The 56337-nt window shown below is 71.9% G+C and carries 51 protein-coding genes, 1 tRNA gene and 1 pseudogene (1 of these 53 only partly in view); 20 read left to right on the top strand and 33 right to left on the bottom strand.

What is annotated here, in order from left to right; all coding sequences use genetic code 11:
• Together FXF51_RS37775 and FXF51_RS37780 are read right to left on the bottom strand one after the other, a co-directional pair.
• Positions 1 to 407, bottom strand: a pseudogene (locus tag FXF51_RS37775) (L-seryl-tRNA(Sec) selenium transferase); the annotation flags it as partial.
• A 17-nt stretch (positions 408 to 424) separates the two neighbouring features.
• Positions 425 to 518: transfer RNA gene (locus FXF51_RS37780), tRNA-Sec, on the bottom strand.
• Between the two features lie 46 nt (positions 519 to 564).
• Between FXF51_RS37780 and selD the strand changes: the two genes are divergently transcribed.
• Positions 565 to 1554 carry a selenide, water dikinase SelD gene (selD, locus tag FXF51_RS37785; RefSeq protein ID WP_148439524.1) on the top strand — a complete coding sequence of 330 codons (990 nt, stop codon included), beginning with the start codon at positions 565 to 567 and terminating at the stop codon, positions 1552 to 1554.
• Between the two features lie 28 nt (positions 1555 to 1582).
• On the top strand, positions 1583 to 2155 hold the full coding sequence (locus FXF51_RS37790) for a hypothetical protein (RefSeq protein ID WP_262380091.1): 573 nt from the start codon (positions 1583 to 1585) through the stop codon (positions 2153 to 2155).
• Between the two features lie 70 nt (positions 2156 to 2225).
• Here FXF51_RS37790 and FXF51_RS37795 read toward each other — a convergent pair whose 3' ends face one another.
• The 5 genes from FXF51_RS37795 to FXF51_RS37815 all read right to left on the bottom strand — a co-directional run bounded on the left by FXF51_RS37795 (position 2226) and on the right by FXF51_RS37815 (position 7233).
• Positions 2226 to 3278 (bottom strand): LacI family DNA-binding transcriptional regulator, encoded by a 1053-nt coding sequence (locus FXF51_RS37795; RefSeq protein WP_262380092.1) that lies wholly within the window; start codon positions 3276 to 3278, stop codon positions 2226 to 2228.
• A 114-nt stretch (positions 3279 to 3392) separates the two neighbouring features.
• Positions 3393 to 4190 (bottom strand): alpha/beta hydrolase, encoded by a 798-nt coding sequence (locus FXF51_RS37800; protein WP_222871629.1) that lies wholly within the window; start codon positions 4188 to 4190, stop codon positions 3393 to 3395.
• A 48-nt stretch (positions 4191 to 4238) separates the two neighbouring features.
• Positions 4239 to 5444, bottom strand: a complete 1206-nt coding sequence (locus FXF51_RS37805; protein WP_148439526.1) for a metal-dependent hydrolase family protein — start codon at positions 5442 to 5444, stop codon at positions 4239 to 4241.
• On the bottom strand, positions 5441 to 5863 hold the full coding sequence (locus FXF51_RS37810) for a GAF domain-containing protein (protein WP_148439527.1): 423 nt from the start codon (positions 5861 to 5863) through the stop codon (positions 5441 to 5443). The genes FXF51_RS37805 and FXF51_RS37810 overlap by 4 nt, the downstream gene beginning before the upstream one ends.
• Positions 5860 to 7233 carry an MFS transporter gene (locus FXF51_RS37815; RefSeq protein WP_148439529.1) on the bottom strand — a complete coding sequence of 458 codons (1374 nt, stop codon included), beginning with the start codon at positions 7231 to 7233 and terminating at the stop codon, positions 5860 to 5862. The genes FXF51_RS37810 and FXF51_RS37815 overlap by 4 nt, the downstream gene beginning before the upstream one ends.
• Positions 7234 to 7382: 149 nt before the next feature.
• Between FXF51_RS37815 and FXF51_RS37820 the strand changes: the two genes are divergently transcribed.
• Complete coding sequence (locus FXF51_RS37820) at positions 7383 to 8246, top strand: MurR/RpiR family transcriptional regulator (protein WP_262380093.1); 864 nt, start codon at positions 7383 to 7385, stop codon at positions 8244 to 8246.
• Here the strand turns inward: FXF51_RS37820 and FXF51_RS37825 are convergent.
• The gene (locus FXF51_RS37825; RefSeq protein WP_148439531.1) at positions 8243 to 8962 is read right to left on the bottom strand and encodes a thioesterase II family protein; all 720 of its coding nucleotides are present in this window, start codon (positions 8960 to 8962) and stop codon (positions 8243 to 8245) included. The genes FXF51_RS37820 and FXF51_RS37825 overlap by 4 nt on opposite strands.
• 222 nt (positions 8963 to 9184) lie before the next feature.
• Here FXF51_RS37825 and FXF51_RS37830 point away from each other — a divergent pair, with 222 nt between their 5' ends.
• Complete coding sequence (locus FXF51_RS37830) at positions 9185 to 9760, top strand: hypothetical protein (protein ID WP_148439532.1); 576 nt, start codon at positions 9185 to 9187, stop codon at positions 9758 to 9760.
• A gap of 14 nt (positions 9761 to 9774) precedes the next feature.
• Here FXF51_RS37830 and FXF51_RS37835 read toward each other — a convergent pair whose 3' ends face one another.
• Genes FXF51_RS37835 through FXF51_RS37845 form a run of 3 tightly spaced genes read right to left on the bottom strand, consistent with a single transcriptional unit; the run spans position 9775 to position 12988 of the window.
• Positions 9775 to 10437 (bottom strand): GntR family transcriptional regulator, encoded by a 663-nt coding sequence (locus FXF51_RS37835; protein ID WP_148439533.1) that lies wholly within the window; start codon positions 10435 to 10437, stop codon positions 9775 to 9777.
• Positions 10434 to 11558, bottom strand: a complete 1125-nt coding sequence (locus tag FXF51_RS37840) for a CaiB/BaiF CoA transferase family protein (RefSeq protein WP_148439534.1) — start codon at positions 11556 to 11558, stop codon at positions 10434 to 10436. The genes FXF51_RS37835 and FXF51_RS37840 overlap by 4 nt, the downstream gene beginning before the upstream one ends.
• The gene (locus FXF51_RS37845) at positions 11555 to 12988 is read right to left on the bottom strand and encodes an aldehyde dehydrogenase family protein (RefSeq protein ID WP_222871630.1); all 1434 of its coding nucleotides are present in this window, start codon (positions 12986 to 12988) and stop codon (positions 11555 to 11557) included. Before FXF51_RS37845 ends, FXF51_RS37840 begins: the two co-directional genes overlap by 4 nt.
• A 66-nt stretch (positions 12989 to 13054) precedes the next feature.
• Here FXF51_RS37845 and FXF51_RS37850 point away from each other — a divergent pair, with 66 nt between their 5' ends.
• Positions 13055 to 14218, top strand: a complete 1164-nt coding sequence (locus FXF51_RS37850; RefSeq protein WP_148439537.1) for an acyl-CoA dehydrogenase family protein — start codon at positions 13055 to 13057, stop codon at positions 14216 to 14218.
• A 3-nt stretch (positions 14219 to 14221) separates the two neighbouring features.
• On the opposite strand, the gene FXF51_RS37855 is transcribed toward FXF51_RS37850, so the two are convergent.
• From FXF51_RS37855 to FXF51_RS37895, 9 genes are read right to left on the bottom strand one after another with little or no spacing between them, the layout of a single operon-like run.
• A complete protein-coding gene (locus FXF51_RS37855; RefSeq protein WP_148439539.1) occupies positions 14222 to 15286 on the bottom strand; it encodes a C45 family autoproteolytic acyltransferase/hydolase in 1065 nt (354 codons plus the stop codon).
• Positions 15283 to 15867: an FMN-binding negative transcriptional regulator gene (locus tag FXF51_RS37860; protein WP_148439541.1), complete on the bottom strand. Its 585-nt coding sequence runs from the start codon at positions 15865 to 15867 to the stop codon at positions 15283 to 15285. The genes FXF51_RS37855 and FXF51_RS37860 overlap by 4 nt, the downstream gene beginning before the upstream one ends.
• A gap of 4 nt (positions 15868 to 15871) precedes the next feature.
• Entirely contained in the window at positions 15872 to 16852 is a 981-nt protein-coding gene (locus FXF51_RS37865) for a P1 family peptidase (protein ID WP_148439542.1), read from the bottom strand.
• Positions 16849 to 17586 carry an ABC transporter ATP-binding protein gene (locus FXF51_RS37870; protein WP_262380094.1) on the bottom strand — a complete coding sequence of 246 codons (738 nt, stop codon included), beginning with the start codon at positions 17584 to 17586 and terminating at the stop codon, positions 16849 to 16851. The genes FXF51_RS37865 and FXF51_RS37870 overlap by 4 nt, the downstream gene beginning before the upstream one ends.
• Positions 17583 to 18539 carry an ABC transporter ATP-binding protein gene (locus FXF51_RS37875; RefSeq protein ID WP_148439544.1) on the bottom strand — a complete coding sequence of 319 codons (957 nt, stop codon included), beginning with the start codon at positions 18537 to 18539 and terminating at the stop codon, positions 17583 to 17585. The genes FXF51_RS37870 and FXF51_RS37875 overlap by 4 nt, the downstream gene beginning before the upstream one ends.
• On the bottom strand, positions 18536 to 19354 hold the full coding sequence (locus FXF51_RS37880) for an ABC transporter permease (protein ID WP_148439546.1): 819 nt from the start codon (positions 19352 to 19354) through the stop codon (positions 18536 to 18538). The genes FXF51_RS37875 and FXF51_RS37880 overlap by 4 nt, the downstream gene beginning before the upstream one ends.
• Positions 19351 to 20319, bottom strand: coding sequence for an ABC transporter permease (locus FXF51_RS37885; protein WP_148439547.1), 969 nt, complete (start codon positions 20317 to 20319; stop codon positions 19351 to 19353). The genes FXF51_RS37880 and FXF51_RS37885 overlap by 4 nt, the downstream gene beginning before the upstream one ends.
• Positions 20320 to 20321: 2 nt before the next feature.
• Positions 20322 to 21938, bottom strand: coding sequence for an ABC transporter substrate-binding protein (locus FXF51_RS37890; protein WP_148439549.1), 1617 nt, complete (start codon positions 21936 to 21938; stop codon positions 20322 to 20324).
• A 14-nt stretch (positions 21939 to 21952) separates the two neighbouring features.
• A complete protein-coding gene (locus FXF51_RS37895) occupies positions 21953 to 23857 on the bottom strand; it encodes a primary-amine oxidase (RefSeq protein ID WP_148439551.1) in 1905 nt (634 codons plus the stop codon).
• Between the two features lie 189 nt (positions 23858 to 24046).
• On the opposite strand from FXF51_RS37895, the gene FXF51_RS37900 reads away from it, so the two are divergent.
• Positions 24047 to 25048 carry a LacI family DNA-binding transcriptional regulator gene (locus tag FXF51_RS37900; protein ID WP_148439553.1) on the top strand — a complete coding sequence of 334 codons (1002 nt, stop codon included), beginning with the start codon at positions 24047 to 24049 and terminating at the stop codon, positions 25046 to 25048.
• Here FXF51_RS37900 and FXF51_RS37905 read toward each other — a convergent pair.
• From FXF51_RS37905 to FXF51_RS37915, 3 genes are read right to left on the bottom strand one after another with little or no spacing between them, the layout of a single operon-like run.
• The gene (locus FXF51_RS37905; protein ID WP_148439554.1) at positions 25045 to 25878 is read right to left on the bottom strand and encodes a class I SAM-dependent methyltransferase; all 834 of its coding nucleotides are present in this window, start codon (positions 25876 to 25878) and stop codon (positions 25045 to 25047) included. The two genes, FXF51_RS37900 and FXF51_RS37905, sit on opposite strands and share 4 nt — an antisense overlap.
• A 42-nt stretch (positions 25879 to 25920) precedes the next feature.
• Positions 25921 to 27087: an NAD(P)/FAD-dependent oxidoreductase gene (locus FXF51_RS37910; protein WP_148439556.1), complete on the bottom strand. Its 1167-nt coding sequence runs from the start codon at positions 27085 to 27087 to the stop codon at positions 25921 to 25923.
• Between the two features lie 20 nt (positions 27088 to 27107).
• On the bottom strand, positions 27108 to 27470 hold the full coding sequence (locus FXF51_RS37915; RefSeq protein WP_148439557.1) for a hypothetical protein: 363 nt from the start codon (positions 27468 to 27470) through the stop codon (positions 27108 to 27110).
• A 174-nt stretch (positions 27471 to 27644) separates the two neighbouring features.
• Here FXF51_RS37915 and sigJ point away from each other — a divergent pair, with 174 nt between their 5' ends.
• The gene (sigJ, locus tag FXF51_RS37920; RefSeq protein ID WP_148439559.1) at positions 27645 to 28535 is read left to right on the top strand and encodes an RNA polymerase sigma factor SigJ; all 891 of its coding nucleotides are present in this window, start codon (positions 27645 to 27647) and stop codon (positions 28533 to 28535) included.
• Between the two features lie 51 nt (positions 28536 to 28586).
• Here sigJ and FXF51_RS37925 read toward each other — a convergent pair whose 3' ends face one another.
• Positions 28587 to 29252, bottom strand: a complete 666-nt coding sequence (locus FXF51_RS37925) for a lytic polysaccharide monooxygenase (RefSeq protein WP_148439561.1) — start codon at positions 29250 to 29252, stop codon at positions 28587 to 28589.
• A 275-nt stretch (positions 29253 to 29527) separates the two neighbouring features.
• Here FXF51_RS37925 and FXF51_RS37930 point away from each other — a divergent pair, with 275 nt between their 5' ends.
• From FXF51_RS37930 to FXF51_RS37940, 3 genes are all read left to right on the top strand, one after another.
• Positions 29528 to 30745, top strand: a complete 1218-nt coding sequence (locus FXF51_RS37930) for a helix-turn-helix domain-containing protein (protein WP_148439563.1) — start codon at positions 29528 to 29530, stop codon at positions 30743 to 30745.
• Between the two features lie 65 nt (positions 30746 to 30810).
• A complete protein-coding gene (locus tag FXF51_RS37935) occupies positions 30811 to 31143 on the top strand; it encodes a hypothetical protein (RefSeq protein WP_148439564.1) in 333 nt (110 codons plus the stop codon).
• Positions 31144 to 31487: 344 nt separating this feature from the next.
• Positions 31488 to 31814 carry a Uma2 family endonuclease gene (locus FXF51_RS37940; RefSeq protein ID WP_262380100.1) on the top strand — a complete coding sequence of 109 codons (327 nt, stop codon included), beginning with the start codon at positions 31488 to 31490 and terminating at the stop codon, positions 31812 to 31814.
• Between the two features lie 57 nt (positions 31815 to 31871).
• Here the strand turns inward: FXF51_RS37940 and FXF51_RS37945 are convergent, their stop codons facing one another.
• The 3 genes from FXF51_RS37945 to FXF51_RS37955 are packed head-to-tail and all read right to left on the bottom strand — an operon-like array spanning position 31872 to position 34838.
• The gene (locus FXF51_RS37945; protein ID WP_148439568.1) at positions 31872 to 32564 is read right to left on the bottom strand and encodes a response regulator; all 693 of its coding nucleotides are present in this window, start codon (positions 32562 to 32564) and stop codon (positions 31872 to 31874) included.
• Entirely contained in the window at positions 32534 to 33652 is a 1119-nt protein-coding gene (locus tag FXF51_RS37950) for a hypothetical protein (RefSeq protein ID WP_148439570.1), read from the bottom strand. Before FXF51_RS37950 ends, FXF51_RS37945 begins: the two co-directional genes overlap by 31 nt.
• Before the next feature lie 31 nt (positions 33653 to 33683).
• Positions 33684 to 34838 carry a sensor histidine kinase gene (locus FXF51_RS37955; protein ID WP_148439571.1) on the bottom strand — a complete coding sequence of 385 codons (1155 nt, stop codon included), beginning with the start codon at positions 34836 to 34838 and terminating at the stop codon, positions 33684 to 33686.
• A gap of 314 nt (positions 34839 to 35152) precedes the next feature.
• Between FXF51_RS37955 and FXF51_RS37960 the strand changes: the two genes are divergently transcribed.
• From FXF51_RS37960 to FXF51_RS38000, 9 genes are all read left to right on the top strand, one after another.
• Positions 35153 to 35908, top strand: coding sequence for a PP2C family protein-serine/threonine phosphatase (locus tag FXF51_RS37960; RefSeq protein ID WP_148439573.1), 756 nt, complete (start codon positions 35153 to 35155; stop codon positions 35906 to 35908).
• A gap of 124 nt (positions 35909 to 36032) precedes the next feature.
• Positions 36033 to 37475 (top strand): APC family permease, encoded by a 1443-nt coding sequence (locus FXF51_RS37965; protein WP_148439575.1) that lies wholly within the window; start codon positions 36033 to 36035, stop codon positions 37473 to 37475.
• Positions 37472 to 37921, top strand: a complete 450-nt coding sequence (locus FXF51_RS37970; RefSeq protein WP_148439577.1) for a hypothetical protein — start codon at positions 37472 to 37474, stop codon at positions 37919 to 37921. The genes FXF51_RS37965 and FXF51_RS37970 overlap by 4 nt, the downstream gene beginning before the upstream one ends.
• 3 nt (positions 37922 to 37924) lie before the next feature.
• Entirely contained in the window at positions 37925 to 39280 is a 1356-nt protein-coding gene (locus FXF51_RS37975; protein WP_148439578.1) for a dipeptidase, read from the top strand.
• Positions 39281 to 39380: 100 nt separating this feature from the next.
• Positions 39381 to 41810: a phosphoketolase gene (locus FXF51_RS37980; RefSeq protein WP_148439580.1), complete on the top strand. Its 2430-nt coding sequence runs from the start codon at positions 39381 to 39383 to the stop codon at positions 41808 to 41810.
• Positions 41803 to 42642 (top strand): Cof-type HAD-IIB family hydrolase, encoded by an 840-nt coding sequence (locus FXF51_RS37985; RefSeq protein ID WP_148439582.1) that lies wholly within the window; start codon positions 41803 to 41805, stop codon positions 42640 to 42642. Before FXF51_RS37980 ends, FXF51_RS37985 begins: the two co-directional genes overlap by 8 nt.
• Before the next feature lie 47 nt (positions 42643 to 42689).
• Positions 42690 to 43481, top strand: coding sequence for an SAM-dependent methyltransferase (locus FXF51_RS37990; RefSeq protein ID WP_148439584.1), 792 nt, complete (start codon positions 42690 to 42692; stop codon positions 43479 to 43481).
• A 96-nt stretch (positions 43482 to 43577) separates the two neighbouring features.
• Entirely contained in the window at positions 43578 to 44567 is a 990-nt protein-coding gene (locus FXF51_RS37995) for an endonuclease/exonuclease/phosphatase family protein (protein WP_148439585.1), read from the top strand.
• An 86-nt stretch (positions 44568 to 44653) separates the two neighbouring features.
• Positions 44654 to 46435, top strand: coding sequence for a PA14 domain-containing protein (locus FXF51_RS38000; RefSeq protein ID WP_148439587.1), 1782 nt, complete (start codon positions 44654 to 44656; stop codon positions 46433 to 46435).
• Here FXF51_RS38000 and FXF51_RS38005 read toward each other — a convergent pair.
• Positions 46428 to 48797, bottom strand: coding sequence for a beta-glucosidase (locus FXF51_RS38005; protein WP_148439589.1), 2370 nt, complete (start codon positions 48795 to 48797; stop codon positions 46428 to 46430). The genes FXF51_RS38000 and FXF51_RS38005 overlap by 8 nt on opposite strands.
• A 280-nt stretch (positions 48798 to 49077) precedes the next feature.
• On the opposite strand from FXF51_RS38005, the gene FXF51_RS38010 reads away from it, so the two are divergent.
• Positions 49078 to 50508 carry a vanadium-dependent haloperoxidase gene (locus FXF51_RS38010; protein WP_148439591.1) on the top strand — a complete coding sequence of 477 codons (1431 nt, stop codon included), beginning with the start codon at positions 49078 to 49080 and terminating at the stop codon, positions 50506 to 50508.
• A 68-nt stretch (positions 50509 to 50576) separates the two neighbouring features.
• Here the strand turns inward: FXF51_RS38010 and FXF51_RS38015 are convergent, their stop codons facing one another.
• The 5 genes from FXF51_RS38015 to FXF51_RS38035 all read right to left on the bottom strand — a co-directional run.
• On the bottom strand, positions 50577 to 50768 hold the full coding sequence (locus FXF51_RS38015) for a hypothetical protein (RefSeq protein ID WP_148439593.1): 192 nt from the start codon (positions 50766 to 50768) through the stop codon (positions 50577 to 50579).
• Positions 50769 to 51013: 245 nt separating this feature from the next.
• Complete coding sequence (locus tag FXF51_RS38020) at positions 51014 to 51325, bottom strand: YbaB/EbfC family nucleoid-associated protein (RefSeq protein WP_148439595.1); 312 nt, start codon at positions 51323 to 51325, stop codon at positions 51014 to 51016.
• Between the two features lie 67 nt (positions 51326 to 51392).
• Positions 51393 to 52106, bottom strand: coding sequence for a class I SAM-dependent methyltransferase (locus FXF51_RS38025; RefSeq protein WP_148439597.1), 714 nt, complete (start codon positions 52104 to 52106; stop codon positions 51393 to 51395).
• Positions 52107 to 52143: 37 nt separating this feature from the next.
• Positions 52144 to 53163, bottom strand: coding sequence for a LacI family DNA-binding transcriptional regulator (locus tag FXF51_RS38030; RefSeq protein ID WP_148439599.1), 1020 nt, complete (start codon positions 53161 to 53163; stop codon positions 52144 to 52146).
• 5 nt (positions 53164 to 53168) lie between these two features.
• Positions 53169 to 56337 carry the 3' portion of a carboxypeptidase regulatory-like domain-containing protein gene (locus FXF51_RS38035; protein ID WP_148439601.1) on the bottom strand. The gene runs 749 nt beyond the window's last position, so the window shows 3169 of its 3918 coding nt (coding positions 750-3918); the start codon falls outside the window, past its right edge; its stop codon occupies positions 53169 to 53171.

Genomic DNA, 56337 nt, shown 5'->3' on the forward strand with positions numbered 1-56337 from the left:
ACGTGGACGTCCTCGGCCTCCGGCACCGCCTCCGCCAGCGCCGCCATGGCCGCCCGCCCGCGCCTGGCGCGTTCGCCCGTCATCAGGTCGAACTCCACGTCCGTGCATCCGGCGGCGGCCCCCACCGCCTCGATCGCCGCGACGGAGAGCGGCGCCCGGCCGAGGTTGGTGTGCACGAGCACGCCGGTGGCGTTGATCACCCGTCTGGGCCCTGAGGCGGCCAGCGCGGACACGGTGGCGGCCACCACCTCCTCGGGCGCGATCCGTCCGTCCCTGGCCCGCTGCTGCGCCGCCGCGACCGCCGCCTTGACGGCGGCCCGCCCCGCTCCCCTGGCGGCCTCCGTCACCCTCGGGTCCGACAGCACCAGGTCGGTACGGGGAATGCGGCGCCGTGGATCACCCGTCACGGCGGACCTCCTGGCAGTGCGGAGGCGCACGGGGATCGAACCCGCCGGCGACGCCGCGCGCCGCCCACCGATTTTGAAGACCGGGGTGCCCACCAGAACACACGCGCCTCCAAGGCCAATAATTCACGATACGACGGTCGTGAAGGAGACTCGGGGTATGACGGGTCTCAGGCTCACGCAGTACGCCCGTGGCGGCGGTTGCAGCTGCAAGATCCCGCCCGGCGAGTTGGAGGCGGTCCTGGCCGGGCTACCCGGATCCGCGAACAGCGGCGGGCGGGTGCTGGTCGGGCTTGAGCACGGTGACGACGCGGCCGTCGTCCGCCTCGACGGTGACCGCGCGCTCGTCTCCACCGTCGACTTCTTCGCCCCCGTCGTGGACGACCCGTACGACTTCGGCAGGATCGCCGCCGCGAACGCCCTGTCCGACGTCTACGCGGTCGGCGGCGAGCCGCTGGTGGCGCTGAACCTGCTCGGCTGGCCCCGCGACCTGCTCCCCATGGACGCGGCCCGCGAGGTGCTGCGCGGCGGCCTCGACGTGGCGGGGCAGGCGGGCTGCGCGGTGGCGGGCGGGCACAGCATCGACGACGCCGAACCCAAGTACGGCATGGCCGTGACGGGCCTGGCCGACCCGGCGAGCCTGCTGCGCCTGGACGCCGGCCGTCCCGGGCTGCCGCTGAGCCTGAGCAAACCGCTCGGCGTCGGCGTGCTGAACTCCCGGCACAAGGCGACGGGCGCCGTCTTCCCCGAGGCGATCGCCTCCATGACGGCCCTCAACCGCGACGCCTCCCGCGCCGCCCGCACCGCCGGGGCCCGCTGCGCGACGGACGTGACCGGGTTCGGCCTGCTGGGGCACCTGTTCAAACTGGCCAGGGCGAGCGGAGTCACGGCGGTGGTGGAGGCCGGCGCGGTGCCGTACCTGGAGGGCGCGCGGGAGGCGGTGCGGGACGGGTACGTCAGCGGCGGCACCCGCCGCAACCTGGCCTGGGTGGCGCCGCACCTCGACGCCGGCGGCACGCCGGAGGAGGAGTTGCTGCTGCTGGCGGACGCGCAGACGTCGGGCGGGCTGCTGATGGCCGGGGAGGTGCCGGGCGCGCCGGTGGTCGGGGAGCTGACGGCCGCCCGCGATGCGGTCTTGATCGTCCGGTAGGGCCCGGTGTTACGTTGAAGGCACAGGCGTGCCCGACACCTGCGCGAAGGACGTGGTCACCGTGCTCTACCTCTTCGGCTTCGATCGGATCGGCGTGGCCGTGAGCGACATCTACTTCGTCGACCCCAACCCGATCAAGGGCCAGGAGGGCGCGGAACGCGGGGTCCGGCTGGAGCTGCGCCGGCTGGAGAGCGGAGAGCTCAAGGGCTCGATCTACTCCTCCCGCCCCATCGGCGTCGACCGGCCGATCTGGCGCGTCGACCTGCTGGAATCCGTCTCCGGCACGCCCGGCAGCTTCGACCGCACCCACCACCATCCCACGCTCAAGGGGTGGGAGCCGGGGCGGCGGGTGTTCGACGAGCGGCTGTCGGCGGAGCCGCTGAAGTGGCTCGGGGAGCGGCTGGCCGATCTGGAGGGGGTGCTGGACGAGTGCGGGGTCGAACGCGACGAGGTCGGCCCCGACGACGTGACCGGTCTGCGCGATCGCGCTCCGGAGATCGTCGAGACGGTGGCGCGGCTGCTCGAATCCGTCCGTGCCGCCGCCCCGGACGCGCCGGACGGCGCCGAGCCGGCCACGAGCGTGCGGGCGAGCTGGTTGTAGCCGGGCCGCACGCACGTCCCAGGGCGGATGCGCGGCTCAAGCGGTCGTGTGCCGCCGGCAGGGGCGCGTCTCAGGCGAGTTCGTCTCCGGACGAACGGGACGGCGGCGGTGCGGTGCTGTTGCGGCGGATGAGGGCGGGCACGACGCACTCGCGCGCCGCCGGCTCCCCCGCCTCCGCGCCGTCCACCAGCCCGAGCAGCGCGGCCACGGCCCGCCGCCCGACCTCCTCGTGATCGGGCCGTACGGTGGTCAGCGGCGGGATGAGGTACCCCGCCTCGGGAATGTCGTCGAAGCCGATGACGCTCACGTCCTCCGGCACCCGGATCCCCCGCTCGTGGAAGGCCCGCAGCAGCCCGAGCGCCATGTGGTCGTTGGCGGCGAAGACGGCGGTGACGCCCGGTCGTTCGGCCAGTTCCAGGCCCGCCTGATAGCCGGACTCGGCGCCCCAGTCGCCCGCGATCACGGGCGGGGCGGCGCGTCCCGCGGCCTCCAGGGTGGCGCGCCAGCCGTCGACGCGGGCCTGCGCGTCGAGCCGGTCGCGGGGCCCCGACACGTGCCAGACCGTCTCGTGGCCGAGGTAGAGCAGGTGCTCGACGGCCATCCTGGCGCCCGCCGCCTGGTCGATGTGCACGCCGGTGACGAGTTCGTCGGCCGCTTCGACGGCCACCGCGGGCATGCCTTCCGGGAGGCTGAGCAGGGCCGTCGCCGAGGCGGTGCGGGAGGGGAAGACGATGACCACGCCGGCCACGGACTGCCCGGCGATCGTGGCCATGGCGTCGGTGATGCTGGAGCGGTCGGTGCTCTCCGGGGTGACGATGGTGACGCCGTAGCCCTCGTCGCGGGCGGCCCTGCCGATGCCGAGGAGGGTCGAGGCGGGGCCGAACAGCACCGTGTCGAAGCTGACCACGCCGATCATGTGGGAGCGCCGGCGCACCAGGCCCCTGGCCATGAGATTGGGGCGGTAGTTGAGCTGCCTGATGGCGTCCAGGACACGTTCCCTGGTGCCGGGGTGGACGTGCGGGTGGTCGTTGAGCACCCGGGAGACGGTCTGGTTGGACACCCCGGCGAGCTGCGCCACGTCGCCGATCACCGCGGGACGTGGCCTCCGCCCGGCCTCTGCCACCTGGCTTCCTCCCCTTGTTAACGTTGCCAACGGCGTGGTGGAGCCGGATTTCGCAGGAAGGCAGGGCAGCGCGGGATCGGCTCCGTTGTCCACAATGTTAACGTTCGCGGAGCGTCACTCCGTCGCGCGGATGCGGTCGGCGAGTTCGACGACCGCGTCGATCAGCTCGCGGCCGTTCAGCAGGGCGAGGTCGTTGTGCCCCGCTCCCGCCACCTCCACGGTCGTGGCGCGGGCGGCGCCGGCGACGGCGCGGCTCAGGTTCGGGGGGACGATCGTGTCGCCGGTGCCGTAGACGACCACGACGGGAGCCCGGACGGAGGCGATGCCGTCCGCGACGGGGAAGCGGTCGCGCAGGAGCGCGCGTACCGGCAGGAACGGGTAGTTGACCTGGCCCGCGGCGGCCAGGTCGGTGAAGGGTGAACGCAGCACGAGGCCGTCGGGCGGGTGCCGCAGGGCGAGTCGGGTGGCCACCGCCGCGCCCAGGCTCTCGCCGAAGTAGATCACCCGTGGGCTGCGGATGGCGTCGCGGGCGGCGAGGGCGTCGAGGTGGAGGCCCTCCTCGGTGGGGGTGCCGGGGTTGCCGCCGTAGCCGCGGTAGTCCAGGAGCAGTACCGGTAGCCCGTGGGCGGCCAGCGCTCTGGCCAGCGGTGCGCGGTGCAGCCGGTTGCCCGCGTTGCCGCCCGTGACGAGCACCGTGACGTCCTGTGTGCCTGGGACGTACCAGGCGGTGAGGTGGAGACCGTCGCGGGTGGTGAGCGTGATGTCGCGTGCGCCCGGGATGACGGCGGCGGCCGGAGGCACGGGGGTGCTGTCGGGCAGGTAGATGAGCCGCCGCTGGAACACCCACAGCAGCCCGAGCAGCAGGAGCAGCACCGCGGCGACGACCAGGGCGGTGCGCGCGAGCGTCGTCACGACGACAACGTTACGCACACCGCCCGGAGGTGGCTAAGGGGCCGCCGGTCACACGAGCGCGCCCGCCTGGACGACGTGCCGCACGTGCGCGGGGTCGGCCAGCACGCCGATGTCCTCCAGCGGATCCCCGTCGAGCACCACCAGGTCGGCGTGCGCCCCCACGGCCAGCGTGCCGATCTCGCCACCGAGCCCGACCAGCTCCGCCGCCCCCGTGGTGGCCGCGCGCAGCACGTCGATCGGCCGCTGCACCTCGCCCCTGAGCCGGAACTCCTGGTTCTGGTGCCGGTGCATGCCGCCGAGCAGGTCGGTCCCGTACGCGATCCGCACGCCGCCCCGGGAGGCCCGTTCGAGGGCGGCGAGCCCGGCGTCGAGCACCTCGTCCACCTTGCGCCAGCTCTGCTCGGGCAGGCCGAACTCGCGGCCCTCCTCCTTGAGCGCCCAGTACGTCACGAGCGTCGGCACCAGGTAGGCGTCGTGCTTGCGGAACAGCTCCACGCTGGTGTCGTCGATGAGGTTGCCGTGCTCGATGGAGCGCACGCCCGCCTCCAGCGCCCGGTTGACGGCGCGGGCGGTGTAGGCGTGGGCGGCGACGTACCGGCTGGCGGCCTCGGCCTCCTCGACGGCGGCGCGCAGCTCGTCCATGGAGTACTGGGTGGAGTCGATGCGGTCGGTCGGCGAGGCGACGCCGCCGGAGGCCATCATCTTGATGTGGTGGGCGCCCTTGCGCAGTTCGTCGCGGGCGGCGGCGCGGACGGCGTCCACGCCGTCGGCGACGCGGCCGACGCCGGCGCAGCAGGGGTGGTCGTCCTTGAGGTGCTCGCCCCGGCCGCGGAAGTCGGCGTGGCCGCCGGTCTGGCTCAGCCCCTTGCCGCAGAACAGCAGGCGCGGCCCGCGTACGAGGCCTTCTGCCTGCGCGTCGGCGAGCCCGAAGTCGGCGCCGGACGCGTCGCGGACCGTGGTGAAGCCGCGGCTGAGCATGTCGCCCATGATGCGGGCGCTGTGGGCGGCCACGTAGGCGGGCGACATGGAGCCGAGGCTGCCGAGGTTCGCGGTGGAGGCGGTGACGTGGACGTGCGCGTCGATCAGGCCGGGCACGACGCGGGCGCCGGCGAGGTCGATCACCCGGGTGTCGTCGGGGGCGGTGAGGCCGGGGCCGGTCTCCGCGATGCGGCCGTCGGCGCACCGCAGGTCGGCCTCGGTGTAGTCGCCGGTCCGCACGTCGAGGAGCAGGGCGTTCTTGAGCAGCAGGCTCATGCGGCGGCACCCTTCAGGCAGGCGCCGGCGTCCTTGGCGATGGCCTGGGCGGCGGCCACGGAGGCGTCGTCGTAGGTGCCTTCCGCGTCGAGGATGTTGAGCACGCCGAGCACCTCGCCGTCGTCGCCGAGCACGGGCACGTTGATGATGGAGGAGCAGCCCAGGCTCTCGATCAGCTCGTGGTCGGCGAAGATCTCGCGTACGGCGGCCCTGTCCTTGCCGAAGTACGGCTGCCGCCCCTCGATGCAGGTGGCGAGCCAGCCCTGGGCGACCTCGACGGTCTTCTCACCGCCCACCGGGTACTGCTCGGGGTGGCTGCTGTGCACGCGGCGCAGCGCCCGCCGTTCCGGCACCCAGGCCAGCACGGTGAACAGCCGCACGCCCACCTCCCTGCGGACCCTCTCCTCCAGCTCGATCATCGGGTTGCCTCCTCAGTCGTCTCCGTCAGCTCTTCCAGTGATCGTCCCGCAGTGGCCAGACCGAATACGATCACGCACACCACCCCCGCCACCAGCACCGCCGTGGTCAGCCCGAACACGCCGGCGAAGCCGAGGCTCGCGGCCGACAGGCCGATGATCGTGGGCGCGAGGATGCTGCCGACCCGGCCGAACGCGCTCGACAGCCCGGTGCCGGTGGCGCGGATCCAGGTCGGGAAGACCTCGGGGGTGTAGGAGTAGACGCCGGCGTAGGTGCCGTTCAGGAAGAACGACAGCACCGCCCCCGCGACCGTGATCGTGACAGGTGAGTCCATCTGCGACAGCCAGAAGGCGCTGACCGCCGACCCGGCGAGGTAGAGCGCGATCGTGTTCTTGCGGTCCATCCGCTCCGACAGCCAGGCCGCGGAGAAGTATCCCGGGATCTGCGCCAGGTAGATGATGATCGAGAACTCGAAGCTCTTGGTGACCGTGATGCCGCGCTGCACGAGCAGCGTGGGGATCCAGGAGAAGAACCCGTAGTACGAGAACGTGATCACGAACCAGATCAGCCAGATGACCGCGGTGCGCTTGGCCATGGCCGGGCTCCACAGGAATCGCAGAGCACTGATCAGGTTCACCTTGGGGGCACTGGTCGTGGGGGCGACGGCGGTCTCGGGCACCGGTGGCAGCGGCTGCCCCGTGGCCTTCTCCACCCGCCGTTCCAGGTCGGCGACCACCTGTTCCGCCTCGTCCGCGCGGCCCTGCTGGAGCAGGAAGCGGGGCGACTCCGGCAGCGAGCGGCGCCACCACAGCAGCATCAGGATCGGCAGCGCGGTGATCACCTGCGCGATCCGCCAGCCGTCGTCGAACGTCGGCACGACGAACCGCCCGATCAGCGCGGCCATCACGAACCCGAACGAGAAGAACCCGGCCAGCGCACCGATGAACCAGCCGCGCCGCTTGGCGGGCACGAACTCCGACAGGAACGGCGCGATGATCGCGCTCTCCGCTCCCGCCCCGGCCCCGGCGAGCACGCGGGCCACGAGGAACACCTCGTAGTTCGGCGCGAACGCGGCGATCACCGAGAAGACGGCGTAGAAGGCGAGCGCATACATCATCACCTTCTTGCGGCCGATGCGGTCGCCGAGCAGTCCCGCGATGGTCGCGCCGAACAGGAACCCGAACGGCGTCGCGGACCCGATGAAGCCGAGCTGGCCGTTGGACAGGCCCCATTCCTCCTGCGCGCTGGGCAGCAGGAAGGCGACGACGGCCGAGTCCATGCCGTCGAAGGTGTAGCCGAGACCCCCGATCAGGAGCAGCAGGTAGTGCGGACGGCTCAGCGGGAGCCGGTCCAGACGGGCCAACAAGGTCATCGAACAACACCTTTCACCAGGTCATGGCCCTGCAAGTCGATTGCGCAGCAACATATAGTGCAGATTGGTAAAATTGCAACGGTCTTTGCAAGTTAGGTTTGTTGCGAGCGCGTAGCATGCTGATCCCGAAGACCTCGGAAAGGGATGACGTGACGGACAGCTTCCAGGACTGGTTGCGCGAGCGGCTCCCGGCGCGCGGACTGCGCGGCAAGTCCGCCGCCGTCCTGGAGGTCCTGCTCTCGCAGCCGCGCAGGGCCGCGTTCGGGTCGGCCGGGGAGCTGGCCCAGCTCGCGGGCGTCAACGTCGCCACCGTCACCCGCACGGCGCAGGCGCTCGGCTTCGCCGGCTGGCCCGCCCTGCAACAGGAGTTGCGCGCCCGCTACCTGTCCTCGCTCAGCGCCGGCCAGGTCGCGGCCGAGCACCGGGGCAGCGGCTCGCCCAGCTCACGCTCGCTGCGCCGCGACCTCGACAGCCTGGCCCTGCTCAACCGGCGCCTGGACGAGAGCGTGCTGCTCACGATCGCCCAGGCCATCGCGGCGGCCCGCCGCACGGCGATCGTCGCCGACGGGAGCTACGCCGCCGTCGGGATCGCGCTGGCCCACAACGCCCGGCTGGCCGGCTACCCGGTGCAGGCCGTGACGGGCGGCGACGCGGAGCTGGCGAACGTGATGGCCGCGATCGGCGAGGGCGACGTGCTGATCGCGATCAGCTTCTGGCGGCTGTACGAGAGCACGGTGCTGGCCGCCAACGAGGCCCGATCGCGCGGCGTCCGCGTCTTCGCCGTGACGGACGCGGCCAGCCCGGCGCTGGCCGCGGCGGCGGAGGAGGTCGTGCTGGTGCCCGCCGAGGGCGAGGCGTTCTTCCCCTCGCTGACGGCCGGCATCGCCGTGGCCCAGGCGCTGGTCACGCAGCTCGCCGCGGTGGACCCGGCGCGTACGGGCGCCTCGATCGAGGCGGCGGAGGCGATGTGGGCCAAGTTCGGCCTCCTGCACCGCCGCCCCGCCGCCCCTTAGCGGCCGCCGGGGCTCACGGCCTCGACGATCAGGTCGATCACCTCGGTACGGCGCGGCACCAGGTAGAAGTGGTCGCCGGGCAGGACGTGCAGCTTGAAGCCGCCACGGGTCAGCTCGGCCCAGCCGCCCGCGTTCGTGGCGTCCACCTCGGGATCGTCGTCGCCGATGATGGCCGTGATCGGGCAGTCGAGCGGCTCGGCGGGGCGGCTGCGGTAGGTCTCGGCCATGCGGTAGTCGGCGCGCATGATCGGCAGGATGTACGAGCGCACCTCCGGCTGGTCGAGCAGCTCGGGCTCGGTGCCGCCGAGCCGCCGCAGCTCGGCGATCAGCTCCTGCTCGGTGCCCTGGTGGACGGTGCCGGGGCGGGGCACGTGCGCGGCCCGGCGGCCGGAGACGACCAGGTGGGCGGGGCGGACGCGGAGCGCCGTCTCGTACGCGACCACCGAGCCCAGGCTGTGCCCGAACAGCACGGCCGGGCGGTCGAGCAGCGGGCCCATGGCCTCGGCGACCTGGTCGGCCAGCAGGTGCGCGTCGTCCACGGGTGTCTCGCGCAGGCGGTCGGCACGGCCCGGGTACTGCACGGCGCGCACCTCCACGCTCGGCGGGAACGCCCGGTGCCAGTCTCTGAAGGCCGCGGCGGCGCCACCCGCGTGCGGGAAGCAGAACAGCCGCAGGGCGGCCTGCGGGCGGGGGTCGAGCGTGTGGAACCAGGTCATCCGAGCTCCTCGGGGGCGGCGGCTCAAGGTCACCTCCCATCGAACCAGCCCGGCCGCGAGGAGCGCCACGGAGGCCCGGCCGTAAGCCCGCCGACGGGTCACCCCGGGAGGGGCTATGCGCACCCGCTGACGGACGTCACCATCGGGAGCAAGCGCCAAGCGGCGGCCGGGGCCCCAGCGTCCCCGGCCCCGCGCCGGCTGACGGCGAGCCAGGAGGGTCCGATGAGGCTTGTGGACCGTGCCGAGTACCTGGGCTACACGCCTGCCACCGAGAGCCGCCGGCTCATCACGAACGGCCTGCCCAAGGAGCTGCCGGAGACGCTCGGCGGCCGGCACCGCTTCACCCCCCTCTCCCTGTACGTCGGCGACCACCTGGCGGCCACGGCCTTCGCCCGGCTCGACGGGGTGGGGCAGTTCTGGCTGGACGTGTGGCTGCTGTCCCCCAAGCGCGGCCGGTGGGAGCTGCGCACGGGCAGCACCGTCGCGGCCGACCCGGCGGACGAGAACGTGCTGCGCCCGCGCCCCGGGTCCGCCGCGCTCAGCGGGCACGCCCACGCCGGGCAGAGCGCCCGCTACAACGCCAGCCCGGTGCCGTGGCTGCGCCGGCCCCACCGGTGGGTCCGCTACGGGATCGTGCGGCTGTCGGCCGAGGTGGGGGTGGTGCGGCTCGGGGAGCACGACGTCATGGTGCCGGAGCACGGGTTGCAGGCGCTGGCGTGGCGGGCGGGGCGCGCGGACGTGGCGGTGGATCTGCTCGGGCACCGGGGTGAGCGCCTCTCGGCCCTCCCCCTGCGCTGACCCGGCTGCGGCGCTCAGGCGTCCAGGAGTGGCTCCAGCTCGGCGACCGCGTGATCACGATGGACGTTGAGCGTGGTCACGGCCTCGTCGGCGGAGCGGCGCCGCAGCGCGTCGAGCGCGGCCCGATGCTCCTTGACCACCCGCTCCCGATTGCCCGCGTCGCCGTAGTACATCGACCGGTAGGCGTCTGTGGTGTCCCACAACGTCCTGATCAGCCGGGCCAGCCGGGGCATCCCCGCGCAGTCGAACAGCGTCATGTGGAACGTGCGGTTGGCCGACGCCATGGCGGCCACGTCACCCGCCGCGGCGGCCCGCTCGACCTCCTCCTGCGCCGCCTCGATGCGGCCGAGGTCGTCGTCGGTGAGCCGGGCCACCGCCGCGCGCACGGCCTCCTCCTCCAGCAGCTCGCGGATGCGGTAGACCTCGCGCAGGTCGTCGAGCGAGAGCACGGCGACGCAGTAGCCCTTGTGCGGCTTGTACGTGACCAGCCCCTCGCCTTCGAGGGTCTTCAGCGCCTCCCGCAGCGGCACCCGGCTGACCTGCAGCTCCTCGGCCAGCGCGTCCTGCCTGATCGGGGCGCCGGGGCGCAGGCGGCCGGTGGTGATGGCGCGGCGCAGCTCGCCCAGCACGAACTGCTGGGCGGTGGGCGGCCTGCGTCGTGCCTCGTCCGGACTCACCGGTCCAATATCTCACGGAGCCACGCGTCGTCCTGCCCGAGCGCGGGCGGCGGGCGGTGGTAGGAGGGCGGGGTGGCGCTGAGCCGGACGGGGTGGGCGACCTGGCCGACGCCGTCGAGCTCGACGGCGGGTTCCAGGCCGAGGTCGGCGGCCAGGGTGAAGGCGGCGGCCAGGTCGTTGATCGGGCCGCACGGCACCCCGGTGGCGGTGAGCCGTTCGAACCACTCGTCGGCGGTGCGGGCGGCCAGGGCGGCGTTCAAGTCCGCGACCAGCGTCTCGCGGGCGGCGACCCGTCCGGCGTTGGTGGCGTAACGCGGATCTCCCGCGAGGTCGGGGCGGTCCAGGGCGGCGCACAGGGCCTGGTACTGGCGGTCGTTCCCGGCCGCGATCACGATCGGCCGGTCGGCGGCCTGGAACACCTCGTAGGGGACGATGCTCGGGTGCCGGTTGCCCATGGCGCGGGGGACGACGCCGGCGGCGGCGTAGGCGGAGGCGTGGTTGGTGAGCGCCGACAGCAGCGACGACAGGAGGGAGACCTCCACATGCTGACCGCCCCCGGACGTGTCCCGGTGACGCAGGGCCGCCATGATGCCCAGGGCGGCGTGCAGCCCGGTGATCACGTCCACCAGCGCCACGCCCGCCTTGGTCCCCGGCCCTTCGGGCTCGCCGGTGACGCTCATCAGCCCGCCGACGGCCTGCGCGATCAGGTCGTACCCGGGCAGCCCGGCTCCGGCCCCCGCCCCGAAACCGGTGATCGAGCAGTACACCAGCCCCGGGTTGAGCTCCCGCAGCGCCTCGTATCCGAGCCCGAGCCGCTCCATCGTCCCCGGCTTGAAGTTCTCGACGAGCACGTCGGCGCGCGCCGCCAGGGCGCGGGCCGCCTCGGCGTCGGCCCGCAGGTCGAGGGCGACGGAGCGTTTGTTGCGGTTCACGCCGAGGAAGTACGTGGCATCCCCGGAGGAAGCGTACGGCGGGCCCCAGGCGCGGGTGTCGTCGCCGGTCTCCGGCCGTTCGACCTTGACCACCTCGGCCCCCAGGTCGGCCAGCAGCATGGTGCAGTAGGGCCCGGCGAGCACCCGACTGAAGTCGGCGACGAGCAGCCCGGAGAGCGCGCCGCTCACGCCGGCGACCCCAGGTAGACGGTGACGGTGCGGGTGTAGAACTCCCTGGCGGCCCGGCCCTGCTCCTTGGGCCCGAACCCGCTCTGCTTGGCGCCGCCGAACGGCACGTACGGGAACGTCCCCGCCGACTCGGAGTTGACGTGCAGCACGCCCACCTCCAGCCGGTCCACCGCCGACAGCGCCACCCCGAGGTCGCGGGTGAAGACGGCGGCCGACAGGCCGTGCTCGCTGAGGTTGGCCAGCCCGAGCGCCTCCTCCGTGCTGGACGCCCGCACGGCCCCGACCACCGGCCCGAACAGCTCGGTGCGCCAGAAGTCCACCCCGGTGCCCGGCAGGTCGAGCAGGGTGGCTGGCACGAACCAGCCTTCGCGCTCCAGCGGCGCGGCACCGGCCAGCGGCTTGGCGCCCTCGTCCACGGCCTGCCGCACCCCGGCCGCCACCCGGTCGCGCGCGGCCGAGCTGACCAGCGGGCCCATCTCCACCTCGGGTGACAGCGGGTCGCCGACGACGAGCCTGGAGGCCCGTTCCGCCACCCGTTCCAGCAGCTCGTCGGCCACCTGGGAGGCCACGATGAGCCGCGAGGTGGCCGTGCACTTCTGCCCGGTGGACCGGAACGCGCCGAGGCAGACCTGCTCGGCGGCGTGGTCGAGGTCGGCGTCGGCGAGCACGACGGAGGCGTTCTTGCCGCCCATCTCGGTCTGCACCGGCTTGCCCAGCTCGCCGCAGCGGGCGATGACGGCCCGGCCGACGGCGGTGGACCCGGTGAACGACACGGCGTCCACACCGGGATGGTCGACGATGGCGGAGCCTGCCTCGCCCTCGCCGTACACGAGGTTGAGCACCCCGTCGGGCAGCCCGGCCTCGGTGAGCGCCCAGGCGAGGCGATAGGCCAGCAGCGGCACCAGCGAGGACGGCTTCCACACCACGGTGTTGCCGTACGTCAGCGCGGGGCCGAGCTTCCAGGCGGGGATGGCGATCGGGAAGTTGAACGGCGTGATGAGCCCGGCGACGCCGATGGGCCTGCGGACGACGAGCACGCTCTCGCCGGGGCGCGGGGAGGCGAAGACCTCGCCGCTCTCCCTGTCGGCCTCGCTCGCGTAGTACCGCAGGATGCGGGCGGCGCCCCTGACCTCGGCGACGGCCTCGGCGAGCGTCTTGCCCTCCTCGCGGGCCAGCTCGGCGCCCCAGTCGTCGGCGCTCGCGTCCACAAGGTCGGCGGCCCCCGTCAGCACGGCGGCGCGGGCGTGGTGCGGGGTGGCGGCCCAGCCGGGCGCGGCGTCGCGCGCCGCGGCGATCGCCCGCTGCACCTCGCGCGCGGAGGCGAACCGGCCGCGCGCCACGACCTCGGCGGGCCGCGCGGGGTTGGTGTCGGCGAACTCCTCGCCTTCGCCCTCGGCCCAGCGACCACCGATGAGATTCAGAACGTCCATGGTCAACGCACCCTAACTGTGCCATATTGGATTTTCAATATTGGATCCAAAATACGGAGATCGCCGATGATCGCACCCACCGCCCTGTTCGCCCTGGACACGCTGCTGACCGAGGAGGAACGCGAGATCAGGAGCACGGTCAGGCGCGTGTGCGACCGGGAGATCCGGCCGCACGTCGCCGGCTGGTTCGAGGCGGGCGAGCTGCCCGCGCGCGAGCTGGCCCGCACGCTCGGCTCGGTCGGCGTGCTCGGCATGCACCTCGACGGGTACGGCTGCGCCGGCATGGGCGCGGTCTCCTACGGCCTGGCCTGCCTGGAGCTGGAGGCCGCCGACTCCGGCCTGCGCAGCCTGGTCTCCGTGCAGGGCTCCCTGGCCATGTACGCGATCTGGAAGTACGGCAACGAGGAGCAGAAGCAGGAGTGGCTGCCCGCGATGGCGGCCGGCGAGCGCATCGGCTGCTTCGGCCTGACCGAGCCCGACTTCGGCTCCGACCCGGGCGGCATGCGCACCACGGCCAAGCGCGAGGGCGGCGACTGGGTGCTGAACGGCACCAAGCTGTGGATCACCAACGGCTCGGTGTCGGACGTGGCGGTCGTCTGGGCGCGCACGGACGAGGGCGTCAGGGGCTTCCTGGTGCCGACCGGCACGCCTGGCTTCACCGTCAACGACGTCAAGCACAAGATCTCCCTGCGCGCGAGCGTGACCAGCGAGCTGGTGCTCGACGGCGTGCGCCTGCCGGCCGACGCCATGCTGCCGGGCGCCAGGGGCCTGTCCGGGCCGCTGGGCTGCCTGAACGAGGCCAGGTTCGGCATCGTGTTCGGCGCGATGGGGGCGGCGCTCGACTGCCTGGAGACCACCATCGCGTACGCGGCCGACCGCGAGGTGTTCGCCAAGCCGCTGTCGTCGTACCAGCTCACCCAGGAAAAGCTCGCGGACATGGCGCTGGAGCTGGGCAAGGGCCTGCTGCTGGCCGTGCACCTGGGCCGGTTGAAGGAGGCCGGCACGCTCACCCCCGAGCAGGTGAGCGTCGGCAAGCTGAACAACGTGCGCGAGGCCCTGGAGATCGCCAGGAAGTGCCGCACGCTGCTCGGCGCGAGCGGCATCACCCTGGAGTACCCGGTGATCAGGCACTCCGTGAACCTGGAGTCGGTGCTGACCTACGAGGGAACCTCCGAGATCCACTCGCTGGTCATCGGCAAGGCGCTGACCGGCATCGCCGCCTTCAAGTGACACTCAGCAGGTCTGCCAGGTCGCCTCGGTGACCTGGCAGGGCCCGCCCTGATGCACCCGCAGCCGCCCGGCCGGCAGGTCGAGGCCGATCGTCGCCACGGTCTCCCAGCGCTGGTTGATCGGCTGGGAGAGGTCGGGGTGGGCGCAGACGGGCGCGCCGTCGGGCTCGTGGCTGAGCATGGCCAGCGCCCGGCCGTTCACGTCGGCGACGCTCAGGCCCTCGACGTGCTCCTCCAGGTGCCGCATCCGGCGGTAGGTACCCGGCCGCTCGGTGGCGTGCCGCTCCCCCGCCGCCAGCTCGGGGTCCAGGAAGTGGTTGCAGTGCAGCAGGACGCCGTCGGGGCCGGGCGGGATGGCGGCCACCCCGGCCGGGGAGATCTCGATCGAGGCGGCCTGGTGCTCGGTGACGACGGTGATGACGGTCGAGGCCGACACCCTGGCGGAGCGGGCGATCTCGGTCGCCTCCTCCACGGAGTTCGCCTCGTCGAGGATGCGGCGGGCGATCAGGTGCACGGGCACGCCCAGGTCGGCGGTGTCGGAGTCGTGGCGCAGGATGTTGAAGTGCACGCCGAGGCCCGCCGAGGTGACGCCGATCTTGGCCAGCGTCCCCGCCTCCGTGAACGTGCGCACGACCCGCCCCGAGGCCTGCTCGTACTCCCACAGCACCGGCGCGTCGCGCAGGTGGTCGTGCCAGTCCCAGGTCTGCACCGTGCGCGGCGGGCCGTCCTTCGGCAGCACCACGGAGGTCGAGCACTCGCCGTGCCCGACCATGTCGATGCCGGCCAGGATCTCGGTGCGGGCGTTGACCACGGCCACCTGCCACGGCTCCAGCCCGGCGCCCGCCGCGATGCCGGCGATCTCGTCGGCCAGCGGCGGCGCCCAGGCGGCGCTGGCGTCCAGCGCCCGCTCCCCCCACGCGCGCACCTGCGCCTCACCGGCTCCGGCGACCCTGAACAGGTCGGTGTAGCCGGCGAGGTTCGCGGTGACCTGCTCGCGCAGGTGGGTGCCCAGCTCTTTGCCACGGGCGCGGGGGTCGGTCTGGCTGGAGGTGAACGTGGGAAATGTCATGACCTGTCCATCAACTCGGCGAGCCTCGGGTTCTCGGCGGCGGCGGAGGCGCGGACACGGGCGTACCGCTCGGCGTCGATGTCCTGGCTCAGCTTGAACACGCTCTGCCGCGTACGAACATGTACGCGAAAGGCCACTACCCCGGGCAGCAGCTCGCGGAACCTCTCCCGGGACGCGGGCGACGGCTCCCAGGACGGCGAGCGCAGCGACTCGGCCGCCGCCACCGTGGCCTCCACCACCTCCAGCGCGTCGTCGATCAGCTCCACCCGCCCTGTCACGTGCACGGCCGCGTAGTCCCAGGTCGGCACGGCCGGATCGGTGCCGTACACGGTGGGCGAGACGTAACCGTGCGGCCCGGAGAAGACGACGAGCACCTCGGGCGAGGACTCGAAAGAGCGCCACTGCGGGTTGGCGCGCGCCATGTGCCCGATCAGCGTGCCCTCGTCGCCCAGCAGGACGGGCACGTGCGTGGCCGTGGGCACGCCGTCCACCGTGCTGACGACCAGGGCGAACGGGTTCTCCCTGATGAGCCGGGTCTCGTCGTCGGGATTCCTGGCCCCGTAACGAGGGGACGTCCACATGCCGCTACTCCGCCGCGCTCAGGATGGCGTCCCACGCGACCTCGGAGGCCAGCGTGCCCAGACCCGTGGGCTTGACGCCCTCCAGCTCGACCTCGTCGGTCGTCATGGCGAACATGGTGTCGCCGTCGGTCAGCGTGTGGAACGGCTGGATGCCCCGGTGCATCGAGCTGTGCACCTGGCGGCCCACCTGCAGCAGCTCGACGTCCGACAGCTTCACGTTGGTGACCATCACGGTCAGCGTCGTGTTGCCCATGACGGCCGGCGCCTCGGTCAGCTCGGCGTAGTCGGCGCTGGGGTGGCGGCGCTCGCCCAGCTCGGCGTGGTAGTTGCCGCGCACCACCCGGCCCTGCCGGTCGATCACCGCACCCACGGAGTTGACCACGGTCGCGACCAGCACCTTGATCTCGCCGAACGTGCCGAACGCGGCGCCCTGCCCGGCGAACTCGGCCCGGCCGAAGTCCACCTTGCCGGCGCTCGCCGTGCGCCCCGCGCCGCACCGGCCCACCGGGAACTCGCCCTCCTTCGCCCACCGCACCGCGGCCCTGCCCAGCTCGGCGTCCGGGTAGACGGCCGTGTCGCGGCAGGAGAAGTCGTAGATCACCGCCCCGGACACCAGTTGCAGCTCGTCCCACTTGGTGAGGTTGTCGCGCTGCGACAGCAGCTCGTCGCTGACGCCCGCCGCCGCGGCCAGCCCGTACACCGAGCCGCCCGCCAGGCAGATGGCGTGGTTGTAGTCGTAGCCGCCGCTCATGCCGACCGCGCCGCCGCGCGCGTCCACGGCCGTGCGGGCGCCCTTGGGCAGGTGGATCACCGTGCAGCCGGTGGGGCCCTCGCCGTACTCGGCGGTGCCCACGCGCACGCCGGGCAGGTCGAACGCGACCGAGCCGCGCCCGGGGCTGGGCTGCGGGGTCAGCGGCAGGTCCGCGTTGCGCGGGACGCCTGGCGCGAACGCCGACGGCGTCGCGAGCCGGTGCTCGGTGGTCACAGGGCCTCCAGAAGTTGCTTCGAGTATTCGTGGGACGGGTCGGTGTAGAAGGTGCGGGTGTCGGCCGTCTCGACGACCTCGCCCTGGCGCATGACGGCGATCCGGTCGGCCACGTAGCGGACCGCGCCGAGGTCGTGCGAGATGAACAGGGCGCTGAAGCCGTACTCCGCCTGCAAATCCTTGATCAGGTTGAGGATCTGCACCTGGACGGAGACGTCCAGCGCGCTGACGGCCTCGTCGAAGACGATGAAGCCGGGCCTGGTGACCAGGGCGCGGGCGATCGAGACGCGCTGGCGCTGGCCGCCGGACAGCTCGTGCGGGTAGCGGTCGGCGAAGTCGGCGCCCAGGCCGACGTGCTCCAGCATCTCGGTGACGGCGTTCTTCTCCGTGCGGCCGAGCACGTCCAGCGGCTCCGCGACGCTCTGGCCGACGCGCATGCGCGGGTTCAGCGACCAGTGCGGGTGCTGGAGCACGGCCTGCATGCGGCCGGCCAGCTCGCGCCGCCGCTTCGGGAACGGGCGGCCGTCGAACCTGACCGTGCCGGACGTGGGGCGCTGCAGGCCGAGCGCGACCCGGCTGGTGGTCGTCTTGCCGGAGCCGGACTCGCCGACCAGGCCGAGCGTCTCCCCCTCGGCGACCTGGAGCGAGACGCGGCGCATGGCGTCGAGGTGGATGCGGCGGAACGGCGGGCCCGCCGCGAAGGTGACGGTGACGTCGTCGAGTTCGAGGATCACGCGCTCACCTCCACGTGCTTCGTGAGCCCGTCCTGGAGGTCTGCCGCTCTGTGGCAGAGCACGTCCTGCTCGCGGATCCTGACCGGCGCCGGGCGCTCGTGCTCGCACCGCTCCTCCGCGAACGCGCAGCGCGGCGCGAAGGCGCAGCCCGGTGACGCGCCGGTGAGCACGGGCGGGCGGCCCGGCACGGGCTCCAGGCGCGCGCCGTGGGCCGCGGCGGCGGGCGCGGACCCGGCCAGCGCCGCCGTGTAGGGGTGGGCGGGGTTGCCGAGCACCTCGCGGGCGGGCCCGCTCTCCACGACGCGCCCGCCGTACATGACGGCCACGCGATCGCAGCGGCGCGCCACGGCGGGCAGGTCGTGGCTGAGCCACAGGATGCTCGTGCCCGCCTCGGCGGCCAGCGAGAAGATCACGTTCGACACCTCCTCGCGCACCTGGCTGTCCAGCGCGGCCGTCGGCTCGTCGGCGACGAGCAGCTCGGGCGAGGTGGCCATGGCCATCGCGATCGCCACCCGCTGCGCCATGCCGCCGGAGAGCTGGTGCGGGTAGGCGCGCAGCACGCGCGGGTCGTCGAGCCTGACCCGGCCCAGGTGGAAGCGCACGTCGCCGCCACGCCCGAGCACCAGCCTGAGCTGGTCGCCGACGCGCATGGTCGGGTCGAGCGAGCCGATCGGGTCCTGGAAGACGAACCCGAGATGCTTCTTGCGCAGGTGCCGCAGCCTGGCGTCCGGCAGGTCGAACACCGGCTCGCCGGCCACCGTCACCTCGCCCTCGGTGCGCCGCGCGGCGCGCGGCAGCAGGCGGCCGACGGCGGAGCCGAGCGTGGACTTGCCCGACCCGCTCTCGCCGACCAGCCCGACCGTCTCGCCCTGCGCCACCTCCAGGTCGGCGCCGTCGAGCGCGCGGGTGCGGGCGTAGTCGATCACCAGGTTCCGTACGGAGAGCAGGCTCATGTCAGTGACCTCGTCTCTCGGGGTTCGAGCCGGTCGCGCAGCCCGTCGCCGACCACGTTGATCGCCAGGATGGCGGCCACGAGCACCACGCCGGGGCCGAGGATCAGCCAGGGCGCGGCGATCATGTACGTGCCGCCCTGCTGGATGAGCACCCCGAGCGAGGCCTGCGGCGGCTGCACCCCGAAGCCGAGGAAGCTCAGCCCGCCCTCGACCGCGATGCCGACCGACAGCGCGTACGTGCCCTGCACGGCGATCGTGCCGGCCACGTTCGGCAGCACGTGCCGGACGAGCACGCGCGGCAGCCGGGCGCCGCTGATCACGGCGGAGGTGACGTAGTCGCGCTGCGAGACGGCCACGGCGGCGCCCCGCACCAGCCGGGTCATCAGCGGGATCGTCACCAGCACGATGCTGGCCAGCGCCGCCGTCTGCCCGGGGCCGAGCACGGCCGCGACCAGGATGGCCAGCACGATGGCAGGGAAGGAGTAGAGCACTTCCACCAGGCGCATCACCAGCTCGTTCAGGTAACCGCCACGGTATCCGGCGATGATGCCGAACGCCGCGCTCAACACCGCCGTGACCAGCACGGCGATCGAGGAGAGCAGCAGCGTGGTGCCGACGCCCTCCATCACGCGGGGCAGCACCGAGCGGCCCAGGTTGTCGGTGCCCAGCCACCAGCCGGGCCCCGGCGGTTGCAGGCGCGGGCCGACGATCGCGTCCGGGTCTCCCCCGGCGCCGATCAGCGACCCCAGCGCGAACAGCACCAGCACGGCCAGCACGGCGAGCCCGCCGACGGACAGCCTGTCCAGCCTCCTCATGAGCGCCTCCCCGCCATGACGCCCAGCCGGGGGTCGATCACCCCGACGAGCAGGTCGATCAGCACGTTCATGACGATGAACACGCCCGCCGCGAGCAGCACCCCCGCCTGCACGACCGCGTAGTCGCGGCGGCCGACGGCCTGCACGATGTAGGAGCCGACGCCCGGCAGGTTGAACACGTGCTCCACGATGAGCGCGCCGCCCAGCAGGTACGCGGTGGTCGTGCCGATGAGCGTGACCACGGGGGTGGCGGCGTTGCGCAGGATGTGGTGCCTGACGATGAACCACGGCGACTCGCCCCGCCCGACGGCGGCCGTCACGTACGGCTCGACCAGCACGCCCATGACCGCGTCGCGGGTCGTCCTGGCGGTCACCGAGATGGAGAAGACGGACAGGACGGCCGCGGGCAGGATCATCGTGGCCAGGTTCGCGGCCGGGTCCTGGGTGAGCGGCGTCCAGGAGCCGACCTCCAGGCCCAGGGCGTACCGGGAGAAGACGAACACCACCAGGCTGCCCAGCACGAACTCAGGCACGCTCACGCCCAGGCCGCTGAGCAGCCGTCCCGCCGCCCCGCCGCCGTCCGGGCGGGCGCGGACGGCGGTGAGCACGCCCAGCGGCACGCCGAGCAGCACGCTCGCGGCCACCGCCAGCACGGTCAGCTCGGCCGTCACCGGCAGGCGGGCCAGCAGCTCCGCGCCGACCGGCTGGCGGCTGATCATGGAGACGCCGAAGTCGCCGCCGGCGACGGCGCCCAGCCAGTGCCCGTACTGCATGAAGACCGGCTGGTCGAGCCCGTAGCGGGCGGCCAGCTCCGCCTTCTGCTCGGCGGTGGCGAACGGCCCGAGCACGGTCTCCGCGAAGCCGCCGGGCATCAGGCGCACGGCGGCGAAGATCAGCACGGAGACGCCCAGGAGCGTGGCGGCCGAGCTGAGCGCCCGGCCGGACCACCACATCAGCAACCGCATGGTTACTGCGACTTCTTCACGCGGGCGTCGGCGACCAGGCGCAGCACGTTGCCGTAGCCCTCGGTGGCGTACAGGCTCGGGCTGAGCTGGTCGCCCCGGTAGGCGACCGTGGCCGGGCGGGTGACCAGCGGGATCATCTGCGCGTCCGCGTCGGCCTTGGCGCAGACGTCGGCCAGCGCCTTCTCCCTGTTGTCCGTCTGCTTGTTGGCCGTGTCGATCAGCTTGTTCAGCTCGGGATCCGGCTTCATGAAGCCGACGTTGAAGCCGGCCGTCTCCGGGTTCCACCACTTGGTGACCATGCCGGGGTCGGCGTAGCCGGCGAACCACGACAGGGCGGCGTCGAACTCGGCGGGCGCCTTGCCGTACACCTTGCCCGACCAGCTCGCCTCGTCCATCTGCTCGATCTTGACGGTGATGCCGGCCTGCTGGAGGTTCTGCTGGATCACCTGGGCGACGGCGGGGGCCGGCTCGGTGTTGAAGATGGTCAGCGTGAACGACAGGTTCTGCGCTCCCGCCTCGGCCAGCAGTTGCTTGGCCTCGTCCACGCTCTTCGCGGCCGACGGCAGCGCGGCCGGGTCGCAGGAGCCCGGCAGGCCCGCCGGGGTGACGGCGGTCGGCTTGCCCTTGCCGCCGAGCGCCACCTCGGCGATCTGCTTGGTGTCGAGGGCGATGTTGATCGCCTGGCGCACCTTCGGGTCGGCCAGCTTGGAGCCCGGCTTCAGGCTGTTGAGCATCAGGTAGTAGAAGTCCGTGGTGGCCTGGGTGACGACCTTGACGTCCTTCGCGCCGGCCAGCATCGTCCCGGAGTCCACGTTGCCCAGCGTGGCCAGGGCGGCGCTGCCGTTCTGCAGGGCCGCGATGCGGGCGGCCTCCTCCGGGGCGATCGTGATGTTGAGCGTGTCGGCGGCGGGCTTGCCCTGGTTCCAGTACTTGTCGTAGCGCTTGAACGTCCACGACACGTCCTGGCGGTGGTTGTCCACCACGTACGGGCCGGTGCCGAGCAGCGTGGTCGCCGGATCGACCGACTTGTCGTCGATCTCCTTCATCGGCAGGATCGCGGCTGGCACGTTCGCCAGGGACGCCAGGAACGGCGTGTACGGCTCCTTCAGCGTGACCTTGACCTTGTCGTCGCCGTCCTTGACGACCTCGTCGACCGGGCCGAGCTGTCCGGCCCACACGCCCTTCGAGGCCAGCAGCCGCTTGAGGCTGCCCACCACGTCGTCGGCCGTCATCGCCCTGCCGTTGGAGAACGTGACGCCCTTGCGCAGGTGGAAGATGTACGTCTTGTCGTCGGGGGTGTCCCACTTCTCGGCGAGCAGCGGCTGAACGCCGAAGTCGGGGCCCACCGTGACCAGGGTCTCGTACGACAGCGACAGGAGCTGCCAGGTGGTGGCCACGTCGGCGAGCTGCGGGTCGTAGCCGGTGGCGGCGCCGCTGTCGATGTGCACCTGGAGGTTGAGCGCGCCGCCCTTGGCGAGGGCCTCGTCGGCGACGGCGAGATAGCCGGGGGCGGCGGTCTCCTGGGGGGCGGCCGCGGGGGTCGTGGTCGTTCCGGTGGCGGCGCAGGCCGATGCCAGCAGGGCTGCCGCGACACCGCAGGCCAGGCGTATGGGACGCATGGGCCTCTTCTCCTCTAGTGGCAGGATGAGCGTTGGGAGGCGCTCGGCGGGACGTCGAGCGTGGGGTTCCGGTCGAAGAAGCCGACCGGCTTGAGTACGAACCCGCAGGTGTCGACCGGCATGATCGGCCAGTCCTCGGTGCGGGGGAAGTGCGTCAGGCCGAACGTGTGCCACAGCACGACGTCCTGCCCGTCGATGTCGCGGTCGGCCCTGGTGTAGTCGGGCAGGCCCGCGCCGCCGGGATGCTGGTTGACCAGGTCTCCGGCGGGATAGCGCTCCGCGGGGTGGTAGCGGGTGACCCACAGGTGGTTGGTCGCGAACTCGGCCCTGCGGTGGATGCTGGACCCCTCGGCGGCCATCAGCGTCGGCTTGCCCTCGGGGAACAGCGCGTAGCCGACGGGGTGGCCCAGGCGGTTGCGCACCTCGGGGTTGACGACGTGCCAGGTGCGCTCCGTCTTCAGGTCGGCGTCGCGCCTGGCCTCCCGTTCGGTGCGCAGCCGGGTGGCGGTGCGGCCGAACGCGCTGCCGTACGGGCTCTCCAGCGGCCTGGCCTCGACCTCGTCCACGGCGTTGGCCACGCCGTCCACGGTCATGTCGAGCCGGGCGCTGAACAGGTGCTGGTGGTACGGCGCCGCCAGCCCCGGGGCGACCTCCGACGCGTACGGGGCGGCCCGGTCGTCGTAGGCGCCGGTGAAGACGATGCCGGTGGCCTTGACCTCCAGCTCGATGGTGCCGTCGAGGTAGAGGTACCAGTAGAAGCCGTAGTCGTAGTTGCCGACGGTGACGAAGAACGAGATCACCAGGCGGCGCTGCCTGCGGGTCTCCCTGGAGCCGTTGGCGGGGTCGGTGTGCTTCCACAGCACGCCGTAGTCCTCCTCGTGCATGCAGATCGCGTTCTTGATCACCTTGGGCACGCCGGCGCCGTCGGTGACGACGACGTCGAAGTAGGTGATCTCGCCGAGGCAGTCGCAGCCGAGTTCGAGGGAGTTGGCGAGCTTGCCGAGCTGGTACTCGCCGGTGTCGAAGTAGTTCTGCCAGAAGCGGATCGGGCTCGGGTCGCCGTACGGGACGACCATCTCGGCCACCGAGGCCCGGTAGACGATCGGCCTGGTGCGGCCGTCGTCCTCGAAGCCGATGCGGTGCAGCGTGAGGCCCTCGCGCATGTCGTAGCCGAGGCGCAGGCTCCACTTCTCCCACGTGACCTGCGGGCCGTCGATCGTGAAGCTGGGGCCCTCCGGCTGGGTGATGTGGATGGGCTTCTGGGTGGTGCGGTGCTCGACCTGGGTGTAGTCGCCGCTCTCCTGCGGGATGGGCTGGGGGCCGGTGTCCACGATCTCCAGCACCTCGCCCTTGACCAGATCGACGTACGCGACCAGGCCGTCCACGGGGTGCGCCCACGGGAGACTCTCGGGGGTCGGCATCAGGTGCGCCAGCACCCTGGCGACCCGCCTGCCCTCCTCCTTCGCCAGCCCGAAGTGGCCGGCGCTGAGCGCGGCGAGGTAGACCTGCGCGGGGTCGTCGATCCCCCGCTCGGCCAGCGCCTTAGCCCAGTCCGGGTCCTCGCGGAGCACCCGGCGGACCAGGGCGTGCTCCTCGTCCAGCATCGGCACCTGGCCGTCGGTCAGCGGGTCGATCGGGGCGGTCGTCTCGACCCGGCCCTCGCCGACCGACACGACCACGTCCTGCGCCGCCTCGGTGGCCAGGTCCAGCAGGAGCGCGCGGGCCCTGCGGTCGGGGCGGGCGGCGCCGTCCTCGTACGCCAGCACCTGGTCCTTGGGCGGCTCCTCCAGCCCGAGATAGGCCACCCGGACGGTGCCGGACAGCAGGCCCTCCGCCATGAGAACCCGTCTGACCTCGTCGATCTCCTGTGCGGCGAGCGGGTCGAGAGGGTGGGGATGCTTCCCGGTGGACAGGTGCAACGTTCGGCCCCTTTCTGATGCCGGAACGTTCCGGCAAGTTTCGCGCTAACCTAACGGCGACCGCCGGAGGGCACAAGACCTGGAGCCCAGCCGAAACACATCGTTTACGGACGAGGGGCTCGAAGGGGGGTGCGAATGGGCCGCTACCATCGGGGCGTGCGAGCAGACGAGCCGGTCACACATCGGGGCATGCGAGCAGACGAGCCGGTCACGATCCTCACCGTCGCCCGCGAGGCGGGGGTGTCCAAGACGACGGCCTCCGACGCGCTGCGCGGCTCAGGACGCGTGTCCGAGCGCACCCGCGAAACCGTGGTGGCGGTCGCCGAACGGCTCGGCTACGTGCCCAACGGCTCGGCCCGGCACCTGCGCAAGGCCAGCACCGGCACGATCGGGCTGCACGTGCCCGAGGTGCTGACCCGGTCCTCGTACTACATGTCGTTCGTGTTCGGCGTGGTGGAGCAGGCGGCGCGGCACGACTACGACGTCACGCTCATCACCTCGGGGCAGCGGCGCGCCCGGCCGCCCCGCGTGGACGGGCTGGTGCTCGGCGACCCGCTCGGCGGGGATCCCGTGGTGGAGAGCCTGATGGCGACCGGGCTGCCCACGGTGTCGTGCGAGCGCTTCCCCGGGGCCCGGCAGGCCGACGGGGTGGTGTGGTCGGAGCACGCGTCGATGCTGGGGCGGCTGCTCGACCACCTGCTGGGCGCCGGGGCGGCGCGGCCCGGCCTCATCGTGGCCGGGGACGAGAGCGACTGGGCGGGCAGCGTGCACCGGGGGTATCTGGACTGGTGCGGCGGGCACGGGGTGGCGCCTCTGGTGCGGCGGGTGTCGTTCGACGCGACCGGCGACGAGATCCGCGCCGCCGCCCGCGCCCTGCTCGCCGCGACCCCGGACGCCACGACCCCGGACGCCATGGACGCGCTCGTCTGTGCTCCGGCAGGGGCCGCGACCGAGGTGGCGCCGCTGCTGCGGGAGGCGGGCAGCGGGGTGCTGCTCGCCTCGTGCGTGGACAGCGCCGCCACCCGGATGGCCGACCCGCCGATCACCGCGATCGACCTGCGCCCCCGCGAGGCCGGGGCGAGCTGCGCCGAGCTGCTGTTCGAGCTGCTGTCGGGCGCGGCACAGGCGGGCACGGAACGGGTGCACCCCATCGAGCTGGAGATCCGCGCCTCGACCACGCCCCGCCCCTAGAGGTGTCTGGCGGCGAACAGGATGTGGGTGCCGCCGTCCACGGCCCCGGGCTCCCGGCAGGCGGCGACCTCGTGCTCCAGGAAGCGCGCCCATCGCCCGGGATCGGCTTCGAGCGCGGCGAGCACGTCCGGGTCGCCGAGCGAGGCCCAGTTGCTGGCACTGAGCGCCACGACCTCCCCACCCGCCCCCCGGATGAGGGCGGCGAGGTCGGCGGAGCGGAACATCCGGCAGACGTGCCCGCCCTCCACCCCCATGTGACGCAGGTCGCCGGTGCGCAGCACCAGGTCGTTGGCGTCCTCCCCGGCCCTCTCCGCGAGCTTGACCACGCCGGGCAGGAAGGTCCGCCAGGTGCCCAGCAGCGACATGACCGAGCCGGCGACCAGCCCGCCCGGACGGGTGACGCGGAACAGCCCGCGCAGCGCGTCCCCCGCCTGCTCGAAGGCGTACGACAGCGGCCCGCCGAAGGCGAGCACCAGGTCGAACTCCCCGTCGGCGTACCGGCCGGTGTCGCAGACGTCCAGGACCTCCCACCGCTCCACCGACGCCTCCGCCTCGCTCCCGCGCAACCGCTCCTCGTTCAGCGCCAGCTGCACCGGGGAGAGGTCGGTGACGACGACGGTCGCGCCCAGCGCGGCCAGCTCGAAGGTGAAACGCCCCGGCCCCGCGCCCACCTCCAGCACCCGATCCCCCGGACGGACGAGCCCCGCGAGGAGGCGGCGGTGCACCTCCAGGCTGACGCGGCCTCTGACGTCACCGGCCAGCCGGTGCCACTCCGCGTCCCCGAGACCGTCGAAGTACCTGCGCACGTGTTCCCGCGACTCGATCGTCATGGCGAGCATGATGACAACCGCACGACCGGGCGGGCGATCGATTTACCGCGTCGCCGTCAGCTCGCTCCGCGCGGGACGCGGGTCGCCCTTCACCCACTTGGCCGAGCCCGGCCGCCTGGCCTCACCACGGATCCTGGCCACCGCGAACTTGCAGGTCAGCTCCTTGATCGCGGCCCCCGCCCGGCCACCCACGTACACGTTGATCGCAGTGTCGTCCTTGCGGGCGAACTGCCGGATCCCGGCCCGCCGCCCGACGCTGACACACGCCCCGGAGAAGCCCAGGGTGATCTTCTCCGGCTCGGTCCCCTCGATGCGGCTCAGCACGGTGTTGGCGGCCTGCGCGCCGAGCGGCCCGGCGGCGTAGCAGCTCATCCGCAGGGCCCGGCCCGACGGCGCGGCGGCGTCCCCTGCGGCGACGACGCGGTCGTCGTCCACGCTGGTCAGCGTCTCGTCCGTGATCAGCCGGCCGAGCTCGTCGGTGCTCAGCCCGCTGGCGACGGCGAGCTGCGGCACCCCGAAACCGGCCGCCCAGATCGTCAGCGCGCTCGCCCGCTCCGAGCCGTCGCCCAGGACGACCGCGTCCGGCAGGACCTCGCTCACCACGGCGCCCTCGACCACCTCGACCCCGTGCCGCGACAGCCGGCCGGCCACGTACCGGCGTCCCCCCGTGCTGAAGGACGGCGCCAGGGTCTGCCCGCACACCAGCGTGACCCGGCGCCCCTGCTCGGCCAGCTCGGCAGCCGTCTCGATGCCGGTCAGCCCGCCGCCGACCACGGTGATCGCGGCGTCGGCGGGCAGCTCTGCCAGCCTGGCGCGCAGCCGCCGCGCGGGCTCGTACTCGGCGATGTCATGGGCGAACCCGGCCGCGCCTGGCACCTGCGACGGGGTCGCGCCGACGCTGCCGACCGCGTAGATCACGTAGTCGTAGTCCAGCGCGCGGCCCGACTCCAGCCGTACCGCGCGGGCGGCGGTGTCGATGCGCGCGGCGCTGTCCACGACCAGCTCGACGCCCTCGCCGAGCAGCGTGCCGTAGTCGATCGCGGCCTGGCCGGTGCCGGCGACGTACTGGTGCAGCCTGATCCGGTCGACGAACTCCGGCCGGGAGTTGACCAGCGTGACGCGCACGTCGGAGCGCATCCGCAGGTGGTTGGCCGCGAGCGTGCCCGCGTAACCGCCGCCGATGACGACGACCTGGTGCGAGGTGGACATGATGCGGGATCCCTTCTCGTTCACGATCTCTTGAGCACGCGGCTGAGGTGCAGGAGGCTCATGCCGAACATCAGCACGCCCAGCGGGATGTGCAGCGTCGTCAGGTGCGCGATGCCCAGCGCGACCTGCGCCGACGTGGCCGCCAGGAACCCGGCCGCGTACAGGATGGCCTTGGGCGAGCCGCCGCCCGGCCGCCACGCCAGCACCGCCGCGAGCACGTGCACCACCGCGACGACGAACACGGTGTACGCCGAGGCGCTGTGCAGCACGTGGCCGTTCGGGGTGGTCAGCAGCAGCCCGGCGGTGACCGGTGCGGCGAAGACGGCCAGGGTCTGCAGGGCGATCACGACACGCAGGAACGTGGTCGTCGTGGATGTGGGCATGAGGTCTTCTCTTCTCCGGCTCGTACCTTGCTTGCTTGCCTGCGCCTTTCGGCTCCGGTACGTCCGACAGGACTGCCGTCCGGAATGTGAGGTGAGCACCCCGGCCTCACAGTTCGCGGGGCTCTGCGGTCGAATATGTGCAGCCGGAGATGAGCAAGGGAGCCAGCGACAACGATGGGCACACAACCCGATCCCGCCCTGAGCGTGATCATGAGCGAGCGGCGGCACCTGATCAATCTGGGCTACCGCCTGCTCGGCTCACTCGCCGACGCCGAGGACATCGTCCAGGAGACCTACGCCCGCTGGTACGCCATGTCGCGCGCGGAGCAGGAGGCCATCGAGTCGCCGGGCGCCTGGCTGACGAAGGTGGCCGGCCGCCTCTGCCTCAACGTGCTCTCCTCGGCGCGGGTCCGGCGCGAGACGTACGTGGGCGAGTGGATCCCCGAGCCGCTCCCCGACCTTCCCGAGGCGGCCAACGGCGACCCCGCCGACCGGGTCACCCTCGACGAGTCGGTCAACATGGCCTTCCTCGTCGTGCTGGAGTCGATGACCCCGGCCGAGCGCGTCGCGTTCATCCTGCACGACGTGTTCCGCTATCCGTTCGCCGAGGTCGCCGACATCGTCGGCCGCAGCCCGGCCGCCTGCCGCCAGCTCGCCACCTCCGCCCGCCGCCGCATCCGCGACGCGCAGGCCCCCACGGCCAGGCCGCCCCGGCAGGCCGACGTGGTGCGCGAATTCAAGCGGGCCTGGGAGGCCAAGGACATCGACGCCCTCATCTCCCTCCTCGACCCCGGCGCCACGGTGATCGCCGACGGCGGAGGCGTCGTCAGCACCCTGGTCCGGCCGGTGGAGGGCGCGGAGCAGATCGTGCAGGGGTTCACCAGGCTGTCCGGCGTGCTGGGGGACGTGACGATCCTGGAGCGGACGGTCAACGGGCTGCCGGGGCTGATCGTGCAGCGCGACGGCGTCACGGTGACGGTGTGCGCCTTCGAGGTCGCCGGCGATCGGGTCACGCGCATCTGGGCCGTCCGCAACCCCGACAAGCTGCGGTCGTGGACGTCCTGAGTCACGGACGACCCCGCCGGGCGGGTGCCGGGCGGGGTCGGAGCGGGGCGGCTAGCCGAAGTTGACGTCGCTGCAGAAGTAGTACGTCTGGTCCATGTGCGAGGCCTTCCACACCGTGAAGACCACGTGCCGGCCGGTGCGCGAGCCCTTGCTGAGCCCGGTGATCGGGTACGTGTTCGCGGGCGCGTACCTGGGCGTCGTCCGCACCAGCTCCAGGTGGTTCCACCCGAGCGGCGTGGTCAGGGCGTTGTACCCCTGCCGGCTGATGTAGACGAGAATGTAGTCCGCGCCGTGGTATGCCTGGTCGGTGAGGCGGATGTCGAACGTGCTGCCGAGGTTCGTCATCTTCCAGGCGCCGGGGTTGTCCATGGAGCGGTAGCGGCCGTCCTGGGTGCGGCCGGCGCTGCAGAGCTGGCCGTTGGGGATGACGCCCTGGTGGTTGCCGGCGACGCCGTCGCGGTAGAGGCCGTTCCAGTTCCACATGGCGTTGGTGTTGTCCTGCCACGCCTGCCAGCACATCGGGTCCGACTGCTGCATGGTGGGGTTCTGGAAGTCGCTGCCCCAGCGCAGCCAGCAGCCGTAGTTGCGGGAGGCCGGGTCGACGACCGAGCCGTGCGCCGAGGCGGTGCCGGTCAGCGGGACGGTGAAGATCATCGCCAGGGACATCAGCAGGATCAGGGCACGCTTCGCCCGGCGGGGTGGTGCTACGTGGGGCATGTGCGGTCTCCGTGTTCCGGTCGGGGGTCCGGTGGTGGGGAGCGCTCCCGGTGGGGGACGGTATCTGACGGGGTGGGCGCGGCCAAGTGAGGGTGGTTGTCAGTGGGCGGGGCGACAGGCCGAAGCCTTGATTGAACTGCGGAAAGGGCTTTCCGGAAGCTGGTCACAAAGTTGAAAGTTTCAATCTGGCTGCTGTTCGCTCTGCGTAGCCGTCCGAACGACCACCACTTACTCTGGGCAGGGGGTCACCAGCGGACCCGGAGAGGGTGCAACTGATGGACATCCTGATCATGGATCAAGGACGCATCGGCCCGCGCATCGCCGAAGCCCGAAAGCTCGCAGGACTGACACAGGACGGGCTGGCCATGCTCGTTCCCTGCTCCAAGAGTCTCGTGTCACAGGTCGAGCGGGGCAGCAAATCCGCGACCCCCTGGTTCATCGCGGCCGTAGCCCGGGCGTTGCGCATCGATGTCACCGACTTGACCGGCCAGCCCTACCGGGGATCCACCGGGCACGCCGACCGCGTCCATGCCAGCATTCCGGCCATCCGTGTGGCCCTCAACTACTGGGACGTACCGCCCGAACTGGAGGCCGAGCCGAGAAGTCTGAACGCGCTGCGACAAGACGTGCGCGCGGTCGTCGCCCTGCTCGACAAAATCGACTACGTGGAACTCGGCAAGCGCCTGCCGGGGCTGATCGAAGAGTTGGCCTTTCTCCTGCACGACAGCGTAGGCGCCGGTCGCCGGACCGTGGCGGAGATGCTGTTGCACGTATTCGTGGCGGCGAAGTCCATCGCATACCGGCTGGGGTACGTCGATCTGACGTCGGTTGCGGTGGACCGGGCGACGCAGGCGGCACGCGAGACCGACGATCCGGCACTGCTGGCTTACGTCGCCGAAGAACGCTCCCAGGTGTTCTTCGCCTCGGCGGCCTACCGTGCCGGTCTCACCTTTCTCGATCGTGCCCATCGAAGCTTCGACGCGTTGATCTCAGAAAGCGAACCGGGGCTCGCCGTCACGGGCTCCATGCATCTGCGATCCGCCATCCTGTCCGCCCGGATGCATCCACGCAGCTCGGAAGCCTGGGAACACCTTGACCTGGCACGGGAATACGCCGCACGCATCGGACGTGACACCATCCACTACGGGCTTTCCTTCGGGCCGAGCAACGTACGCATCCATGAGATAGCCGCCGCGATCGAGCTGGAAGATCCCGATGAGGCGTTGCGGCGAAACGAAGGTTTCGCGCCGCCCCGCACTCTTTCTCCGGAGCGATCCTCACACCACTACATCGATCTCGCGCGCGTGCAACTCATGGCGGGAAAGGCGGACCGCGCCCTGACTTCCCTGAAGAACGCCGACCGAATTTCGCCGCAGCATACCGCATATCACCCCATGGCGCGCGAAACCGTCAGAGGACTTCTTGGTGCGCACGCTCGCATTCCGGAGCCGTTGCGGTCATTGGCGCGACGTATCCAAACGACAACCGCATAGCCCCTGAAGGCAGGTCGCACGAGGCGTGCGATTTCTCCGCGTTGGACGCCCTTAGTTTCGAGGGCATGCGACAAAGCAACCTCGTTGATGACGATTGCGGCTCCGCAGTCGCGAGCGAGTACGACGACGCACGCGGCAGCGCCATACGACTGCAACGCGAACTGAGTCAATTGGGGATCACTTCGGACGTGCACGACGGCTATCGGCTGGCGCAGCTCTCCGTGTGGGTCGGGCTGGTCGTCTGGTGCGACGGTGAGCGGTTCTGGTGGCGTACGGGCTGGGATGCGAAGCGGGAGCGAGTCGTCTACGCTCGCCATCTCTCCAGCGACCCGGCCCGAGCCGCCTGCCGCATAGCCCACCGCTATGCACAAGTGCGCGAGGCTCAGCCATGTCCATGACCCTGCAACAGGTGATCGACGCCTTCCCAGGATGGCACATTCACGATATGGCCGGAGGCTGGGCGGCAGTTCGCTCGAGCCTGGTGCCCAGGGAAAGCCCGCTGTCCAATGTCCGCTGTGGAGCCACATTGGATGAGCTGGCCAAGAACTTGTTGTCCGAGTCTAGGCTGAGCACGTGACCGACGGAAACCGCTACGAACTGTGCAATGGCAGCCTTCTGGTGAGCCCTCCGCACACCGTTCGCCATCAAGTGGCCCTCAAGAACGCCCTGTTCGTCCTCGAAGACGCAGCGACGAATGACTTGGTGACACTGATGCAGGTCGACTTCCGCGCGTCGGACGCGGATTGCTACATTCCCGGATTTTGTAGTCATGCCCAAAGAGGCAGCGTTCAGCACAGAGCCCATGGCCTCACCTCACCACATATTGCTCATCGGGGAAATCGTTAGCCAGACCACCAGTAAGCAGGACAGAGGACTCAAGCCTCTGGCGTATGCGGAGGCAGGCGTCCCCACCTACTGGCGGATCGAGCCGGACGAAGGCCCGACCCTGTACGTCTACGAGCTGAACGGCGGCAAGTACAAGCCACCGACCGCCTACAAGGCCGGCACCGTGGCGAAGCTGACGAAGCCGTTCCCCGTGAGCCTCGACCCCGCCCAGCTCCTCGAATAACCCTGGACCCCGGCTCTGCCGGCCCCCTCCCGCCGGGAGTGCCGAGGTCCAGGAGCCTCATTCCCGCTGCTCCCGAGCGGCCAGCGAAGTGTAGACGGTCACCTCGTCAGGCTGCACCAGCCCGTCCTGGATGGCGCAGATGAGCAGTTTCTCTTTGGTGGGCGCGGGCCTTCCGGCCGCCGCGTATTTGACCCGCGCCCGGTCGATGTACTGCCGCACCGTCCGTTCCTTGATCCCCATCCGCGCCGCCACCGACGCCTTGGACATGGACTGGAACCAGTACAGCAGCGCCGCCCGTTCCTTGTCGGACAGCTGTGGCCGGTGCGGGCCCTCGTCGGTCGCGATGGCCTGGGCCATCGGCGGGGTGACGGAGGGCCGGTCGGCGGCCACCTCCAGGATGGTCTCCACGCAGGACTCCCGGGTCGCGCGGCCCTTGCCGATGAAGGCGGAGGCCCCGGCGTCCAGGACCTTGCGGACGATCTCCGGTTCCTCGTGCTCGGAGAAGACGATCACGCGCTGGCCGCCCGCGCACAGCTCGGCGACGCGGTCGACGACCATGGTGCCGTTGAGGTTGAGGTCGAGCAGGAGCACGTCGGCGGTGGTGCCGCGGACGGACTCGATGGTGGGGCCCTGGGCGACGAGCTCGATCGGGCTGGGCGGCCCGAACCACGACCGTACGCCGTCCACCACGACCTGGTGGTCCTCGACGAGGGCGACCGTCACCGGTCCTGCCAGATGCTGTTCACCCATACCTCACCTCCCAGCCGCTGATAGCTGACGACGACGCCGCTGGCCTCCTGCACGGGGATGGGGCTGATGGGCAGGTCGTCGTTGTCGGCCACGACCGCCACGCTCACCATGGTGGACATGGCGGACACGGTGACCCTGGCGCGGGTCCTGGCGCCGTCCAGTGCTCTGACGGGCGCTCTGAGCAGGTCTTCGCGGACGCCGTCCGGCAGGGTGGGCAGGTGCTCGCCGAACGGCGGGGCGGTGACGAGGACCTGGCGGCGTTCTGCGGCGTCGATGCGTTCGCGCAGGACGGCCACCAGCTCGTCGGGGACGTCCTCGCGTTCGGTGATGAGCCTCCGCAGGCGCATCGCGCCGGCCGTGCAGTCCTCGCGTACGCGCGGATCGCCGGGGTCGGCGCCGTTACCGAGCTGGGTGAGCAGCGACTCGGCGACGTCGCGGATGGCCTCGTAGCGGCGCAGCCGGTCGGCGTGGATGCGGTGGGCGGACTCGCGCCAGGCGTCGTCGGCGGCGAGCTTGCGGGCCAGCAGGACGGTCTCCTCGGCGCGGGTGCGCAGCAGGTGGCAGCCCGCCATGTAGCCGAGCTGCATGGTGACGCCGCCGGCGATGACCACCAGGTACTTGGCGATGGAGACGCGGTCGAACGAGCCCAGCAGGGCCATGGCGGTGAGCATGATGAGGGCGTTCGCGGCCAGGAAGGCGACGATCTCGGTACGCCAGCGCGGCCGTCCCCAGATCAGCATGACGCCGATCCAGCCGATGGAGCCCCAGCCCCAGTCGCTGATGCCGAGCAGCTCTTCCGGGCGGCTGGCGACGATCACCGCGATGTCCACGGCGAGGGTGGCCAGGGCGAGCCCCAGGACGCGGTCGGGACCGCGGGAGCGGCGTGACAGGGTGAGGGCGCCGATGACGAAGATCACGGAGTAGAGGATCCAGGCCGCGACGGCGAGCCAGGGCCAGCGGAAGGAGGCCCAGCCGGTGAGGGTGACGGTGAGGTCGTAGCCGAGGTGCCAGACGCCGGCGATGACGACGGCGCCGAGCGCGGTGTAGCGGGCGTAGCGCAGCGCGATCTGCTCGATCTCCTCGGTCATGGCCGCCCCCCGTCCTGCCCGATCGCCCCGGTCATGGCCGCCACCACAGGCTCACTCGCGTGCCGCGGTCGCCGGAGGAGATGCGGGCGCCGCCGTTCGGCAGGGAGCGCATCGTGTCGAGGATGGAGCCGCGCACGCCGAACCGGTCGGGCGGCAGCCGGTCCTGGTCGAACCCGCGGCCCGCGTCGGCCACCTCGACCACGATCTCGCCGTCGCGCCTGGCGGAGACCAGTTCGGCCTCGCGGACGCCGGCGTGCAGGGCGATGTTGGCCAGGGCCTCGGTGACGGCGCGGGCGAAGCGTTCCGCGACGTCGCCGGGGACGGTCTCGGGGGTGAGGCGGCGGCGTACGTCCAGGCCGGTGGCCCGCCCTGCGACCTCGTCGAGCAGCGCGTCGAGGGCGATGGGGGCGGAGTCGGCGTGCGGCTGGTCGCGCAGCTTCTCCAGGGCGGCGAGGTCGGTGGCGACCTGGTCGCGCAGGGTGGCCGACGGCTGGTCGTAGGTGCCGAGCCCGACCATGGTGAGCGTGTGCAGGGAGGTCTCGTGGATGCTGCCGACCTGGTGCAGCTCGTCCTCGCGGCGCAGCCGTTCGACCATGAGGGAGATCTCGGTTCGCGCGCTCTCCCGCAGGAAGGTGTCGGCCGAGGCGGCCGAGCGGCGCAGCAGCGTCATGAGCAGCACGATCGCGAGGAGTTGCACGAGGTGGATGCCGAGGGGCCCGTACACGTCGTGCTCGGACGAGGCCAGCCGCACGCCGGCGGCGAAGGCGCCGGCCAGGAGGAGGCCGATGGGCACGGCGATCGCGGGCCGCCAGGTCACTCCGGCCATGACGATGGTCATCGTGACCAGCCCGTGCACCCAGCTCGACCCCGTGACGAGCGTCTCGGTCGCGACGAGGTGTCTCTGCGCGAGACCCAGCGCGACGATGATGGCCACATCACTGGCCACCAGCCAGTAGGGCAGCAGCTCCTTGCGGAAGAACACCCGCATGTACAGCCCCGTCCACACGGCGTGGACGAGCAGCAGGGGTGTCAGCCACGCGGCGGAGACCGGCGGCACCGCGCCGAACAGGGCCGCGACGACGGCCACCGCGCCCACCGCGCTGCGCGCGCCGGCCCCGGTCCGCGCGACGGCCTTGGTCAGCTGCCTGGTGGCCGAGTCGTATCTCGTGGAGCCGGATGAAGCCATGAGCCGTCCGCACGCGATATGGGCATCGAACGGATCTTACGATAACGGGTAAAAGAGCACGCGAAAGGGTTTCCTCCGCGCATTTTGTGCTTTTTGCGATGACGCATGGCGTCGTGGGCCTCATGGTCGTCTTCCTCGGCTCTGCTGCGGTGGTCCCGCCCTGACCGAACCTTCTCCGGCGGCCAGGCCCGCGGCATGACGGCTGAACGGCCGTCAGAGCGCTACGACGGCCGAACGGCCGTCAGCCGCGTCCCTTCACAAGAGCGTGTACTAGGACGCGATGTGCCGCGGAGATCGCGGTGGGAGGGGACCTCATGACAGTGTTCGTGATCACGTTTCTGCTGGGCTGCCTGTCGGTGATGACCGTCAGGGGCCGTAAGGGGAACTGGCCGGCCGGCATGCCGGTCGCACGGCCGCGGCTGGTGGCGGTGGGGGGCACGTACGAGGGCGGGCACGGGCGGCCGTCGGACGCGTACGTCGTCCAGGAGCGGTTGATCGCGGCGGCCCGGGGGGTGGGCGGCACCGAGCCCGCCCACCTGGCCGCCGCGCTGACCCTGGGGGCGGTGGTCGCGGCGCGCCCCCAGCACGGCGAGGAGGCGCTGGACGAGTGCGCGCAGGCGGCGCACCGCGCCGTGCGGAACGCGGCACTGCGCGACCCGGCCGTGCCCGAGCTGGCCAGCACCCTGGACCTGGTGGTGCTGGAACGGGCGGAGAACCCGCGGCTGCGGTACGCGCACGTGGGCGACGGCGAGATCTGGCTCTGCCCGAGGGGCGGCGAGCCGCGCCGGCTGACGACACCGCACCTGTTCGGCGAGGACCCGCCGCTGCGCGGGATCGGGCTGCCGCCGGGGCTGAAGCCGGAGGTGGGCGCGGTGGTGCTGCGTCCGGGCGACCGGGTGGCGATCGTCACGCACGGGGCGATCAAGACGCTGGGGCCGGCGCGGATGAAGGAGTTGTTCGCGGGGGGCACGTCGCCGGCGGCCTGCCTGGACCGCATGTACGACGAAATGGCCGCGGCGGAGCCGAAGGGCGACGCCACCGTGATCATCGCGGAGTACGTCACGGCGTGATGGGCGGCCGGTCTCACCCGTAAGAGGTGAATCCGGCCGTCTCACTGTCACCCAACCTGATTACCACCTTCGTCACCACGTCAGGGGGTATCAGGATGACCGTTTCGCAGCGGACGGCCACGCCGTGAGCGCCGCCGACCTGCCGATCGACCCGCGGGAGACCACGGCGCGAGCCCGCGTCCCCGCCACCGTGTGGATTTCCTGGGTGGCCCTGGCCATGATGACCACGAGCTCCGTGGCCAGCCTGCGCCCCTCACCCACCATGGCCGTCTACGGCCTGGCCTGCATCTTCCTGTACCTCATACCGGCCCTGGTGTTCCTGCTGCCGACCTCTCTGGTGTCGGCTGAGCTGGCCTCGGGCTGGGAGGGCGGCGTCTACAACTGGGTCAGCCTCGGCATCTCCAAGCCGATGGGCTTCCTCGCGGTCTGGTGCCAGTTCGCGATGACCATCTTCTACTATCCGAGCCTGCTGGGGTACGTGGCCAGCACGCTCGCCTACGTCTTCAACCCGGACCTGGCGTCGAGCGGCGTGTGGACCGCCCTGGTCATCATGGTCTGCTACTGGACCGGCGTGTGGATCTCCGCGCGCGGCACCAAGGGCGTGGCGGGCCTGGCCAGCGGCGGCCTCGTCATCGGCACGCTGGTGCCGGGAGTCCTGCTGGTCGTGCTCGGCATCGTCTTCCTCGGCCAGGGCAACGCCTCGGCCGCGCCGATGACGACCGACAACCTGCTGCCGGCCTGGGCCGGGCTGGCGAGCCTGGTGCTGATCGTGAACAACTTCCTGTCGTACTCGGGCATGGAGATGAACGCGGTGCACGTGTCGTCGCTGCGCGAGCCCGGCAAGGAGTTCCCGAAGGCGATCTTCCTGGCCATGGCCATGGTGCTGGCGATCTTCATCCTGCCGGCGCTGGCCATCAGCTGGGTCGTCCCGGCCGAGCAGCTCTCGCTGACGGCGGGCGTGATGCAGGCGTTCGACGCGGTGTTCGCCGAGTTCGGCTCACAGTGGCTGACCCCGATCATCGGCATCATGCTGGTCACCGCCTCGCTCGGCGGCATGCTGACGTGGCTCGCCGGGCCGTCGAAGGGCCTGCTGCTGATCGCGCGCCAGGAGGGGTACCTGCCGCCGTACCTGCAGCGGCTCAACAAGCACGGCGTCCAGCAGAACATCCTGGTCGTGCAGGGCCTGATCACCACGGTGATCGCGATGTTGTACGCGTTCATCCCCGACGTCTCCAGTGCGTACTGGATCTTCTCGGTGATCACCACGCAGGTCTACCTGATCATGTACCTGCTGCTGTTCGTGGCCGCGGTCCGGCTGCGCCGCAGCCACCCCGACCATCCGCGTGGCTACCGCGCCCCCATGCTGACCGGGCTCTGCGGCGTCGGCTTCGCCGCCTCGCTGGCGGCGCTGCTGGTCGGGTTCGTGCCGCCGTCGCAGTTCGAGTCGGGCAACACGGCGCTCTACATCGTGTTCGTGGCGGGCGGCGCGCTCGGGCTCGGCCTGCTCGTGCCGTACCTGTTCTACCGGCTGCGCAAGCCCTCGTGGAAGCAGGTGGACGCGTCATGACCACCACCATGGGCACCGCCACCAGGGGGCAGCGCACCACCGTGTACGTCGTCATCTGCGTCGTGCTGGTCATCTCCATGGTCGCCGCCCTGCTCGTCGTCCCCACGCCCGCGCCGACCGACACGGCCGAGCAGAAGGCCGACCAGTTCATCGCGGCGCTGCAGCAGGCGGGGGCGGTGCACGTGCCGTCCAAGGAGCAGGTCGTGAACGTGCTCGGCGACGACGGCGGCGCGGTCTGCGCGGGCCCCAACGAGGCGCTGAACCAGGCGCAGTTGCAGGCCCAGCTCTCGAACGGGGCCGGCGGGCCCGGCACGCGGCCCGTCATCGCCGACAGCAAGGTGCTCCAGGGCGGCAAGCTGATCGTGCAGACGTACTGCCCCGACCAGCTCGCCGCCTACCAGGAGTTCATCGAGGGCCTGCTGACGGCCGACGTGGCGGGAGGATGAGCCATGGAGCTGACCGAGCTGCGAGCACGCGTCGCGGAGCTCATGCCGGGAGCCCGTGACGAGCTGGCCGAGCTGGTCGCCATCAGGTCGGTGGCCGACCCGCGCCAGTTCCCGCCCGAGGAGTGCGAGCGGGCGGCGCGCTGGGTACTCGGCAGGTTCTCGGCGCTCGGCTTCGCCGACGCGTTCCTCGCCGAGACGGCCGACGGCAGCCAGGCGGTGGTCGGGTCCAGGCCGTGCGCCGACCCGTACGCGCCGACCGTGCTGCTCTACGCCCACTACGACGTGCAGCCGCCGCTGGCCGAGTCCGAGTGGCGGACGCCGCCGTTCACGCTCACCGAGGTGGACGGCCGCTGGTACGGGCGCGGCGCCGCCGACTGCAAGGGCAACATCCTCATGCACCTGCTGGCGCTGCGGGCACTCGGCGACGCCATCCCCGTCAACCTGAAACTGGTCGTCGAGGGGTCGGAGGAGCAGGGCACCGGCGGGCTGGAGGCATTCGTACAGAACCATCCCGACCTGCTGCGCGCCGACGCGATCCTGATCTGCGACACCGGCAACGCGGCGGTCGGCCGCCCCGCCACCACGGTCACGCTGCGCGGCCTGGTCACCGTCGTGGTGACGATCGAGGCGCTGGCCTCGGAGGTGCACTCCGGCATGTTCGGCGGAGCCGCGCCCGACGCCCTGGCCGCGCTGGTGACCATGCTGGCGAGCCTGCGGGACGAACGGGGCAACACCACCGTCACGGGGCTGGACTCCACGCAGCTGTGGACCGGGGAGCCGTACCCGGCCGAGCAGTTCCGCGGCGACGCGGGCGTGCTGGAGGACGTCGTCCTGCTGGGTGACGGCAGCGTCGCCGACATGGTGTGGGCGCGCCCGACGGTGACCGTGCTCGGCATCGACTGCCCGCCGGTGGTCGGGTCGGCGGCGGCCATCGTGCCCAGGGCCGCCGCGCGGCTCAACCTGCGCGTGCCGCCCGGCATGGACGCCCAGCAGGCCAGGGACGCCCTCGTCGCGCACCTGCACGCCGCCGCCCCGTGGGGGGTGCGGGTCACGACCAGGACCGAGGCCATGGGCCGGCCGTTCAGGGCGGGGCTCGACGGGCCCGCGTACAAGGCGATCGGATGGGCCATGGAGGAGGCGTACGGCAGCCCGATGGCGCTGCTCGGGCAGGGCGGCTCGATCCCGCTGTGCAACGTGCTCGCCGAGACCTACCCCGCGGCCGAGCTGATCCTGATGGGGGTCGAGGAGCCGAAGACGCTGATGCACGCGCCCAACGAGAGCGTGGACCCGGCCGAGATCGCCTCGATGGCGCTGACGGAGGCCCTGTTCCTGTGCAGGTACGCGGCCCTGTCGCGCTGACCCGGCCGCCGTCACCCGTCACGGGTGATGCCCCGCCCGGAGCGGGGTCCGACAGTTGGGGCCAGCGGCATGACGGCACGTCCCGAGGAGGCCCCCAGCCATGTACGGGTTCGATGTCACCATATCCAGCGCGGTGAGCGCACAGGAGCAGCGGCGCAGGGCGACGGCGGGACCGCTGTCGCCCGAATCGCTGGACCTGATGCAGCGGTACTGGCAGGCCGCCAACTACGTCACCGTGGCGCAGATCTATCTGATGGACAACCCCCTGCTGAGGGAGCCACTGCGGCCCGAGCACGTGAAGCCGCGGCTGCTCGGCCACTGGGGCACCTCCCCCGGCCTGAACCTGATCTACCTGCATCTGAACCGGCTCATCAAGGAGCAGGACGCGAGCGTCATCTACCTCGCCGGGCCGGGCCACGGCGGTCCCGCCCTGGTCGGCCAGGGGTGGCTCGAGGGCACGTACTCGGAGTTCTACCCGGCCGTGACGCCGGACCTGGCGGGGCTGCGGCTGCTGTGCCGCCGCTTCTCGACGCCGGACGGCGTCCCCAGCCACGTCAGCGTGCCGACGCCCGGCTCGGTCCACGAGGGCGGCGAGCTGGGGTACGTGCTGTCGCACGCGTTCGGCGCGGCCTTCGACAACCCCGACCTGATCGTCGCGGCGGTGGTGGGTGACGGCGAGGCCGAGTCGGGCCCGCTGGCCGGCGCCTGGCGGAGCACCGCCTTCCTCAACCCGGCCAGGGACGGCGCGGTGCTGCCCATCCTGCACCTGAACGGCTACAAGATCAGCGGCCCGGCCGTGATCAGCCGCGACAGCGACACCGACATCGAGGCGTTCCTGCGTGGCAACGGCTACCAGGCGCACTTCGTCGAGGGCGACGACCCGCCCGGCGTGCACCAGGAGCTGGCCGCGACGCTCGACCGCTGCCACGAGCAGATCAGGGCGATCCAGCGGGAGGCCAGGAGGCACGGCGTCTACGACCGGCCGCGCTGGCCCGCCATCGTGCTGCGCACGCCCAAGGGCTGGACGGGGCCCAAGGAGATGGACGGGCGGCCGGCCGAGGGCACCTTCCGCTCGCACCAGGTGCCGATGTCGGACACCAGGACGAACCCGGCGCACCTGGCGCAGCTGGAGGAGTGGCTGCGGTCGTACCGGCCGGAGGAGCTGTTCGACGAGGGCGGCCGGCTCGTGCCCGAGCTCGCCGCGCTGGCGCCCGCGGGGGATCGCCGCATGAGCGCCAACCCGCACGCGAACGGCGGCAAGGTGCTCATCGACCTGAACATCCCCGACTTCCGCGACTACGCGATCAAGGTGGAGCAGCCGGCCGTGATCCGCCGCGAGTCGCCCCGCCAGCTCGGCATGATGTTGCGCGACATCTACTCGCGCAACGCCGAGGCGGCCAACTTCCGCCTGTTCTGCCCGGACGAGACGAACTCCAACCGGCTCGGCAACGTCTTCGAGGTCGAGAACCGCTGCTTCGTCGGCCGGACCCTGGACATCGACGACCACCTGTCGCCCGACGGCCGCGTCATGGAGGTGCTCAGCGAGCACCTGTGCGAGGGCTGGCTGGAGGGCTACACGCTGACCGGGCGGCACGGCGTCTTCGCCACCTACGAGGCGTTCGCGATGGTCTCCGCGTCGATGGCGGTGCAGCACTCCAAGTGGCTGCAGGAGGCGCGCAACGTGCCGTGGCGGGAGCCGGTGGCCTCGCTCAACATCCTGCTCACCTCCACCTGCTGGCGCAACGACCACAACGGGTTCAGCCACCAGGGTCCAGGGCTGATCGACGTGATGCTGTCCAAGCGCGGCACGGTGACCCGCATCTACCTGCCGCCGGACGCCAACTGCCTGCTGTCGGTGGGCGACCACTGCCTGCGCAGCCGCGACTACGTGAACCTCATCGTGATCGACAAGCAGCCGCAGCTCCAGTTCCTCGACATGGAGACGGCCATCAGGCACTGCGAGAACGGCGTGTCCATCTGGCACCAGGCGAGCAACGACGACGGCGGGGAACCGGACGTGGTGCTCGGCTGCGCGGGCGACATCCCGACCATGGAGACGGTGGCGGCGGCCTGGTACCTGCGCAGGATCGTTCCTGACCTGCGGGTACGTGTCGTCAACGTGGTCGACCTGATGCGCCTGTTCCCGGTCGAGTACCACCCCCACGGGACGACGGACAAGGAGTTCGTCGAGCTGTTCACCGAGGACAAGCCGGTCGTGTTCGCCTTCCACGGCTACCGGCGGGCCATCCACGAGATCGTGCACGGGCATCCGCACGTGGGCCGCATCCACGTGCGCGGCTTCAATGAGCAGGGCACGACGACGACCCCGTTCCAGATGGTCGTGCTCAACGAGATGAGCCGCTTCCACCTGGCGGCCGAGGCGATCCGGCGGGTGCCGCGCCTCAGCGGCCAGGCGCCCGACCTGGTGGCGCAGTGCGAGGCGCGCATCGCCGAGGCCAACGCGTACGCGCGCGAGCACTTCGAGGACCAGCCCGAGATCCGCGACTGGGTGTGGACCGACCATGACTGAGGACAAGGAGCAGCCGATCGCCGCCGTGCTGGCCGACGTGGACGGCACCCTCGTGCCGAGGACCAAGGAGCTGACGCCGCGCGCGATCAGGGCCATCAAGAGCCTGCACGAGCGCGGCACGCTCTTCGCGATCACCAGCGGCCGGCCGCCGCGCGGCATGTTCATGCTGATCGAGCCGCTCGGCCTGACCGGCCCGATGGCCGCCTTCAACGGCGGCATCCTGGTCCTGCCGGACATGACGGTCGTGGACGAGCGGTCCATCCCGGCGGACATCACGGCCGAGGTGATCGCGACGATCCGCTCCCACGGCCTGTACGCGTGGATCTACCGGGGCGCCGACTGGTACGTCACCGACCCGCACGCCCCGCACGCCGAGCGGGAGTCCAGGACGGTGCGGTTCCAGCCCACGGTGGTGCCGTCGTACGACGGGCTGCTCGACCGGGTCGTCAAGATCGTCGGCGTCAGCGACGACCACGACCTGGTCGCGCGGTGCGAGGCCGACGTCCAGGCGCGGTACTCGGCGCACGTGTCGGCCGCGCGGTCACAGGCGTACTACCTGGACGTCACCCATCCGACGGCCAACAAGGGCGTGGTGGTCGAACGGCTGTCGCGCTACTACCGGATCCCGCTGGAGCAGGTCGTCACGGTCGGCGACCAGCCGAACGACGTGCTGATGTTCGTGCGCAGCGGCATGAGCATCGCCATGGGCAACGCGAGCCCTGAGGTGCAGCGGCAGGCCACGTACGTGACGGCGTCGAACGAGGAGGACGGCTTCGCCCAGGCGATCGAGCAGTACGTGCTGCCGAGGGCCGTCGCCGCGCCACCACTGTGACCTGATTTCGCACCATAGCGGCAGTCGGCTGACTTAAGATCGTCGCTGTGAGCGCACCGCACGGCATCAACCCGAACATCCCGCACTCCGCCCGGGTCTACGACTACTGGCTCGGCGGCAAGGACAACTTCGAGGCCGATCGCCGGGTGGCCGAGCAGACCATGACCGCGGTGCCCGGCATCCGCGAGAGCGCCAGGAACAACCGGGCCTTCCTCGGCCGGGCGGTGCGGCACCTGAGCGACCTCGGCGTGCGCCAGTTCCTGGACCTGGGCACCGGCATCCCCAGCCAGGGCAACACGCACGAGGTCGCCCAGGCGCAGGCGCCGGAGTCCAGGGTCGTCTACGTGGACAACGACCCGATCGTCATGGCGCACGCCAGGGCGCTGCTGACCAGCACGCCCGAGGGCCGGACGGCCTACATCGAGGCCGACGTGCGCGAGCCGCAGTCGATCCTGGAGCACCCCGACGTGCTGGCCACGCTCGACTTCAGCCGGCCGATCGCGCTGGTCATGGTGGCGATCCTGATGCACATCGCGGACGACGACGCCCCCGAGCGGCTGGTCAAGGCCTACGCGCAGGCCCTGCCGCCCGGCAGCTACCTCGTGCTCAGCCACCTGACGCTCGACCTCGTCCCGCCGCGGGTGGCCGACGACTACCTGAAGGCCACCCGGCCGCAGGCGATGCACCGCACACCGCGGACCGGCGAGCAGATCTCCCGCTACTTCGAGGGCTTCGACCTGGTGGAGCCGGGCCTGGTGGCGGTCTCCAAGTGGCGCGACGAGCCGCTCTTCCCCGACGAGCCGGCCTGGATGTACGCCGGGGTGGGCCGCAAGCGGTAGCCCGAACCTGAGCGCGTTCACAGGTGGCGCCGCGCCCTCTTCGCCGAAGCCGTTTAAGGTGCAGGCTGTGAATCGCATCGGGGAAGGGGCGGTGGCGTGAGCGCCACGGTCGGCGTCGAGGAGGCCGAGGCCGGCGACCGGCCGGCGGTGAAGAGACGGCGCAGGCGCTGGTTCTCCTGGACGGTCGCCGTTCTGCTGGCCGTGTGGGCCGTCATCAGGGTCGGCGGCTGGGAGCAGGGCTCGTTCCCGACGCAGCTCATGACCGTGACGCCGTGGGGAGCGGGCCTCGCGGCGCTGACCGCGATCGTCTCGCTGCTGCGGCGCAACCGGTGGGCGGCGCTCGTCGCCGCGCTCGCCTGCGTGACGATGGTCGCGGTCGTGGTGCCGCGGACCATTCCGGCCGAGCAGCCCGCGGCCGAGGGGCCGGCGCTGCGGGTGCTGGCGGTCAACCTCTTCGGCCGGGGCGACGCGAAGACGGTGGTGGACTTCATCCGCCGCAACGACGTCGAGGTGTTCAGCGCCCCGGAGCTGACCCACGCCGAGGCCGAGCGGCTCGACGCGGCCGGGCTGAAGCAGCTCATGCCCTACCGGGTGCTGCAGCCGGAGCTCGACATCACCGGCAGCGGCATCTACTCCAGGTATCCGGTGACGGAGCTGCCCGATCTGTTCACGCCGATCGGGCACAACATGCCCGCCGCCGCCGTGACGCTGCCCGGCGGCGGCAAGGTCGAGGTCGTGGCCGTGCATCCCAACCCGCCGCTGGGCCGCAAGGAGGCGGAGTGGAACGCCGCCCTGCGCGCACTCCCCTCGCCGTCGCCCTCGGTGGTGCGGGTGCTGGCCGGCGACTTCAACGCCAGCCTCGACCACCGCGCCTTCCGCGACCTGCTCGGGCGGGGCTACGTGGACGCGGCCGAACAGGTGGGCAAGGGGCTGACGCCGACCTGGCCGAACTTCCGGCCGATGCCGCCGCTCATCTCCATCGACCACATCGTGGCCGACTCGCGGGTGGCGGTGAACCGGGTGGACTTCCTCGACGTGCCCAGGACCGACCACCGCGGTGTCCTCGCCGAGTTGCGGCTGCCCTGACCCGGCCGGCACATCCCGGTTCACCCGATCGTCATGGATCTCTGTCATGATCCACAGGAAATTCCGGATCTTGTGACAGGAGCACGATGATCGCATTAGCGCGCCGGGCGCTGCGCGCCGCCCTCGCGGGCGGCCTGGCCGCCGCCGTCGCGATCGGGCCGATGACGTCACCGGCGCGGGCCGCCGCGTCCGCGTCCGTCTCGGTCGACTTCACCAAGCCCGTCCGTACGCTGTCCGCCGCCGACTACGGCATCGGCATCACGGGGTACGGCAACCAGTCCTACATCACCAACGACGCCCGGCACCGCGAGCTGATCCGCGAGCTCGGGGCCGGGCGGATGCGCATCGAGCTGCACTACGAGCGGCCCGGCGACCACGACAGCCGGATCGTCTGCGGCGGCTACTACTGCGACACCGAGGTGACGGGCGACGCCTGGATCACCGCCATCCGCGATCTCGGCGCGGAGCCGGTCCTCATCCTCCCGATGGACGCGCGCCAGAGCGCCGAGGTGAACCGCGACGACGCCGTGGCGCTCTACCGGCACTTCGCGGCCACCGGGCAGCCGGTGCGGCGGTTCATCGCCGGCAACGAGACCGACTGCGGCGGCTGCGTGCCCGGCAAGGCGGCGATCCCGGCCGCCGAGTACAGCGCCCGCTTCAACCTGATCGCCGACGCCCTGCGCGCCGAGGACCCGCAGGTCGAGCTCGGCGGGCCCGCCGCGGCCTACAACGACCTGGGCTACATCAGGACGTTCCTGGAGGGGTCGGGTGACCGGGTCGACTTCCTCGACTACCACGACTACGGCACCGGCGGCGCCGACCCCGCCACCGACGAGCAGCTCCTCGGCCCGGTCGTCCGCCAGTACGAGACCGACCTGAAGGAGGTGTCCGCGCTCGCCGAGTCCGTGCTCGGACGGAAGATCGACATCCAGATCGGCGAGTACAACTCGGACTACGAGGACGAGGACGGGCACCGGACGCTGACGCACTTCAACACGCTGTGGGGCGCGGCGGCGCTCGGCAGCATCCTGCGCGCCGGAGCCGCCGCCTACCAGTACGGCGACAAGAACGGCCGGCTCGGCCTGACCAGCACCGACGGCGAGGGCGGGATTCCGCGCAACGAGCCGCTGCCCATGTACCACGGCATCGGCATGTTCACCGGCGAGGGGCTGTTCCGGCCGTTCGGCACGACGATGGTGACCGCGACGGCCGACAGCGACCTCCTGCACGTGTTCGCCTCCGACGCGGCCAAGAACGTCGTCCTGGTCAACGTCGGCGACGAGCCGATGGACACCACGCTCACGTTCGGCGGCCTGACCACCGGCACGGCCGCCGTCTGGCAGAGCACCTCCGGCGCGTGGGCCCCGCACCGCGCGGGGACCGCCGCCATCGCGGGCGGCGCCGCCACGCTCACGCTCCCGGCCGGCTCGGTCACCACCCTGGTCATCTCGGAGCAGGGGCTCTCCGCCACCTACTTCGACAACGCCGACCTGACCGCCCCCAAGGTCACCCGCGTCGATCCGAACGTCGACTTCGACTGGGGAGCCGCCGCCCCCGACCCCGCCCTGTCACCGGACACGTTCAGCGTGCGGTGGACGGGCAAGGTGATCGCGGACCGCGCCGAGACGTACACCTTCATCACCACCAGCGACGACGGCGTGCGGCTCTGGGTGGACGGGACGCTGCTCGTGGACGCCTGGACCGACCACTCCAAGCGGGAGGACAGCGGGCAGATCGCGCTGACGGCGGGGACGCACGACCTCAGGATGGAGTTCTACGACGGCGGCTACGACGCCATCGCCCAGCTCCACTGGTCGAGCCCGACCGTCCCGAGGCAGATCGTCCCCAAGGAGAAGCTGCTCACCTGACGTCCAGGAGCCGCGTTCCGGTCGTGAGCCGCCGCGCCCCGATCAGCTCGCGGGTGTCTCCGGTGAGCCGGATGACCTCGCGCAGCGGCGGATCCTCCGCCGAGGGGCCGGCGGCGAGCGTGATCAGCCCGGGTTCGACGATGCGGCGCAGCTCGACGCCCGTGTACGAGAACGCGTCCGCCGGCACGTCGAACACCACCACGCGGCTCTGCCCCGGCTCCAGCGCCACCCGCGCGAACCCGACGAGCTGCGCGGCGGGCCTGGCCACCTGCGCGACCGGGTCGGCGGCGTAGAGCTGCACCACCTCCTCGGCGGCCCGGTCGCCGGCGTTGCGCACCGTCACCGACACCTCGATCTCGCCGTCGGTGGGGTACTCGGCCAGGTCGGTGGCCATGGCGACGTACTCGATGGGCGCGTACGACAGGCCGTGCCCGAACGCGTACGCGGGCGTCGGGTCCAGCACCGTGATGCCCTCGGCCTTCCTCCCGAGGGGAGGCTGCAGGTAGGTGGAGGGGTTGATGGCCGGGGAGGCGGGGATCTGCACGGGCAGCCGCCCTGACGGGTTCACCCGGCCGCTGAGCACGCCCGCCAGCGCCGCGCCGCCCTCGACGCCGGGCAGGAACGCCTGGATCGCCGCCGCGACCCGGTCCTTGTACGCCCCCAGCGCGTACGGCCGGCCCGAGACCACCACGAGCACCACCGGCGTGCCCGTGGCCAGCACCGCCTCCACCAGCTCCGGCTGGAGGCCGGGCAGCCGCAGGTCCGCCGCGTCGCAGCCCTCGCCGGACGTGCCGCCGCCGAACAGGCCCGCCCTGTCGCCGACGAACAGCAGCGCCAGGTCGCACCCGGCGGCCAGTTCCGCCGCCGGTTCGATGCCCGACCGGTCCTCTCCCGTCACGTCGGCGCCGAGCGCGTGGCGCAGGTCCGCGTCCGGGAACTCGGCCGCCAGCCGGTCCCCGACGGAGGCGATCGGCAGGCCCATGCCGTGTTCGGGGTAGCGGTCGAGCACGTGGTTGGGGAAGGCGTAGCAGCCCAGCAGCGTGCGCGGGTCGCCGGCGCACGGGCCGATGACCGCGATGCGGGCGGTGGTGGCCGGCGCCAGGGGCAGGACGCGGGTGGCGTTGCCGAGCAGGACGACGGAGCGCTCCGCGACGGTCGCGGCGAGGCGGCGGTTGCGCGGGCTGTCCAGGTCGAGGGCCGGAACGGGTTCGGCGGCCGGGCGCGCGCCGTTGCCGTCGGTGCGTGCCTGCGCGGCGGGGTCGCCGTCCAGCAGGCCGAGCTCGATCTTCTGCCGCAGCACCCGCCGCACCGACTCGTCCACCAGCGCCTCGTCCACCCGCCCCGCGCGGATGTGCGCCACCAGGTGCGCGCCGTAGCCGTGTGTCTCGGGCAGCTCCACGTCGATGCCCGCCGTCAGCGCCAGCGCCCCGGCCCCCGCCAGGTCCTCGGCCACCCCGTGCATGGACGCCAGGAACGGGATCGCCCAGTAGTCGGACACCACCGTCCCGTCGAAGCCCCACTCCTCGCGCAGCACGCGGCGCAGCAGCTGCGCGCTGGCGGCGACCGGCACGCCGTCGAGGTCGGTGTAGGAGTTCATCACCGAGCGCGCCCCGCCCTCACGCAGCGCCGTCTCGAACGGCGGCAGGATGACGTCGGCCAGCTCGCGCGGGCCGATGCTGACCGGCGCCTGGTTGCGGCCGGCGCGCGAGGCGGCGTACCCGGCGAAGTGCTTGAGCGTGGCGATGACCCCGGCGCTCTCCAGGCCGCGCACGTACGCCGCCCCGAGCTGCCCCACCAGGTACGGGTCCTCGCCGAGCGTCTCCTCGACCCGGCCCCACCGGTAGTCGCGCACCACGTCCAGGACGGGCGAGAGCCCCTGGTGCACCCCGGCCGCGCGCAGGTCGGCGCCGATCGCCGCGGCCATGCGCTCGATCAGGCCGGGGTCGAAGGTGGCCGCCCAGGCCAGCGGCGTCGGGTACGCGGTGGCCCCGTACGTGGCGAACCCCGTCAGGCACTCCTCGTGCGCGATCGCCGGGATGCCGTGCCGGTTGGCGGCCGTCACCTGCTCCTGCAGCGAGCGCAGGCGTGCCGCGCCCTCGGCGGGGCTGAGCGGGGCGGTGCCGTAGACGCGGGTGAGGTGGCCGAGCCCGTAGCGCAGCCGCTCCTCCGTCCCGCCGTCCACCGCGAACCGGTCCTGCAAGGGCGCGACGTTGCCGGACTCGCCGCTCTGGATCCACACGGATCCGAGCTGCGCGACCTTCTCCTCCAGGGTGAGCTCGGCCAGCAGGCTCTCCACCCGCTCCCCGGCCGTACGGGCGGCGTCCCGCCAGGGAGCGAGGCCCGGCGCGTTGACAGATGTCATGGGTGCGACCGTAGGTGCCGCCCGCAGGCACGTCAAGAATATTTCGATGCCATGTCGAAAGTTTCGGTGGCGCCTTTTCGGCAAGCCGGGAAACCGGCCTCCTACGCCTCTTTGACCAGCAGCACGATCGTCATGCCGCTGGTGAAAGTTTCAGGAAACTTGTGCGGAGTGGCGGCTGCGCCATGGCCTTGTCACCCTTCCGACAGTTCGAATACACGTTCGAAGCTGGAAGTGTCGGCGGACGCACGGGGGTTCCGAATCACGTCAGGAGAAGACGTCCATGTCCGCTCGAAGATCCTTACTCGCCCTGACGATCGCCTTGGGGACGGCGATCGCGCTCACCGTCCCGCCCGGCACCGCCGCCCAGGCCACCACGTCGCCGAACGTGGTGGTCCGGTGGAACCAGGCACTGCTGAGCGCCGTACGCGCGGGCACGCTCGGCCCGCCGATGGTCGCCAGAGCGCTCGCCATCACGCACACCTGCGCCCACGACGCCTGGGCCGCCTACGACCCGGTGGCCGTCGGCACCCGGCTGGGCGGCTCGCTGCGGCGGCCGGCCGCGGAGCACACCCAGGCCAACAAGGCCGAGGCGATCAGCTTCGCCGCCCACCTCGCCGCGGTCGACCTCTATCCGGCGCAGCGGGCCACGTTCGACGCGCTGATGGCCGACCTGGGATACGACCCCGCCAACCCGGCCGGCCAGGCCGCCCGCACCGGGGTCACCGCGTGCCAGGCCGTGCTCGGCCACCGGCACGCCGACGGCTCCAACCAGTCCGGCGGCTACGCCGACACCACCGGCTACGCGCCCGTCAACGCGCCCGTCGTCGTGGCCGACCCGCTGACCACGCTGAACGCTCCCGGCCGGTGGGCGCCGCTGACGTTCGTCGACCGGGCCGGCGTCCTGGTGACGCCGCCGTTCCTCGCGCCGCACTGGGGCGGGGTCACCTCCTTCAGCGGCGTCGCCCGCTCGCTGGCCGACGGGGTGCCCGCGCCGCACGCGTACGGCTCGTCCGGGTTCCGCGCCCAGGCCGCCGAGATCGTGTCCGGCACGGCCGCGCTCACCGACCGGCAGAAGGCGATCGCCGAGTACTGGGCCGACGGTCCCGCCAGCGAGACGCCGCCCGGCCACTGGTGCCTGTTCGCCCAGCAGATCTCCGCGCGCGACCGGCACGGCCTCGACCAGGACGTCAAGCTGTTCTTCGCGCTGTCCAACGCGGTCATGGACGCGGGCATCGCCTCCTGGGAGGCCAAGCGCGACCACGACTCCGCCCGGCCGATCACCGCGATCCGCTTTCTGTATCGGGGGCAGCGGATCCCGGCCTGGGGCGGGCGGACCGTGGACGGGGCTTCGTGGACGCCCTACCAGGTGTCCACCTTCCCGACGCCGCCGTTCGCCGAGTACGTGTCGGGGCACAGCACGTTCAGCGCGGCGGCGGCCGAGGTGCTCACGCGGTTCACGGGGGCCGACGCGTTCGGCGGGCAGGCCGTGGTCGCCCGCGGGTCTTCCCTGGTGGAGCCGGGGGTGGTGCCCGCGCAGGACGTGACGCTGCGGTGGGCCACGTTCAGCGGGGCCGCCGACGAGGCGGGGATGTCGCGTCGCTACGGCGGCATCCACTTCCGCGCCGGTGACCTCCAGGGGCGGTCACTCGGCCGGGCGGTGGGTTCCGCGGCGTGGGAGCGGGCGCAGGCCTACTGGTCGGGGCGCGGCTGAGGGTTTCGCACGGCGTGGAAGGCGCCCGCCCCCTTGGCAGGGGGCGGGCGCCGTTGTGCTGCGGAAGGTCAGGCCACGTTGCTCTGCTCGGCCTGGCGGTTGAGCGTTTCGAGGTCGAACGCGCCGGACTTGACGGCCGCGGTGAACGCCTCCCAGTCACGGCGAGGAACTTCCAGCACCGTGTCCGGGTTGTCCGCGTGAATGAGCTCCACGTGGTCGTTGATCCGCTTCGCCGCGACGCGGCTGGCGTCGTGTGACATCTGCAGCACTCCTCTCGGTGCACCTGCGGGCGCCACCCCGGTCACCCATTCGCAGGAGGACCGGGGCGGTTGCGGGCAGCCTCGCATCCCGGCGGCCCGGAAGGCCACCGCTATGGCGTGCGAACCGGTGAGGAAAACCCCTCCATGGATGCTGATCTTTGTAGCCGGGTGGTAAAAAGGCAGCGCACCCGGGCGGACACAACGGGTCATAGGTGGGCGAGTGCCGCACCGGCCACAACCGTTCGCTAGAACAGCTCGTCCCCAGGCGGGCCCACCATGATGGCGTCCACCTGACGGGCGGCGTCGTCGTGCGCCTCCTGGGCGGCGCGCAGCACGGCCTCGGCGAGTCCCCGGCCGTCCAGGCGCAACGCGCCCGGCGCGATCGTGACGCCCGTGAGCCGCCCCGCGGCGCCCGCCGTCACGCGCACCTGGCCGTCCGCCGCCTCCCCATAGCCGACGACCACGTCGATCTCGCCCTTGAGCTGCTCGACGTGGACCAGCATCTCCTCTGCCCGCGCCGTGATCCGTCCCAGGTCCTCGCGGTCGAAGTCGTTCACCGAACCCCCGTTCTCTTGCCTGGAGCGTGCGGACACAAGCTGACACTTCACGAAATTTCGAAAGATTCTACGGCGCTACGGCGAGCAGGGCGAAGCGGTGCGCGGTGGCCTGGAGCGGCATGTCCTGGTGGAGGGCGCGCAGCCGGTCCTCGTACGCGCCCACCTCGAACCCCGGCACCTGCCAGGTGACCGCACGCAGGAACAGCACCAGCGCGCCGACGTCGTGGAAGGTGGTGGTGAAGGACGCCGCCGCGCTCCACGTGACCGTCAGGCCCAGGCCGGCCGTGGCCGTGGCGAGGTCCCAGCCGTGGTCCGGGTGCGGCGGGCCGCCGAGGGCGGTGTTGAGTTCCGCCAGGTCGTGGCCGGACACCTGCTGGGTGAGGTACGTCCCGCCGGGGGCGAGCAGCCGGCGGACCTCGGCCGGGTCATAGGCCGCATGGCGGTTGAGCACGAGGTCGAAGGAGGCGTCGGGGAAGGCACGGGGGTGGTCGGCGACCTCGACGCCCAGGGGTGCCAGGCGGGCTCTGGCGATGGGCAGGTTCGGCGGGTGGCCTTCGGTGGCGGCGGCTCGCGGGGGCAGCGGGGTGAGGGAGGCGAGCAGTTCGCCGCCTCCCGTGCCGAGGTCGAGGACGGAGGTGGCGGTGGCGAGGTGTTCGCGGGCCAGGCGCTCGTAGTCCCAGGGCAGCTCGCCGTCGTAGGTGACGCGGTCGCGCAGGAGGGAGAAGTCCCAGCCTTCGAACGGGGTGGTCCGCGCCTGGTGGATCAGCTCCTCGAAGTTCATGCGACGTGATCATCGCGGACGGGCCTCATGGTCCGCATCACGTTAAACGGCGCGGCGGGGTGCTGGCGCGCAGGACGACGGTGGCCGGCAGGCGGGTCTCCCCCAGTTCGTCGTCCGACAACGCCAGCCGCATCGCGCTCAGCCCCGCCTCGCGCAGCGGCACGGTCACCGAGGTGAGCGCGGGCACGACGTCCACGGTCGAGGCGATGTCGTCGAACCCCGCCACCCCGATGCCGGCCCCCGGCACCACCCCGGCGTCGCGTAACGCCGTCATCGCGCCGATCGCCATCACGTCGTTGACCGCGAACACCGCCTCCACGTCGCCGATCCCCCGCTCCACCAGCCGCCGCGCCGCGTCGTAGCCGCCCGCGCGGGTGAAGTCGGTCTCGACGGCGAGGGGCGGCGGCACCCCCCGCAGCCCCGACAGGAAGCCTTCGTGCCGGTCGCGGGAGGTGCGCAGCGCGGGCGGCGCGTGCAGGACGGCGAAGCGGCGGTAGCCCGCGCCGAGCAGGGCGCGGGCCAGGGCGGCGGCTCCGCCGTGGTTGTCGATGGTGACGGTGCCGAACGGCAGGTCGCGCTGGCTGATCAGGACGACCCGCCCGCCGGCCGTCCGGTACGCCTCCAGCTCGTCGATCAGCTCGTCCCTGGTGCCCGCCCCGTCGATGCGGCTTCCCGTGACGATGATGACGCGCGGGCGCTGGCCGCGCAGGGTCCTGACGATCTCCAGCTCCCGCTCGGGCGACCCGCCGGCCACCGCCATGGTGACGATGAGCCCGTCCCGTTCGGCTGCCTGGCCGACGCCGGCGGCGATGGAGGAGAAGTACGGGTCGGCCACGTCGCGCACCACGAGCGCGACGGTCCTGGTCGAGCCCTTGGCGATGGCCTGGGCCGACAGGTGCGGCTCGTAGCCGAGGCGGGCCGCCGCCGCGCGGACGCGGTCGGCGTTCTCGGCCCTGACGTTGCGTGAGCTGCCGTTGAGCGCGCGGGAGGCGGTGGCGACGGAGACCCCCGCCTCCCGGGCGACGTCGTGCAGGGTGGGCGCGGCCCCGTCGTCCATGACGGTCATTTTGTCACCACGGCCAGCGGTTCGCCGCGGGTCGCGCCCGCCTCGTTCGACAGCTCCGCGACGTAGGTGCGGGTGCCCGCCGGGCGTCCCGTCAGGACGGTGGCGGCGCTCTGCGCGGCTGGGGTGCCGGCGGTGAGCCGCTGGGTGTCGATGAGCACGCCGTCCTCGTAGAGGCGGTAGGTGGTGCCGTTGGTGCCCCACCACATGTTCATGCGGATCGTGTACGAGCCGTCGTGGTCCCAGTTGTCGCTGCTCAGCACGGGTTTGCCGGGGTTCGCCCTGGTCACGTCCACCTTGAGGGTGGTCGTGGCGGTGCGGCCGGCCTGGTTGAGCAGCTCGCCGGTGTAGACGTGGGCGCCGTTGCGCTGGCCGGTGATCTCGACCGTGGCCCGCTGGGCGCGCGGGGTGTTCGGGGTGAGGTCGCGCCTGGCGATCTCCTTGCCGTTCTCGTACAGGACGAAGACGCTGCCGTTGACGCCGTACCAGAGGTTCATGGTCACGTCGTAGCTGCCGTACGGGTGGTCGCTGGTGGCGGAGAGCGCCGCCCGCGCGGGCGGCGCGTTGGCGCCGTCCTGCGGGAGCTCCGGCTCGGGGCGGGTGACCTTGATCGTGTACGTGGCGTCCGCCGTGCCGTCCTCCGACACCACCTTGACGGCCACCTCGGTGTCGCCGACCGGGATCGGGACGGCGGGCGCGGCGGTGCCGCTCGCGACCGCCTTGCCCTGAACCGTGATGGCGGCCTTCGGGTTGAGCGCGGTGGGGGTGACGGTGAGGGTGTCGCCGGGGATGGTCAGGGCGTAGTCGTGCTCATCGGGGTCGAAGGCCGGGTCGAGGGTGCCGGCGGAGGTGGCGAGGCCGGTCAGCGTGGTGTCCTGGGCGAGGGGGCGGCGCTGGACGCGCAGGGTGTGCGTGGCCTGGGTGCCGTCCTCGGCGGTGACCACGATGGCGACCTCCGCCCCGGTGTCGCCGAGCGTGACGGTGCGGGTGGCCTGGGCGCCGTCCGTGCCGGCGCCGTCGATGGCGACGGACCTGGCGAACGGGCTGCGCGCGACGGCGGTGACCGACACCTCGGTGACGCGCGCCGGCACCTCCAGCACCCCGTCCGCCGGAGTGCCCTGGCTGGTGTCCAGGCTGAGCAGGGCGGCGTCGTCGCGGGACAGGCCGACGCCCTGGGAGACGCGGATGTCGTCGAGGTCGACGCTGCCGTAGTTGGTGCTGGTGGCGGCGTACTCGAGCTTGGCCAGGGTGTCCACGGGGGTTCTGAACGCGGCGCCTTCGAGCACCTTGCGGCCGTCGATGAGCAGGTCGAAGCGCTTGTTGACGGTGTCCATGACGGCGGCGACGTGGTACCAGCGGCCCGGCTCGTACGCGCCGACGGTCTTCGTGGCGGAGCCGGCGTAGGCGACGATCGTGTTCTTGGTGAAGGCGAGGCTGACGACGCTCTGACCGGCGGCGTCCTTCACGTACGGGATGGACCACCAGTGGTTGCCCGAGGCGTAGGGCTGTGTGCTCATGACGTTCGTCTCGACGGTGACGACGCCCTTCAGCGCGGAGGCCGTCGTGAGGCTGGTGACGCCGCTGTTGGTGGTGCGGGTCAGCCTGATGTTCCTGTCGCCGGCGTTGTCGACGATCTCCACGCTGCCGCCGCCGCTGGTGACGGCCAGGTCGGCTGTTCCGGCGAACGGGCCTGCGGGCAGGTCGTCGAAGTCGTGCACGGCCACGTAGTCGGGGGTGGGGCGGACGAGGAGCAGGGATCCGGCGTCCGTCGTGGTGGCCGCCTCGACCTTCAGGCCCGTCCTGGTCTTCGGCTCGAAGCCGCCGGCGGTGGCGCGCAGCGTGTAGCCCTCGCCGACGGGGACGCCGTCCACCGTGTAGGAGCCGTCGGCTGCGCTGGTGGCGGTGGCCAGGGTCTGGTCGCCGTCCCTGACGGTGACGGTGGCGGCGGGCAGGGGCTGGGCGGCCTGGTCCAGAACCTTGCCGATGATCGTGCCGACGGTGCTGGTGGAGGCCATGGTGAGGGCGACGGTGGTGACGTTGCCCGGGCGGACGGCGACGGTCTCGGTGGCGGTCGCGTAGCCGTTCCTGGTGGCGGTCACCTCGATGCCGTCGGCGAACGGCACGTGCCTGATGGCGAAGCGCCCGTCCGTGCCGGTCGTGACCGTGCCAGAAGCGGCCGTCGCCGTCACCGTCGCCCCCGCGATGGGCGCGCCGGACGGGGTGCGGACGGTGCCGGTGATGGACTCGGTGGTGGCGCCGGAGGCGGTGGCGTACTCGAAGGCGCCGAGGTCCGGGGCGCCGTTGTACAGCGCCGCACCGGCGTAGTCACGCCCGCCGTTGCCCTCGATCGCGGTGCCCGCGTCGATGGCGTACGAGCCGGAGGTGACGCGCAGCCCGTGGGCCGTCCGGAGGGCGGGGCCGGTCTCCGGGGTGCCGTAGGGGCCGTCGAGCGGCGCGTCCGCGAACAGCGGGTCCGCCGTCACCACGGCGGCCTGGTCGCCCGGTGGCACCGTGAGGGCGGCGCCGCCGTAGAGGTTGTGGCTGTAGGCGATGGTGGGGCTGGTCGTCAGGACCGCGCCCGCCCTGGTGGAGTAGAGCAGGTTGTTGGTGATGTCGTAGCGGGCGTCGAGGTAGCTGCCGTACCCATAGATCAGGTATCCGGATTTGTCGTTGTAAATGGTGTTGTTGTAGATCTTCGCGGTGGCCGCGCGGTCCGAGTGCAGGTAGATCTGGTAGCGGCTGTTGCCCGCGATGACGTTGCCGCGCACCACCGCGTCGCCGAAGCCGAACTGGCACAGCAGCACGCCGTCGCCGTTGCCGTGCAGGAAGTTGTACTGGACGACCTGCCGGGTGGTGCCCTTGTCCGGGTCGATGCCGTTGGAGTCCGCGCCGCCGGCCTTCTGCTGCGTCTCGTACACCTCGTTGAACTGGAACGTCACGTCGTCGGCGTAGTACGTCTCGATGCCGGAGGTGCCGGTGCGGAAGACGACGTTGCGCTCGATCAGCGCGCCGCGCACGTTGGTGACGTACATGCCGTTGCAGCCGTAGGCCGTGCCGGCCTGGGTGACGTGGTTGTTCCTGATGACGATGTTCGTGTGCGGGGTGAACTTCGGGTCGTCCGCGTTCTGCCGGGTGCCCCAGCCCGTGGGGACGGCGTTCTCACCGTCG

This window comes from Nonomuraea sp. PA05, assembly GCF_008086045.1.
GTDB classification, from domain to species: domain Bacteria; phylum Actinomycetota; class Actinomycetes; order Streptosporangiales; family Streptosporangiaceae; genus Nonomuraea; species Nonomuraea monospora.

What these genes read in the sequence shown, in the direction of transcription:
- selD (WP_148439524.1), top strand. Translation starts at nt 565, where the DNA reads ATGACGGGTCTCAGGCTCACGCAGTACGCCCGTGGCGGCGGTTGCAGC.
- FXF51_RS37805 (WP_148439526.1), bottom strand. Translation starts at nt 5,444, where the DNA reads ATGAGCCTGCTGCTCAAGAACGCCCTGCTCCTCGACGTGCGGACCGGC.
- FXF51_RS37810 (WP_148439527.1), bottom strand. Translation starts at nt 5,863, where the DNA reads ATGATCGAGCTGGAGGAGAGGGTCCGCAGGGAGGTGGGCGTGCGGCTG.
- FXF51_RS37815 (WP_148439529.1), bottom strand. Translation starts at nt 7,233, where the DNA reads ATGACCTTGTTGGCCCGTCTGGACCGGCTCCCGCTGAGCCGTCCGCAC.
- FXF51_RS37825 (WP_148439531.1), bottom strand. Translation starts at nt 8,962, where the DNA reads ATGACCTGGTTCCACACGCTCGACCCCCGCCCGCAGGCCGCCCTGCGG.
- FXF51_RS37830 (WP_148439532.1), top strand. Translation starts at nt 9,185, where the DNA reads ATGAGGCTTGTGGACCGTGCCGAGTACCTGGGCTACACGCCTGCCACC.
- FXF51_RS37845 (WP_222871630.1), bottom strand. Translation starts at nt 12,988, where the DNA reads ATGGACGTTCTGAATCTCATCGGTGGTCGCTGGGCCGAGGGCGAAGGC.
- FXF51_RS37850 (WP_148439537.1), top strand. Translation starts at nt 13,055, where the DNA reads ATGATCGCACCCACCGCCCTGTTCGCCCTGGACACGCTGCTGACCGAG.
- FXF51_RS37855 (WP_148439539.1), bottom strand. Translation starts at nt 15,286, where the DNA reads ATGACATTTCCCACGTTCACCTCCAGCCAGACCGACCCCCGCGCCCGT.
- FXF51_RS37860 (WP_148439541.1), bottom strand. Translation starts at nt 15,867, where the DNA reads ATGTGGACGTCCCCTCGTTACGGGGCCAGGAATCCCGACGACGAGACC.
- FXF51_RS37875 (WP_148439544.1), bottom strand. Translation starts at nt 18,539, where the DNA reads ATGAGCCTGCTCTCCGTACGGAACCTGGTGATCGACTACGCCCGCACC.
- FXF51_RS37880 (WP_148439546.1), bottom strand. Translation starts at nt 19,354, where the DNA reads ATGAGGAGGCTGGACAGGCTGTCCGTCGGCGGGCTCGCCGTGCTGGCC.
- FXF51_RS37885 (WP_148439547.1), bottom strand. Translation starts at nt 20,319, where the DNA reads ATGCGGTTGCTGATGTGGTGGTCCGGCCGGGCGCTCAGCTCGGCCGCC.
- FXF51_RS37890 (WP_148439549.1), bottom strand. Translation starts at nt 21,938, where the DNA reads ATGCGTCCCATACGCCTGGCCTGCGGTGTCGCGGCAGCCCTGCTGGCA.
- FXF51_RS37900 (WP_148439553.1), top strand. Translation starts at nt 24,047, where the DNA reads ATGCGAGCAGACGAGCCGGTCACGATCCTCACCGTCGCCCGCGAGGCG.
- FXF51_RS37905 (WP_148439554.1), bottom strand. Translation starts at nt 25,878, where the DNA reads ATGACGATCGAGTCGCGGGAACACGTGCGCAGGTACTTCGACGGTCTC.
- FXF51_RS37910 (WP_148439556.1), bottom strand. Translation starts at nt 27,087, where the DNA reads ATGTCCACCTCGCACCAGGTCGTCGTCATCGGCGGCGGTTACGCGGGC.
- FXF51_RS37915 (WP_148439557.1), bottom strand. Translation starts at nt 27,470, where the DNA reads ATGCCCACATCCACGACGACCACGTTCCTGCGTGTCGTGATCGCCCTG.
- sigJ (WP_148439559.1), top strand. Translation starts at nt 27,645, where the DNA reads ATGGGCACACAACCCGATCCCGCCCTGAGCGTGATCATGAGCGAGCGG.
- FXF51_RS37925 (WP_148439561.1), bottom strand. Translation starts at nt 29,252, where the DNA reads ATGCCCCACGTAGCACCACCCCGCCGGGCGAAGCGTGCCCTGATCCTG.
- FXF51_RS37930 (WP_148439563.1), top strand. Translation starts at nt 29,528, where the DNA reads ATGGACATCCTGATCATGGATCAAGGACGCATCGGCCCGCGCATCGCC.
- FXF51_RS37935 (WP_148439564.1), top strand. Translation starts at nt 30,811, where the DNA reads ATGCGACAAAGCAACCTCGTTGATGACGATTGCGGCTCCGCAGTCGCG.
- FXF51_RS37945 (WP_148439568.1), bottom strand. Translation starts at nt 32,564, where the DNA reads ATGGGTGAACAGCATCTGGCAGGACCGGTGACGGTCGCCCTCGTCGAG.
- FXF51_RS37950 (WP_148439570.1), bottom strand. Translation starts at nt 33,652, where the DNA reads ATGACCGAGGAGATCGAGCAGATCGCGCTGCGCTACGCCCGCTACACC.
- FXF51_RS37955 (WP_148439571.1), bottom strand. Translation starts at nt 34,838, where the DNA reads ATGGCTTCATCCGGCTCCACGAGATACGACTCGGCCACCAGGCAGCTG.
- FXF51_RS37960 (WP_148439573.1), top strand. Translation starts at nt 35,153, where the DNA reads ATGACAGTGTTCGTGATCACGTTTCTGCTGGGCTGCCTGTCGGTGATG.
- FXF51_RS37970 (WP_148439577.1), top strand. Translation starts at nt 37,472, where the DNA reads ATGACCACCACCATGGGCACCGCCACCAGGGGGCAGCGCACCACCGTG.
- FXF51_RS37975 (WP_148439578.1), top strand. Translation starts at nt 37,925, where the DNA reads ATGGAGCTGACCGAGCTGCGAGCACGCGTCGCGGAGCTCATGCCGGGA.
- FXF51_RS37980 (WP_148439580.1), top strand. Translation starts at nt 39,381, where the DNA reads ATGTACGGGTTCGATGTCACCATATCCAGCGCGGTGAGCGCACAGGAG.
- FXF51_RS37985 (WP_148439582.1), top strand. Translation starts at nt 41,803, where the DNA reads ATGACTGAGGACAAGGAGCAGCCGATCGCCGCCGTGCTGGCCGACGTG.
- FXF51_RS38000 (WP_148439587.1), top strand. Translation starts at nt 44,654, where the DNA reads ATGATCGCATTAGCGCGCCGGGCGCTGCGCGCCGCCCTCGCGGGCGGC.
- FXF51_RS38005 (WP_148439589.1), bottom strand. Translation starts at nt 48,797, where the DNA reads ATGACATCTGTCAACGCGCCGGGCCTCGCTCCCTGGCGGGACGCCGCC.
- FXF51_RS38010 (WP_148439591.1), top strand. Translation starts at nt 49,078, where the DNA reads ATGTCCGCTCGAAGATCCTTACTCGCCCTGACGATCGCCTTGGGGACG.
- FXF51_RS38015 (WP_148439593.1), bottom strand. Translation starts at nt 50,768, where the DNA reads ATGTCACACGACGCCAGCCGCGTCGCGGCGAAGCGGATCAACGACCAC.
- FXF51_RS38025 (WP_148439597.1), bottom strand. Translation starts at nt 52,106, where the DNA reads ATGAACTTCGAGGAGCTGATCCACCAGGCGCGGACCACCCCGTTCGAA.
- FXF51_RS38030 (WP_148439599.1), bottom strand. Translation starts at nt 53,163, where the DNA reads ATGGACGACGGGGCCGCGCCCACCCTGCACGACGTCGCCCGGGAGGCG.